57 protein-coding genes and 1 tRNA gene (1 of these 58 cut by a window edge) are annotated in these 56,020 nt (G+C 70.1%); 31 read left to right on the top strand and 27 right to left on the bottom strand.

Annotated features, from left to right (window positions below; translation table 11 throughout):
* The 5 genes from V1457_RS13410 to V1457_RS13390 form a co-directional block, all read left to right on the top strand.
* Positions 1-1,294, top strand: partial view of an NCS2 family permease gene (locus tag V1457_RS13410; protein ID WP_338604080.1) — the 3' portion only. 137 nt of this gene lie to the left of the window's left edge; the window shows 1,294 of its 1,431 coding nt (coding positions 138-1,431); its start codon lies beyond the left edge, outside the window; its stop codon occupies positions 1,292-1,294.
* 32 nt (positions 1,295-1,326) lie between these two features.
* On the top strand, positions 1,327-1,902 hold the full coding sequence (locus tag V1457_RS13405; RefSeq protein ID WP_338604077.1) for a nucleotidyltransferase family protein: 576 nt from the start codon (positions 1,327-1,329) through the stop codon (positions 1,900-1,902).
* 129 nt (positions 1,903-2,031) lie between these two features.
* Positions 2,032-2,334 carry a hypothetical protein gene (locus tag V1457_RS13400; RefSeq protein WP_200073451.1) on the top strand — a complete coding sequence of 101 codons (303 nt, stop codon included), beginning with the start codon at positions 2,032-2,034 and terminating at the stop codon, positions 2,332-2,334.
* Between the two features lie 36 nt (positions 2,335-2,370).
* A complete protein-coding gene (locus V1457_RS13395) occupies positions 2,371-2,982 on the top strand; it encodes a TetR/AcrR family transcriptional regulator (protein WP_200073452.1) in 612 nt (203 codons plus the stop codon).
* Positions 2,983-3,032: 50 nt separating this feature from the next.
* On the top strand, positions 3,033-3,764 hold the full coding sequence (locus tag V1457_RS13390; RefSeq protein WP_338604072.1) for an MOSC domain-containing protein: 732 nt from the start codon (positions 3,033-3,035) through the stop codon (positions 3,762-3,764).
* Positions 3,765-3,788: 24 nt separating this feature from the next.
* Here V1457_RS13390 and V1457_RS13385 read toward each other — a convergent pair whose 3' ends face one another.
* The gene (locus V1457_RS13385; RefSeq protein ID WP_200073454.1) at positions 3,789-4,010 is read right to left on the bottom strand and encodes a DUF3618 domain-containing protein; all 222 of its coding nucleotides are present in this window, start codon (positions 4,008-4,010) and stop codon (positions 3,789-3,791) included.
* Between the two features lie 171 nt (positions 4,011-4,181).
* Here V1457_RS13385 and V1457_RS13380 point away from each other — a divergent pair.
* Positions 4,182-4,255, top strand: a tRNA-Leu gene (locus V1457_RS13380).
* A 426-nt stretch (positions 4,256-4,681) separates the two neighbouring features.
* Here V1457_RS13380 and V1457_RS13375 read toward each other — a convergent pair.
* Positions 4,682-5,056: a hypothetical protein gene (locus V1457_RS13375; RefSeq protein ID WP_295146886.1), complete on the bottom strand. Its 375-nt coding sequence runs from the start codon at positions 5,054-5,056 to the stop codon at positions 4,682-4,684.
* Positions 5,057-5,301: 245 nt separating this feature from the next.
* On the opposite strand from V1457_RS13375, the gene V1457_RS13370 reads away from it, so the two are divergent.
* The 4 genes from V1457_RS13370 to V1457_RS13355 all read left to right on the top strand — a co-directional run bounded on the left by V1457_RS13370 (position 5,302) and on the right by V1457_RS13355 (position 8,588).
* Complete coding sequence (locus V1457_RS13370) at positions 5,302-6,177, top strand: SAM-dependent methyltransferase (protein WP_295146884.1); 876 nt, start codon at positions 5,302-5,304, stop codon at positions 6,175-6,177.
* 114 nt (positions 6,178-6,291) lie between these two features.
* A complete protein-coding gene (locus V1457_RS13365) occupies positions 6,292-7,050 on the top strand; it encodes an ABC transporter permease (RefSeq protein ID WP_295146882.1) in 759 nt (252 codons plus the stop codon).
* 78 nt (positions 7,051-7,128) lie between these two features.
* Positions 7,129-7,884: an ABC transporter permease gene (locus V1457_RS13360; protein ID WP_338604066.1), complete on the top strand. Its 756-nt coding sequence runs from the start codon at positions 7,129-7,131 to the stop codon at positions 7,882-7,884.
* A complete protein-coding gene (locus V1457_RS13355; RefSeq protein WP_200073458.1) occupies positions 7,884-8,588 on the top strand; it encodes an ABC transporter ATP-binding protein in 705 nt (234 codons plus the stop codon). The genes V1457_RS13360 and V1457_RS13355 overlap by 1 nt, the downstream gene beginning before the upstream one ends.
* 40 nt (positions 8,589-8,628) lie before the next feature.
* On the opposite strand, the gene V1457_RS13350 is transcribed toward V1457_RS13355, so the two are convergent.
* From V1457_RS13350 to V1457_RS13320, 7 genes are all read right to left on the bottom strand, one after another.
* Positions 8,629-9,183: a hypothetical protein gene (locus V1457_RS13350; RefSeq protein ID WP_338604063.1), complete on the bottom strand. Its 555-nt coding sequence runs from the start codon at positions 9,181-9,183 to the stop codon at positions 8,629-8,631.
* Positions 9,176-10,099, bottom strand: a complete 924-nt coding sequence (locus V1457_RS13345; RefSeq protein WP_200073460.1) for a DUF6895 family protein — start codon at positions 10,097-10,099, stop codon at positions 9,176-9,178. Before V1457_RS13345 ends, V1457_RS13350 begins: the two co-directional genes overlap by 8 nt.
* A gap of 7 nt (positions 10,100-10,106) precedes the next feature.
* On the bottom strand, positions 10,107-10,931 hold the full coding sequence (locus tag V1457_RS13340) for an ABC transporter permease (protein WP_200073461.1): 825 nt from the start codon (positions 10,929-10,931) through the stop codon (positions 10,107-10,109).
* Complete coding sequence (locus V1457_RS13335; RefSeq protein ID WP_200073462.1) at positions 10,915-11,913, bottom strand: ABC transporter ATP-binding protein; 999 nt, start codon at positions 11,911-11,913, stop codon at positions 10,915-10,917. Before V1457_RS13335 ends, V1457_RS13340 begins: the two co-directional genes overlap by 17 nt.
* On the bottom strand, positions 11,886-13,289 hold the full coding sequence (locus tag V1457_RS13330; RefSeq protein WP_295140830.1) for a lanthionine synthetase C family protein: 1,404 nt from the start codon (positions 13,287-13,289) through the stop codon (positions 11,886-11,888). Before V1457_RS13330 ends, V1457_RS13335 begins: the two co-directional genes overlap by 28 nt.
* Positions 13,286-16,474: a lantibiotic dehydratase gene (locus V1457_RS13325; protein ID WP_338604051.1), complete on the bottom strand. Its 3,189-nt coding sequence runs from the start codon at positions 16,472-16,474 to the stop codon at positions 13,286-13,288. Before V1457_RS13325 ends, V1457_RS13330 begins: the two co-directional genes overlap by 4 nt.
* A gap of 67 nt (positions 16,475-16,541) precedes the next feature.
* Positions 16,542-16,715 carry a gallidermin/nisin family lantibiotic gene (locus V1457_RS13320; RefSeq protein WP_200073465.1) on the bottom strand — a complete coding sequence of 58 codons (174 nt, stop codon included), beginning with the start codon at positions 16,713-16,715 and terminating at the stop codon, positions 16,542-16,544.
* 309 nt (positions 16,716-17,024) lie between these two features.
* On the opposite strand from V1457_RS13320, the gene V1457_RS13315 reads away from it, so the two are divergent.
* From V1457_RS13315 to V1457_RS13290, 6 genes are read left to right on the top strand one after another with little or no spacing between them, the layout of a single operon-like run.
* Positions 17,025-17,606 (top strand): RNA polymerase sigma factor, encoded by a 582-nt coding sequence (locus tag V1457_RS13315; RefSeq protein WP_338604046.1) that lies wholly within the window; start codon positions 17,025-17,027, stop codon positions 17,604-17,606.
* Entirely contained in the window at positions 17,603-18,541 is a 939-nt protein-coding gene (locus V1457_RS13310; RefSeq protein WP_338604043.1) for a hypothetical protein, read from the top strand. The genes V1457_RS13315 and V1457_RS13310 overlap by 4 nt, the downstream gene beginning before the upstream one ends.
* A 3-nt stretch (positions 18,542-18,544) precedes the next feature.
* The gene (locus V1457_RS13305) at positions 18,545-19,186 is read left to right on the top strand and encodes a hypothetical protein (protein WP_338604040.1); all 642 of its coding nucleotides are present in this window, start codon (positions 18,545-18,547) and stop codon (positions 19,184-19,186) included.
* The gene (locus V1457_RS13300; RefSeq protein WP_338604036.1) at positions 19,183-20,022 is read left to right on the top strand and encodes a hypothetical protein; all 840 of its coding nucleotides are present in this window, start codon (positions 19,183-19,185) and stop codon (positions 20,020-20,022) included. The genes V1457_RS13305 and V1457_RS13300 overlap by 4 nt, the downstream gene beginning before the upstream one ends.
* Complete coding sequence (locus V1457_RS13295) at positions 19,998-20,879, top strand: ATP-binding cassette domain-containing protein (RefSeq protein ID WP_338604033.1); 882 nt, start codon at positions 19,998-20,000, stop codon at positions 20,877-20,879. Before V1457_RS13300 ends, V1457_RS13295 begins: the two co-directional genes overlap by 25 nt.
* Positions 20,879-21,256 (top strand): hypothetical protein, encoded by a 378-nt coding sequence (locus V1457_RS13290; RefSeq protein ID WP_200073471.1) that lies wholly within the window; start codon positions 20,879-20,881, stop codon positions 21,254-21,256. Before V1457_RS13295 ends, V1457_RS13290 begins: the two co-directional genes overlap by 1 nt.
* A gap of 28 nt (positions 21,257-21,284) precedes the next feature.
* Here V1457_RS13290 and V1457_RS13285 read toward each other — a convergent pair whose 3' ends face one another.
* Positions 21,285-22,049 (bottom strand): hypothetical protein, encoded by a 765-nt coding sequence (locus V1457_RS13285; protein ID WP_338604030.1) that lies wholly within the window; start codon positions 22,047-22,049, stop codon positions 21,285-21,287.
* A gap of 358 nt (positions 22,050-22,407) precedes the next feature.
* On the opposite strand from V1457_RS13285, the gene V1457_RS13280 reads away from it, so the two are divergent.
* The 5 genes from V1457_RS13280 (at position 22,408) to lysX (ending at position 26,979) form a co-directional block, all read left to right on the top strand.
* On the top strand, positions 22,408-23,559 hold the full coding sequence (locus V1457_RS13280) for a class I SAM-dependent methyltransferase (protein WP_200073473.1): 1,152 nt from the start codon (positions 22,408-22,410) through the stop codon (positions 23,557-23,559).
* Positions 23,559-24,605: a glycosyltransferase family 2 protein gene (locus tag V1457_RS13275; protein WP_338604025.1), complete on the top strand. Its 1,047-nt coding sequence runs from the start codon at positions 23,559-23,561 to the stop codon at positions 24,603-24,605. Before V1457_RS13280 ends, V1457_RS13275 begins: the two co-directional genes overlap by 1 nt.
* Positions 24,606-24,790: 185 nt before the next feature.
* Positions 24,791-25,102, top strand: a complete 312-nt coding sequence (locus V1457_RS13270; protein WP_200073475.1) for a hypothetical protein — start codon at positions 24,791-24,793, stop codon at positions 25,100-25,102.
* Between the two features lie 47 nt (positions 25,103-25,149).
* On the top strand, positions 25,150-25,371 hold the full coding sequence (locus V1457_RS13265) for a hypothetical protein (protein WP_200073476.1): 222 nt from the start codon (positions 25,150-25,152) through the stop codon (positions 25,369-25,371).
* 108 nt (positions 25,372-25,479) lie between these two features.
* Positions 25,480-26,979 carry a bifunctional lysylphosphatidylglycerol synthetase/lysine--tRNA ligase LysX gene (gene lysX / locus V1457_RS13260; protein ID WP_295148222.1) on the top strand — a complete coding sequence of 500 codons (1,500 nt, stop codon included), beginning with the start codon at positions 25,480-25,482 and terminating at the stop codon, positions 26,977-26,979.
* 52 nt (positions 26,980-27,031) lie between these two features.
* On the opposite strand, the gene V1457_RS13255 is transcribed toward lysX, so the two are convergent.
* From V1457_RS13255 to V1457_RS13225, 7 genes are all read right to left on the bottom strand, one after another.
* Positions 27,032-28,180: a VanZ family protein gene (locus tag V1457_RS13255; protein ID WP_338604020.1), complete on the bottom strand. Its 1,149-nt coding sequence runs from the start codon at positions 28,178-28,180 to the stop codon at positions 27,032-27,034.
* A gap of 33 nt (positions 28,181-28,213) precedes the next feature.
* Positions 28,214-29,230, bottom strand: a complete 1,017-nt coding sequence (locus V1457_RS13250; RefSeq protein ID WP_307850329.1) for an ElyC/SanA/YdcF family protein — start codon at positions 29,228-29,230, stop codon at positions 28,214-28,216.
* Between the two features lie 86 nt (positions 29,231-29,316).
* On the bottom strand, positions 29,317-30,942 hold the full coding sequence (locus V1457_RS13245; protein WP_338604015.1) for a sulfatase: 1,626 nt from the start codon (positions 30,940-30,942) through the stop codon (positions 29,317-29,319).
* 334 nt (positions 30,943-31,276) lie between these two features.
* Entirely contained in the window at positions 31,277-31,669 is a 393-nt protein-coding gene (locus V1457_RS13240; RefSeq protein WP_200072764.1) for a hypothetical protein, read from the bottom strand.
* Positions 31,670-31,998: 329 nt separating this feature from the next.
* Positions 31,999-34,854: a penicillin acylase family protein gene (locus tag V1457_RS13235; RefSeq protein WP_338604011.1), complete on the bottom strand. Its 2,856-nt coding sequence runs from the start codon at positions 34,852-34,854 to the stop codon at positions 31,999-32,001.
* Between the two features lie 326 nt (positions 34,855-35,180).
* On the bottom strand, positions 35,181-36,113 hold the full coding sequence (locus V1457_RS13230; RefSeq protein WP_338604008.1) for an SGNH/GDSL hydrolase family protein: 933 nt from the start codon (positions 36,111-36,113) through the stop codon (positions 35,181-35,183).
* A 165-nt stretch (positions 36,114-36,278) separates the two neighbouring features.
* Entirely contained in the window at positions 36,279-37,202 is a 924-nt protein-coding gene (locus tag V1457_RS13225; RefSeq protein WP_295143805.1) for a pseudouridine-5'-phosphate glycosidase, read from the bottom strand.
* Between V1457_RS13225 and V1457_RS13220 the strand changes: the two genes are divergently transcribed.
* Both V1457_RS13220 and V1457_RS13215 read left to right on the top strand, forming a co-directional pair.
* A complete protein-coding gene (locus tag V1457_RS13220) occupies positions 37,201-37,440 on the top strand; it encodes a hypothetical protein (RefSeq protein WP_338604002.1) in 240 nt (79 codons plus the stop codon). The genes V1457_RS13225 and V1457_RS13220 overlap by 2 nt on opposite strands.
* 44 nt (positions 37,441-37,484) lie before the next feature.
* Positions 37,485-38,336, top strand: coding sequence for a helix-turn-helix transcriptional regulator (locus V1457_RS13215; protein ID WP_200072760.1), 852 nt, complete (start codon positions 37,485-37,487; stop codon positions 38,334-38,336).
* Positions 38,337-38,769: 433 nt separating this feature from the next.
* On the opposite strand, the gene V1457_RS13210 is transcribed toward V1457_RS13215, so the two are convergent.
* Complete coding sequence (locus V1457_RS13210) at positions 38,770-39,003, bottom strand: hypothetical protein (protein WP_200072759.1); 234 nt, start codon at positions 39,001-39,003, stop codon at positions 38,770-38,772.
* A 327-nt stretch (positions 39,004-39,330) separates the two neighbouring features.
* Here V1457_RS13210 and V1457_RS13205 point away from each other — a divergent pair, with 327 nt between their 5' ends.
* Together V1457_RS13205 and V1457_RS13200 are read left to right on the top strand one after the other, a co-directional pair.
* Complete coding sequence (locus V1457_RS13205; RefSeq protein WP_200072758.1) at positions 39,331-40,167, top strand: helix-turn-helix transcriptional regulator; 837 nt, start codon at positions 39,331-39,333, stop codon at positions 40,165-40,167.
* An 8-nt stretch (positions 40,168-40,175) separates the two neighbouring features.
* The gene (locus V1457_RS13200) at positions 40,176-40,373 is read left to right on the top strand and encodes a DUF397 domain-containing protein (protein ID WP_200072757.1); all 198 of its coding nucleotides are present in this window, start codon (positions 40,176-40,178) and stop codon (positions 40,371-40,373) included.
* A gap of 58 nt (positions 40,374-40,431) precedes the next feature.
* Here V1457_RS13200 and V1457_RS13195 read toward each other — a convergent pair whose 3' ends face one another.
* The 5 genes from V1457_RS13195 to V1457_RS13175 all read right to left on the bottom strand — a co-directional run bounded on the left by V1457_RS13195 (position 40,432) and on the right by V1457_RS13175 (position 45,567).
* Positions 40,432-41,214, bottom strand: coding sequence for a trypsin-like serine protease (locus tag V1457_RS13195; protein ID WP_200072756.1), 783 nt, complete (start codon positions 41,212-41,214; stop codon positions 40,432-40,434).
* 634 nt (positions 41,215-41,848) lie between these two features.
* Positions 41,849-42,775: a nucleotidyl transferase AbiEii/AbiGii toxin family protein gene (locus tag V1457_RS13190; RefSeq protein ID WP_200072755.1), complete on the bottom strand. Its 927-nt coding sequence runs from the start codon at positions 42,773-42,775 to the stop codon at positions 41,849-41,851.
* 21 nt (positions 42,776-42,796) lie between these two features.
* Positions 42,797-43,555 carry a type IV toxin-antitoxin system AbiEi family antitoxin domain-containing protein gene (locus tag V1457_RS13185; protein WP_200072754.1) on the bottom strand — a complete coding sequence of 253 codons (759 nt, stop codon included), beginning with the start codon at positions 43,553-43,555 and terminating at the stop codon, positions 42,797-42,799.
* A gap of 82 nt (positions 43,556-43,637) precedes the next feature.
* On the bottom strand, positions 43,638-44,297 hold the full coding sequence (locus V1457_RS13180) for a response regulator transcription factor (protein WP_338603991.1): 660 nt from the start codon (positions 44,295-44,297) through the stop codon (positions 43,638-43,640).
* A gap of 22 nt (positions 44,298-44,319) precedes the next feature.
* A complete protein-coding gene (locus tag V1457_RS13175) occupies positions 44,320-45,567 on the bottom strand; it encodes a sensor histidine kinase (RefSeq protein WP_200072753.1) in 1,248 nt (415 codons plus the stop codon).
* Between the two features lie 187 nt (positions 45,568-45,754).
* On the opposite strand from V1457_RS13175, the gene V1457_RS13170 reads away from it, so the two are divergent.
* Genes V1457_RS13170 through V1457_RS13160 form a run of 3 tightly spaced genes read left to right on the top strand, consistent with a single transcriptional unit; the run spans position 45,755 to position 49,249 of the window.
* A complete protein-coding gene (locus V1457_RS13170) occupies positions 45,755-47,254 on the top strand; it encodes a glycosyltransferase family 39 protein (protein ID WP_338603986.1) in 1,500 nt (499 codons plus the stop codon).
* Positions 47,255-47,267: 13 nt separating this feature from the next.
* A complete protein-coding gene (locus tag V1457_RS13165) occupies positions 47,268-47,774 on the top strand; it encodes a PH domain-containing protein (protein WP_338603983.1) in 507 nt (168 codons plus the stop codon).
* Complete coding sequence (locus V1457_RS13160) at positions 47,771-49,249, top strand: PH domain-containing protein (protein ID WP_338603980.1); 1,479 nt, start codon at positions 47,771-47,773, stop codon at positions 49,247-49,249. Before V1457_RS13165 ends, V1457_RS13160 begins: the two co-directional genes overlap by 4 nt.
* 220 nt (positions 49,250-49,469) lie before the next feature.
* Here the strand turns inward: V1457_RS13160 and V1457_RS13155 are convergent, their stop codons facing one another.
* The 3 genes from V1457_RS13155 to V1457_RS13145 form a co-directional block, all read right to left on the bottom strand.
* Entirely contained in the window at positions 49,470-49,661 is a 192-nt protein-coding gene (locus V1457_RS13155) for a DUF397 domain-containing protein (RefSeq protein ID WP_200072749.1), read from the bottom strand.
* Positions 49,662-50,510 (bottom strand): helix-turn-helix transcriptional regulator, encoded by an 849-nt coding sequence (locus V1457_RS13150; protein ID WP_200072748.1) that lies wholly within the window; start codon positions 50,508-50,510, stop codon positions 49,662-49,664. It lies immediately after the preceding gene.
* 296 nt (positions 50,511-50,806) lie between these two features.
* Positions 50,807-52,540: a pyruvate dehydrogenase gene (locus V1457_RS13145; protein ID WP_200072747.1), complete on the bottom strand. Its 1,734-nt coding sequence runs from the start codon at positions 52,538-52,540 to the stop codon at positions 50,807-50,809.
* A gap of 173 nt (positions 52,541-52,713) precedes the next feature.
* Here V1457_RS13145 and V1457_RS13140 point away from each other — a divergent pair, with 173 nt between their 5' ends.
* Together V1457_RS13140 and bcp are read left to right on the top strand one after the other, a co-directional pair.
* Complete coding sequence (locus V1457_RS13140; RefSeq protein ID WP_200072746.1) at positions 52,714-52,881, top strand: hypothetical protein; 168 nt, start codon at positions 52,714-52,716, stop codon at positions 52,879-52,881.
* Between the two features lie 258 nt (positions 52,882-53,139).
* The gene (bcp, locus tag V1457_RS13135; protein WP_200072745.1) at positions 53,140-53,613 is read left to right on the top strand and encodes a thioredoxin-dependent thiol peroxidase; all 474 of its coding nucleotides are present in this window, start codon (positions 53,140-53,142) and stop codon (positions 53,611-53,613) included.
* Between the two features lie 102 nt (positions 53,614-53,715).
* Here the strand turns inward: bcp and V1457_RS13130 are convergent, their stop codons facing one another.
* Entirely contained in the window at positions 53,716-54,474 is a 759-nt protein-coding gene (locus tag V1457_RS13130) for a sulfite exporter TauE/SafE family protein (protein ID WP_200072744.1), read from the bottom strand.
* Positions 54,475-54,719: 245 nt separating this feature from the next.
* On the opposite strand from V1457_RS13130, the gene V1457_RS13125 reads away from it, so the two are divergent.
* Positions 54,720-55,904: an SPFH domain-containing protein gene (locus tag V1457_RS13125; protein WP_200072743.1), complete on the top strand. Its 1,185-nt coding sequence runs from the start codon at positions 54,720-54,722 to the stop codon at positions 55,902-55,904.
* Positions 55,905-56,020: the final 116 nt, after the last annotated feature.

The following is a 56,020-nucleotide window of genomic DNA, read 5'->3' as shown; positions in this document are numbered from 1 at the left end:
CCTCGGCTCGGCCGCGGACCGCACCGGCGCGACGCTGAACACCACCCAGCTCACCACGGCCACCGCGTTGTGCGCGGGCGTGATGACCGTGCTGATGGGCGTGGTCGGCAACGCGCCGCTGGCGATGGCCGCCGGGCTCGGCGTCATCCCGGTGGTGGCGTTCACCATCGCGCCCGCGATGACCTGGCCGGAGGCGTTCGGGCTGGTGGTGCTCGCGGGCGCGGCGATCGTCGTGCTGGCCGTCAGCGGCCTGCGGGAGCGGATCATCCTGGCCATCCCGCCGCCGCTGAAGACCGCGCTCACCGTCGGCATCGGCCTCTACATCGCGCTGGTCGGACTGGTCAGCGCGGGGATCGTCACCCGCAAACCGGACTCGGCCGGAACCACCGTGCCGGTGCAGCTCGGCAGCGGCCCGGACGCGCACCTGGTGGGCTGGCCGAGCGCGCTGTTCTGCCTGACGCTGCTGCTGATGATCGTGCTGGTGGCCCGTCGGGTGCCCGGCGCGATCCTGCTGGCCATCGCAGTCGGCACGGTGGCCTCGATGCTGGTGCAGGCGGTGTTCGAGGTGCCCGCCGAGCAGTGGGGAGTGATCATCCCCGAGGTTCCCGGCTCGCTGGTGTCCGCGCCCGATCTCGGCACGTTCGGGCGCGTCGACCTGTTCGGCGGTTTCACCTCCGCCGGGGCGGTGGCCGGTGCGGCGTTCCTGTTCACCCTGGTGCTGTCCGGGTTCTTCGACGCGATGGGCACGATCACCAGCGTGAGCCGGGAAGCGGGACTGACCACCGGCGCCGACGGCTCGGTTCCCGCGATGGGGCGAATCCTGCTGGTCGACGGGTTCGGCGCGGTGGCGGGCGGAGTCACCGGCAGCGCACCCAACACCGTGTTCCTGGAATCGGCCGCCGGTGTCGGGGAAGGCGCCCGGACCGGGCTGGCCAGCGTGCTCACCGGACTGCTGTTCGTGGCCACGACCCTGTTCACGCCGCTGGCCGGAGTCGTTCCCGCGCAGGCGGCGGCTCCGGCGCTGGTGCTGGTCGGCGGCATGATGATGGCGCAGTGCAGGCACATCCCGTGGGACGACGCGAGCTACGTGCTGCCGGTGTTCCTCACCATCGCGGTCATCCCGTTCACCTACTCGATCACCAACGGCATCGGTGCGGGCCTGATCGCGTTCTGCGCGATCCGCGTGTGCACCGGCAGAGCCCGGGAACTCGGCGGGCTGCTGATCGGTCTGTCGGCGGTGTTCGCGCTGTACTTCGGGATCGAAGGCGTGGAGGGAATGCTGCGGCTGGGGTGATGAGCAATGGGGTGATGAGTAATCTGCCGCCCATGCGAACAGCAGGTGTCGTGCTGGCGGCAGGCGCGGGCCGCCGGTTCGGCAAGCCGAAGGCGCTCGTCGAATACCGCGGCGCCCTGCTCGTCGACCGGGCCGCTCAGGTGCTCGCCGCAGGTGGCTGCGCACCCGTGCTGGTGGTGCTCGGCGCCGCGGCCGACGAAGTGCGCAGCCGCGCGCAGCTGCGGAACGTCTCGGTGGTCCCCAACCCGGAGTGGCCCAGCGGCATGGGCTCGTCGCTGCGCGCCGCGCTCACCGCGCTCGACGACGAGCCGGACGACGTCGCGGCCGCGGCGGTGCTGCCCGTGGACATGCCCGGAGTCAGCGCCGAAGCCGTCCGCCGGGTCGTCGCGCACACCGCCGAGGACGCCCTCGCCGCTGCCGCGATCGAGCAACGACGCAGTCACCCGGTGTTACTGGGGCGTGCGCACTGGCGGGCAGCAGCGGAGCGCGCGATCGGCGACGCGGGTGCGCGCGGTTACCTGCGTGCGCACGACGTCACCCTGGTGAGCTGCGACGGCATCTCGGAAGGTTTCGATATCGACAGTCCCGAAGACCTCGCTGACGGCTAACCCGTAGAGTCGGCGGTCACGCTGAGGTGACTCGGCGGCCACGGCCGAGGCCGCGACGCCCGCAAGGCAGGCGCGCCACCCGGCCGATGCGCGGAGTCACCGTCCGCAACCGCGCGACGGGGAGGCAACATGGCAACGGGACACATAACCGCCAACTACGTGCCGGACGGCGACGACTGGTCCGTCACCGTCTCGGCCGACGGCAACACCCGAACCGCACGCGCACCCGGTCTCATCGCAGCCAGGGACCAGGCCGACCAGATCATCGAGCACCTCGCCCCGAACTCCAGCGGCCGCGTGGTGATCCACCTGCTCAACGGCGACGGATTCGCGTTCAGCACGGCCTACCTGCAGGCCCGGCACGGCCTCTCGGACGAGGCGACGCGGCAGGCCGCGGCCGCCGCCGACGCCTCCAGCAACGCGCCGCGGTGATCCGATGCGCGCACGCAGCCCGTCGCCCTCTCTAGGATGGATGCCGTGAACGCACCGACCAGCAGCCCGCCCGGGCGCGGGCGCCCCCGGGACGCGACCCGGGACGCAGCCCTGCGCACCGCCGCCATGGAGGTGCTGGCCGAAGTCGGCTACCGCGCGCTGACCATGGACGCGGTGGCCGCGCGGGCGCGCGCGGGCAAAGCCACCATCTACCGCCGCTGGGAATCCAAGCTCGACCTGGTCATCGACACCTGCACCGAGCTGGTGCAGCGCAACATCCCCGAACCGGACACCGGCAGCGTCGCAGGCGACCTCGGCGAATTCCTGCGCGCCTTCGCCACGTTCCTGACCGGCCCGGCGGGCAAGGCCGCCCAGGCGCTGGTCGGCGAACTGCCGCACGAGAGCGAACTCGCCGCCGCGTTCCGCGAGTCGTTCCTGCTCCCGCAGCGCAACGTGCTGCGGCTGATCATGGAACGGGGCACGGAGCGCGGCGAGATCGCCCCGGACGCCCCGGTCGACACGGTCGTCGAACTGGCCGGAGCGGGTCTGCTGCACCGCCTGATGCTCACCGGCGAACCACTGGACACGCGTTTCGTGGACCGGCTGCTCGGCGAGGCCCTGCTCCCCTTGTTGCGCAAGCAGCGCTGAACCGCGCACGGGCGAACCGCTAACCTCGCGAACGAGCTGAGGAGGTCGGTTTGTCGCGAGGGAACGTGGCGCAGCTGCACCGCTGGCCGGTGAAGTCACTGCGCGGAGAAGCCGTCGGCGCGGCGCGGTTCGCGGACGGCGGGATGGTCGGCGACCGGGCGCACGTGCTGCGCGACGAGCGGGAGAAGCGATCGGGCGCGGTGCTGACCGTGCGGCAGAACCCCGCGCTGCTGCACTGGAGCAGCGACTACGGCGCGGCCGCCGACCCGGCGCTGCAGCCGACGCTGCACGACGGAGCGGGCACCGACTGGAAATGGGACGACCCCGAACTGCCCGCGGCGCTGACCGAATCCCTCGGCATCCCGCTGAGCCTGCACAGCGCCGCGGGCAACCAGGACCGCGGCCCGACCGTGCTGGTCACGCTGCAGTCCACGCTGGACGCGCTCACCGCGGAAATGGGCGACGAAGTGGATCTGCTGCGGTTCCGGCCGAACGTGCACCTGGACGCGGACATCGCACCGTTCGGCGAACTCGACTGGGAACCCGGCACCACCGTCACCGCGGGCGAAGTGACCTTGGAGATAACCGGGGAACGCGCCGGAGCGTGCGTGCGCTGCGCAGTGCCCAGCTGGGACGCGCGCGGACGAACGCGCTGGAAAGCGCTGCAAACCCGGCTGATCGACGAACACGACAACAAGTTCGGCACCATCATGCGCGTGGTGCGCGGCGGAACCGTGCACCGCGGAGCCGAAGTCGCGGTCATGCGCCCGGAGGGCCGGTGACCCGCCGGGCGCACCCCGCCGCAATCACCGGAAGATCTTGCGCACCACGATGACGGCGACCAACGCACCGACACCGATCGCGACGTACCGCACCCTCGGGTCGTTCAGCCGCTCCTGCACGCCGGCCTTGCCCTGTTCGACGAACCGCTTCGGATCCGCCTTCGTGCTCAACTCGTCCAGCGTCTCAGCCAGCGCGTCACGAGTCTTCTCGATTTCGCGCTGGATCGCGTCGGGATCACGGGCCACGCGGTCCTCCTCCAAGTACACCCTGCTGCGGACACCGTAGATCACACGCCCGCAGCGCACCCAGCGACCGTTCCCAGTGTCCCGACCGCCTCCCGGCACCGCCGGAGAACAGCCGAACCGCCCGGTCGGGGACACAACGGACATCACCACCCGTTAAGCTGGCACCCCATCGGGGCCGTAGCCCAATAGGCAGAGGCACTAGGTTTAGGTCCTAGGCAGTGTGAGTTCGACTCTCATCGGCCCCACGAGGCGGCGGATGCTGCTCACCGCGGCTGCGGATTCGCCGCCGCCCGTCGTATTAGTTGCGGGGGCCGAGCCCCCGCAGGCCCCACGGTGCGGTGGTTGCGCTGCGTCGGTTCCGCACCGGCTGGTCACGAACCAGCCGATCAACGAACCCAAAACCACGACACGCTTTGAGCGCAAAGCGGCGGATGCTGCTCACCGTGTCGGGAGGGTGTTCGCGGTGTGCAGCGGCGGCCACACTCATTCGCGAACGGTGAAAACGTCCTGGGGCGACGTCGGGTGACAGGCGGATCGCGCCCGACCTGAAGGAACTTCGTGGCCGAATCCCGCGCGGCGGGGCGGTGAGCACGTCCGGGCAGCGCTTCCCGGGAGCTGATCGTCCTCGCGGCGATCCGAGTGCAGCGCCGGCTCTCGACGCGGGCGGTGGCTCAGAAGGGCTGGTGGGCCAGGGAGCGGGCGTAGTTGACGCGGGCGTTGAAGTCCATGGCGGCCGCTTGGGCGAACACCGGGACCTGCACCGTGTGCAGCAGACCCGGACCTTGCACGGTCACCTGGACCGAACCATCGGTGCGCTCCTCCTTCGCCAGCAGGAACAGCAGTCCGAGGAAGCAGAACAGGAAGAAGATCACCGCGCACACGATGGCCCACGCGGGAATCCCGCTGTTGGTCCGGGACATGTCGGTGAAGGTCCACGTCGTGCCGACGATCGGCGCGCGGCCGGACGGGGTGATCACCTCGTCCTGCGTGCAAGCGATGTCCCCGATGGTGACCAGGACCGGAGCTGAACTGGCGAACGGATCCACGGACGCGAGAGTACAAGTCGACGCCTCCCCGCGCGGGCATTTTCGGATCGAACCGGGGATGTCCCGGCGGAGAAACCCGCACGAAAACGTTGCGGCGGCGCGGAAAATTCAGCATTGGTTGCGAAATCAACCGGACGGAGGCCGCGCGAAACCCTGTCAGGGATCTCGGACATCGACTAAGATGATCTTGACCCCCGGGAGCTGCGCCCGGACGCAGCCGCACCGTCAGATGGGCCGAGATCAGCATGGACGACCCCGAGCGCACCCCCGGAAGCGAACCGTCGTCGCTACCGCCCGAGGTGGACACCTCGGTTCCCAGCGTGGCCCGCATCTACGACTACGCGGTCGGCGGCAAGGACAACTTCCGCGTCGACCGGGACGCCACGTACGCGATGCTGCAAGGCGTTCCGGACATCATCACCACGGCGCGGGACAACCGCGCCTTCCTCGGCCGCGGCGTGCGATACCTGGCGCGCGAGGCGGGAATCCGGCAGTTCATCGATTTCGGCAGCGGCCTGCCGACCCAGCTCAACGTGCACCAAGTGGCGCAGCAGGAGAACTCCGGCGGGCACGTCGTTTACGTGGACAACGACCCCGTCGTGCTCGCGCACGGGCGGGCGCTGCTCACCGACGATCAGCGCACGACGGTCATCCAGGCCGACATGGCCCGGCCCGCGGCGGTCCTCGAGCACGACGACACCAGGCGGCTCATCGATTTCGCGCACGAGCCGGTGGCGGTGCTGTACGTGTCGGTGCTGCACTGCCTGCCCGACGAAGCCGAGCCGCGGCAGGCGGTCGCGACCATGCTCGACGCGGTGCCGTCCGGGAGCTACCTGATGATGTCCCACCTGGTCAGCGACGACGCCGACGCCGCGGAATTCCTCACCCGGTTCATGAACGAGCAGACCACGTGGGGCCGGGTCCGCACCGAAGCCGAAGTCACCGCCCTGTTCGACGGGCTCGAGGTGGTTGATCCGGGACTGGTCAACATCACCCGCTGGCGGCCCAGCGAGCAAGAACCGGCCATGCACACCGACGCCCTGTTCGACTACGAGATCCCCGCCCGCCCCGAGCTGGAGAACAAGATCTGGGAATTCGGCGGCATCGCCCGCAAGCCCTGATGCCCCGCAAGCCCTGATGCGCTGACCCACTCGCTGCGGTCATCGCGGATCGGTCGTGAACCAGCGGCGCCGACGCGGCTACGTACCTTCCGAACGACGAAGGAAGGACGTCGCATGTCGATCGGCACCGCGCAGCGAACCACGGCTGGTTTCGGCACCGTCGTCGCAACCGAGCTCTACCGCGCGCGCCACGGGCCACTGCTGTGGCTGATGCTGCTCAGCCCCGTCGCGCTGGCGCTGCCCATGCTGCTCGCGACTGCTCTCGGCGGTGACTGGGAGCAGTGGCAGGGGCTGGCGCTGATGGGCTGGGGCGGCCTGCTGCCCGCCGTCACCGCGCTGGCCATCGGGCTCGACGTGCGCCAAGACCGGGACGCGTGGCTTTTCCTGCTCGCCGCGCCGGTTTCGCGGAACCACCTGGTGCTGGGCAAGGCCGCCGCGCTGGTGGTCGTCACCGCGCTCGGCAGCCTCGTGCTCGGCATCGCGTTGTGCGCCGGTGCGCTGCTCGCGGGCCTCGCGTTGCCCACCGGGCCGCTCACCGGAGTGCTCGCGATGTGGGTGGCGCTGTTCGGGATCGCGGGCCTGCTGCTGCTGCTGGCGATCAGCTTCGGTTTCCCGGTCACCGTCGGCGCCGGAGTCGTCGGGGTGTTCGCGGGCCTGCTCACCGCGGACAAGGCGTTCTGGTTCGTCAATCCCTTCGGCTGGCCGCTGCGCGCCATGCTCCCGTTCGGCAGGCGGCTGGTGGGCGTCGAGATCCCGGACAGCAGCCCGCTGGCCGCCACGGGGCCGGTTCTCACGGCGATGCTGCTGTCACTCGCGCTGGCCGCCGCGACCATCGCAGCGGCCTGCGTCGTCCTGCGGCGCAAGGAGATCTGAATGCCGTCGCAGAACCGGCGCGGACGGCCACCCGCGCAATCCACCCCTACCGGCCGCAGATCCTCGGGAGGAACCGCCATGTCCATCGCTGCCCGGAACACCGCCGGGCTCGGCACCATCATCGGCACCGAGCTCTACCGCGCACGCCGGGGCTCCCTGGTGTGGCTGATGTCGCTGACGCCGCTGGTGATCGCGCTGCCCATGGTCATCTCGACCGCGCTCGGCGCCGATTGGCCCGAGTACCGCGGTATGACGCTGACCGGCTGGGGAAGCCTGCTTCCCGCGTTCATCGCCCTGCTCGTCGGGATCGCGGTCACCCAGGACCGGGAGGCCTGGCTGTTCCTGCTCGCCGCACCGGTAGCGCGCAACGGCCTGGTGCTCGCCAAGATGGCCTCGCTGGCCGTGATCACCGCGGTGCCCAGCCTCATCCTCGGCCTCGCGTTGTGGATCGGCGGAATCAACAGCGGAGTCCCGGTTCCCGGGGACGCACTGGCGGGCGCCGCCGCGATGTGGGTGGCACTGCTGGGGATCGCCGGGCTGATGCTGCTGCTGACCCTCGCAGCCGGGATGGCGACCACCATCGCCGTCGGCGTCGTCGGCGCGTTGGCGGGGATGCTGACCGCGGACAAGGCCTTCTGGTTCCTCAACCCCTTCGGCTGGCCGCTGCGCGCGATGCTCCCGTTCGGCCAAGTGCGGGCGAACGGGGTCGCGCTGCCACCGGGGAGCCCGCTGGCCGACCTCGGGCCCGCGTTCGCCGCGATGCTGCTGTCGGTCGTGCTCGCCGCCGCTGCCACCGCGCTGTCCTGCATGGTCCTACGACGCAAGGAGATCTGATGAGCACCGCACTCGCCGCCGACGACATCGTGAAGAGCTACCGCAGCACCCCCGTGCTCCGCGGGGTCTCCTTGGACGTCCCCACCGGCTCGGTCACCGGCCTGATCGGACCCAACGGTGCCGGGAAGACCACGCTGCTGTCCATCATCGGCGGCCTGCGCCGCCAGGACAGCGGGAACGTGTCCGTCTGGGGCAGGCCGCGGCAGGCGGAGACCTTGCACGACGTGGGTTTCCTGCTCGACCACCCCGGCCTGTGGCCGTTCCTGACCGGCCGGGGGAACCTGCTGGTGCACGCACGGCTGCGCGGCGTCCCGGAGTCCAGAGTGGACACAGTGCTCCGCCAGGTGGACATGGCCGAGCACGCCGACCGCAAGGTCGGCAAGTACTCGCTGGGGATGCGCTGGCGGCTGGGAATCGCCATCGCGCTGGTCGGCGATCCGCGCGTGCTGGTGCTGGACGAACCGACGAACGGTCTCGACCCGGTCGGAATCCGGGACATGCGGGCGTTGCTGCGCTCGCTGGCCGACGAAGGGCGAGCCGTGCTGATCTCCAGCCACCAGCTCTACGAAGTGGCGCAGATCTGCGACCGCATCTCGGTGCTGGTCTCCGGCACCATGCGCTACCAGGGTCCGCTGCACGGCCTGGCCGACGACAACGACCTGGAGGCGGCGTTCTTCCGGCTGATCGACGGCGCCGCCAAGTAGGGCGCCGGGGAAGCCGCCGGCCCGTGCGGGAAGCGGGACCTCAGCCGCGGGGGCGCGCACCGCACGGGCGGAGCGCGCTCCTGGTCGTGCCGGGCCGCCAAGCCTCCGCCAGGGCCCACACGTGCTGCACCGTCGCCGCCGCCCCATCCGCACCGGTTGCGGCGGGCGGAGGTGCGGTGACCAGCAAGCCGATGCCTTGCCGGATCGTTGCGGTCTCGCCCGCCCCGGCCACCAGCGCCGCCCGCAGCAGCACCGCCAGCGAGTGCGAGTCCTGCGCACGGGCCGCGTTCACCAACCGGGCTTCCAGCGCGAGCACGACCCGTTCCCGCAGCTCGCCGGCGAGTTCGGAGCTCAGCGCAATTCCGGTCACCTGGTCCGCGAAGTACTCGTCACCGGTGTGCAGCATCGAGGACCAGTCGAGTTCGACGGCACCGTTCGCCGGGACCGGCAGGGCCTGCTCGGGGTCCTGCGGACAACGGCGCAGCGCCACGTCGGCCAACCGCCTGCCCAGCGCCGGTTCTCGCCCCTCGGCGGAGTGCAGCGACGCGCGCAGCGCGCTCAGCCGATCGAGCAACCGAGCACGGTGATCAGCCACGGGACGCCCTCCCGGAGGCGGCCATGACGGCCACCATGGTGGTGTGGAAGCAGGTGCCGAACAGGTACGCCGCCCGCTTATCACCGTCTACTTTGGACAACACAGCGGAGTCGTGCAGCGGGCTCGGCACCGCGCCGTCCGCTCGCTGCGCCGAGGCGATCCGCTGCCACCCGTGCTCGACGAGTCCGCGGCAGTGCACGCCGAGGATGTCCGCGCACAGCAGCAGCTCCCCCGCCAGATCCAGGTCGTCGCGCGCCAAGCACGCACCGAGCAGCACCGACACGGTGCGGCCCGCCTTCTCCCGATCCGCCAGGTCCGATCCGGACACCGGCCGGGAGCCGAAATCGGACAGGTAGAACAGCACGTGAGTCAGCGCGTACACCTCGTCGTCGGCGAAGGACAACGGCCCTTGCCGGGTGGTGAGCACGCTGTTCCGATGCGACTGATCCGTCCGGTACCCGCTGCGGTCGAAGCCGCCGAGGTCGAGGACGTAGCGCAGTTCGAGGCGGTTCAGCGCGGGCCGGTCGGCGGCGAACAGCTCACCGGTCCCGGTGTCCAGCACGGCTTGGACCAGCGAACGCGCGCGGGCGGGAGCGCGTCCTGCATCGGTGAGCAGGGCGACGAGATGCGCGTGGTAGGCGAAGGCCGGTCCGCCCCGGCTCAACTCGTCGTGAAATCCGGTTTCCGCGCAGACGGCCTCGGCCACCCGGTGCGCGGCCGTGCCGATCCGTTCCGCCCGTTCGGCGTGCGGGCCGCCGCGCAACAGGCGAACCAGGATCAACAGCTCCAGCAGCGGGGCGGCGCGGAACCTGCGGGGTGGCAGGAATCGTTCCCAGCGCGCGGGCTCGAACCACTCCAGATTGTTCTCCAGCCAGCGCAGCCCGTGCTCGGCCACTCGCTCCGCGGAGCCGGTCACCGCCCGCTCACCTACCCACGCGCAGCCGGACCGCGACACCGGCCACCGCGCCGAACGCCAGCAGCAGCACCAGGTCGAAAAGCGGATTCGCCTGCCCACCACCCGGCACCTGCTCGCCGGCGGCGTTGAGCAGCACGTGCCGGACCAGGTCCACCGCGTAGCTCATCGGGTTCACCCCGACGACCGCGGTCAGCCAGCTGGGCAGCTGATCCGGCCGGAACACCGCGCCGGACAGGAACAGCATCGGGAACATCAGCAGCGCCACGCTCGATTGCAGCGTCTGCACCCGGCGGATCGCGGTCGCCAGGAACAACCCGATCGCGGAGAACACCATGCCGGCCACCGTGTAAGCCAGCGTCGCACCGAGGAATCCGCGCAGCGTCAGCGGAACCGACAACAACGGCGACAGCAGCAGCATGATCGCGCTCTGCACGCACACGATGATCCCCGTCGCGACCATCTTGCCCGCGGGCAGGCACACCTTCGGGGTCGGTGCGACCTGCATCTCGCGCAGTACCCCGAACTCCCGATCCCACGCGTAGCCGAGTCCCGAGTTGATCGCGACGGTGACGATCTGGATGGCTATCACCCCGGGGAAGACGTAAGCGCTGAACGGCAATCCCCCGTCCGGAGCGATCATGCTGTTGAAGCCGACGCCGAACACGACCACGACGAAGACCATCTGCATCGCCTGCGTCGCCAGCATTCCCGGGTTGCGCAATTGCCGGATCAGATCCCGCTGCGCGATCACACCGATCGACCGGAACGCGCCCACCGCCGCGCGCTCGCCCAGCCCGCTGCTGCCGCTCGGACGCTCAAGCAAGTTCGTCATCGCCACCTCCCGGGCCTGCACCGCCGCTGCGGGTGGCGGACAGGTAGACGTCGTCCATCGTCGGGTGCACGGCGCGCACTTCCACGACGCCGGTTCCAGCGCACCCGACGATCTCGGCGATCGATTTCTCGGGTTCCGCGCAATCGACCCGGAGAGCACCGGAATCCGGCGAGACCCGCCAGCCCGCGGCCACCAGGTTCGCGCTAGCCACCGCATCGTCCTGGGTGCGCAGCAAAACGCTCGACCTGGCCAGACCGAGCTTGAGCTGATCGGCGGAACCCCGGCGGACGAGCCGCCCGTCGCTGATGATGACGATCTCGTCGGCGACTTCGGCCTCGTCCATGTAATGCGTGGAGAACAGGATGCTCACGCCCAGTTCGTCGCGCATCCGCCGCAGGTCGTCCCACACCTTCGCGCGCGCCTCCGGGTCCAGGCCGTTGGTCGGCTCGTCCAGCACCAGCAATCCCGGCCCGTGCAGCAACGACCGCGCGACCTCCACGCGACGCGCCAACCCCCCGGAGAGGTTCCGGACGGCGTCCGAACGCCGATCGGCGAGCCCGAACCTGTCCAGCACCGCATCGATCCGTTGCCGGGACTCCTTGCTCCGCATCCCGAACAGCCGGGCGTGGAACCAGAGGTTGCGGTACACCGACAGGTCCTTGTCCAGCGTGCGCTCCTGGAAGACCAGACCGAGCTGGGCGCGGGCGGCGACGGCGTCGTGCCGGATGTCCCGTCCGAAGATCCGGATCGTCCCCGACTCGCAAGGCACCGCGGTGCTGACGGCTCCCAGCACGCTGGACTTGCCCGCCCCGTTGGGGCCCAGCAGCGCGGTGACCTGCCCGGCCGGGGACGAGTAGCTGAACTCGTCCACCGCGAGCACCGACGGGTAGCGCACCACCAGCCGGTCGATTTCCAGCGCGGCCACCGGGCCGGCGTCCGCGCCGGTCCGGTCCATCACCGCAGTCCGAGGCACCACTGCCATACCGGTGCACCCCCTTCGTCGTCGTCCGGATGCGCTGCGGCGTGCAGCGCGGCGGCCACACCGGCGGCCCCTTCGAGCAATCCGGCCACGTCCACGGCCTTGTGCACGCGTCCGTCGCTGCGCTGCCCGCCCGGGTAGCGCATCAGGTGCGGGAAGTGGAATTCCGCCCGATCATCGCCCAGTTCCAGCACCGAGCGCACCAACCGGGCCGTACCGGCGAGCAGCTCGGCGGAACCGGTATCCACCCCGATGCGGGTGCAGATCGCCAACAGGCCCGCGTATCCGTGGCAGATCGTCGGGCCGTCGACGGCCCACTCCGCCTCGTCCCGCCGCAGTGCCGCCTGCAACGCGGAGACCGCTTCGGCCGTCCACTCGGGCCGGTCCAGCGCGGTACCGGCCGCGTGCAACCCGATCGCGACGCCCGGTGCCCCGTAGCACCAGGCAGTGCGGGTGATCGGGCGGGTCAGCTCGCTCGGGCCCGCGATCTGCTGGGCCAGTCCGATCCGGCACGGCCAGTACGGACCTGCGTCATCGGTCAGCTTCCAGTGCAGCAGCCATTCGACCGTGCGGGTGATCGCAGCGCGGTGCCCCGGCACCTCGTAGCCGTACGACGCCGCCCGGGACAGCACCGCGAGCGGGCCGGGCGCACCGTGCGCCAACCCGAGGTTGAAGTCGCCCTCCGGGTAGTCGGCGCGGTCGCGGTCGGTCGGTTGCGCCTCCGGCGGCACCCACCACCCCGGTACCTCGTGTCCCCGGACATGGATCGGTTCAGTGCAGCGGACCAGGTGCCGCAGCCCGGCATCGAGGGCTTCGCGCACCCGCGAACCGGACTCGGCCGGATCGCGCGCGGATTCCAGCAACACCCGAACCGAACCGGAAACCCCGTTGATCAGGTCGTACCCGGACCAATCCACCCCGGCGCCCTGCTGGGCCCGCAGGTGATCGACCTGCGCGAGCACCAGCTCGGCCAACCGGCCGGCCAGTTTCGCCCGCATCCGGGCGTAATGACCGCTGCCCGCCGCCGCGGCCTGCGCGGCCGCCAGCAACGCCGCCGGGCCGGCGAACAGCCCGCGGTGCGGCGTGCTCGGCAACGCCTCCGCCGCACGGGACAGGTGCTCGTGCGCGGTCGCGCGCCACCGGGTGTCCTGCCGTGCCAGTTCGCCGTAGAACGCGGCCACTCCCGGCCAGCCGTTGGACAACGTGACCGGCGCCCACATCACGTTCCCGTAGATCGGATCCCGGTTGTCGTCGCGGCCGGCGACCGCCGCTACCCGGTCCGGATCCGCGAGCTTGTCCGCGACCACCGCCACGGCCTCGTCCACTCGGTCCCGGTCCGCCGCCGCGATCGGTGCGGCCGACTCCGTCCGGACGTTCATCCGGTGAACCTCCTTCGGTTCGCGTTGTCCTGCACCGCTCCTCTGGCCAGCGCGATCACCTCTCGTTCGCGCGCGCTGTCACCGCCGAACAAGCGGTTGCAGTGCATGTGCAGGAGGCTGCCGAGGAAACGTCCTTCCTCGATCCGGCAGTCACCATCGACCCGCTGCCGGTCCATCTCCGCGCGCACCGATGTGACCAGCTCGTCGCGCCCTCGCAGGTGGCCGAGCACTTTGGCGCCGAACACCGCTGCCGCCAGCCCGGTGCTACCGCCTGCCGGATCGACCAGGCCCGCCCAGTACGCGGGTGAGCGGCGATACCGCTTCGGCAGGTCGCGGCGGGTCCCGGTGCGACCGAGCCAGAACTCCGCCGCACCGGCGCCCGGATCGGTCCCGGGTGGGCCGAACGCCTCGGCCAGTGCGGCGACCGAGATCGCGGCGAGGGTGTCCAGGTCGTAGGGGCATTCCGGGTCCGCCGCCAGGCTCAGCAGTTCGATCGCGGCCGCGCTGTCGGCCTGGAAGAGCCGCTCGACGGCGGGCGCCAACCGGATTCCGCCGTAGCGCTCGTACTCCGGGTCGTACTGGTCGATCCGGTGCGTGCGCAGCAGGCCCTCCTGCTGCCAGTCCAGCAACGTGCGACCGAGCTCGGGTACGACATCGGACCACAACCGGTGCGGTTCACCGTGCAACCGCAGCCGCAGGTGGTGTCCGTCCGGATCGGTGTAGCGCAGGAAGAACCACCGGTCCGCGCCGAGTTCGCGGGCCGTGTCGACGAGCGCGCCGAACCGGTTGCGCAGCAGGTCGTCCTGTCCCCGCGCGGTGCCGTAGAGCTTCAGGTAGAGCCATTCGCCGCCCGGACCGTGCGCGCGCTCGCGCGGCTCCCGGTAGGCGGGAGTGGCCGCGCGGCGAGGTTCCGGGTCGCGTCGCCGCAGCGGCACCACCACTTCGCCGACGTGCCCGGCGAGTTCGCCGTGCAGCCAGCCCTCGTGCTCACCGGCCACCTCGTGCACGACCAGGTCCGGGTCCTTGCGCACCTCTTCCAGGAGCAGCTCGACGTGCCACGGGTCGTCCAGGTCCAAGCCCAGGCGTTGGTCGTTGCTCACGATCAGCACGTGGCGCGGCACGTCGTAGCGCGCGCGCCACCGCGCCACCGCCTCCGCGGGGTCGCGCCCGGCAGCCGCTTCGCGCACGTCGTCGAGCCGCCACACGGCGGGGGCCAGCACGAATCGGCCGAAGCGGATCCGCGGCACGAACGGTGAATCGGCCAACCGGCCCCACTTCCACGGTTCCCACAACCGCTGGCCTTCCAGGCCGATCTCCCACAGCAGCCGGGCGGCGTTCGGAGCCTGCGCCGGGGCGCTGACCATGTTCGCCAGCACCGGGGTCAGCTCCCGTCCGGTCGGCAGGTGCACCGCGCACAGCCGTTCCAGCGTCGCGCCGACACCGATGTCGCCGAGCCGGATCTCCGCGGCACTCGGCGAGTCGAACACGCCGACGCCGATCCGGTGCCCGGTGTCGGGCGCGGTGTGCGCCAAGTTCGCCGCTTTCCCGGAACGGGGCAGGAAAGCCAGGTCCGCGCGCAGCGCTCCGGCCACGTGCGTCGGCAACGCCGAGCACTCCTCGTGCAACCGCCGCTCGTGGTCTGCGTCGAGGGCACCGGCGAAGCGCATGAAGGTCGAGCCCGCGTGGTGCGAGCCGGGGCTCGGCGACAGCGACACCAGGAATTCGCCGTCCAGCAACCGCTCCGCGGAAGGGGCCGCGACCTGCACGGTCACCTCGCACGAATTCGGAACCTGCGCGGGCTCGGCCGCACCCCGGCACAGCGCGCGCATCGTCGAGGCGTCCACGACCACCTCGCGGTCGCCGCTGCGCAGCGCGTCCGCGAGCAGGCGGTGCAGGAGGCGGTCCCGGTCCCGGTCGGGTTCGGCCTCGGTCCGCGCATCCGGGACATCGCTGTTCGGCCAGGAATAGCCGGCGGGGGGCCCGAGGCCGACGTTGCCGTCCAGCAGGTCCAGCAGCGGAACCAGCCGATCCGTGCCGTAGCGCTCCAAGAACTGCGCGTGGTAGTCGCGCAACGCGTGCAAGCCGATCTTCGGGGTGGAGGTCCGCCACATCAGCTCGGCGGCGCCGGCCACCTCCGCGGCGACCGCTGCGGGCAGGGCGGTGCTCCCGGCGAGCCGGGCGTCCACGTGCAGCGGCGTGGGGTGCTGGTGGATGCGCTGCGCATCGGCGACGGTGTCCGCGAGCGCGGCCGCCCCGGACCCGGCCGGGATGCGGTCGTAGGCGGCGATGCGATCGGCGAGTTCGCGCAGTTCCAGGTGTCGCTGCGCCACCGGAGCGGCGTTCGCGGCGTCCAGCACTTCGCACAGCCGGGTCAGCGGGTCCGAACCGTCCAACGCCGGGCGCAGCTCGGTCAGCAGCACTTCCTCCGCGATCAGCGAACTCAGCAGCCCGCGCACGCGCTCGCGGGCACGCTCGCCGAACTCCGCCACCAGCCGTTCGGTCAGCTGCCCGAGCCGAACGGGCTCGGCCCCGAGCTCCAACGCACGGCGCACCGGTGCGCTGTGCCGCACCGACACCCGGGCACGGCTGTTACGCCCGGGAACCGCCCCGAAGGTCGATGCGCAGTCCAGCACCACCCGATCGCCGCGCACCACGAGCGCCGGATGCGCGTGCACGCGCAGCGCGGGCATCTCGACGGCACGGGTCTCCAGCTCCTGCACGACCCCGAGCAACCACTGCATGTCGACCTGAGTGCGGGTGCGCTGGCTGCCGCGCGCCGGTGTCCGGGGCAACCGCCCGGCATCGACGTCCGACTCGAAATCGCCGCAAGCCACACCGGCGAACAAGCCGAACGGCGTCGGCCGGGTGCGCATCCGCAGGTCGTAGCGCAGCACCGCGAACGCGGCCCGCCGCAGCTGAGCCGGTTTGACCGCACCGCCGTCGCCCGCGGCCACTCGAAGCAGCAGTCCGCGCAGGCTGGGACTGGCCAGCGCCAGCGCTTCCATCAGGTGCTCGTCCTCGACCGCTCGCCGCAGCAGCCGCGAACACGCGGCCTGGGCACCGGCGTCGGTTTCCGCACCGGTCAGCTGCGGCCGGGTGGCACCGAGCGGGGCGCGGAGCAGGTAGAAATCCCAAGCGGCGAACAGGTCTTCCCGAAGCGGCTGGGCGTGCGCTGGATCGTCCATCCCGGACTCCTCGACTCGCGGGCGGAACCGCCGGGGCGGGCGGAACTCGCCCCGGCGGCATCCGGAATCAGCAGCAGTGGCTGCAGTTCGAGCCGCCGCCCTCGCTGGTGCACCCGGGGGTGCAGTACGAAACGCTGGTGACGGCGGGGTTGGCCATGGTGGCCTCGAAGCCGACCTCCAGGTCGAGGTCGAACAGGTCGACCTCGGCCTCGGCGACGGCCTGGTCCGTAGCAGCGGACATGGTTACCTCCGTGATGGATCGGTGGTGCCCGGCGGGCACCTTGATCGAATTCGGCTGCACTCCCGGCCGGTGCCGGCCCCAGACCCGGTTGCGTGCAGCCCGTTCAGATCAGCAACCGGATCTCGCCGCGGCAACCGATCCGGGCCGGAATGGCAGAACTGGCAGTGCCCGTGGCGGATCTGCGGCCGCCGTCCGCCGCCCGGAAGATCGAAAACGGTGGATGTCGCCGTGAACCTTCGCGAATGCCGGTGCTACGTACCTTCACTGAGGGATTCTGGTCGCTCGAGACCGGAGGCGATGGGAAACAAGGTGACTGAGGCAGGCACGCACTCGGCCGGGCTGCTGGCGCGCGTCGCCGAAGGCGACGAGGAGGCGCTGGGCCTGCTCTACCGCGAGCACGCGGGTTCCATGCTGCGCTTGATCGGGCGGCTGACCACGAACCGGGCCGAAGCCGAGGAGATCTTGCAAGAAGCCTGGCTGGCGGTATGGCAGTCCGCGGCAGCCTTCCGGGGTGACAGCGCGCCCCGCGCCTGGCTGCTCGGCGTGGCCCGCAGGCAAGCGCACAACCGGTTGCGCCGCGCCGCGCTGAGCACGGCGGAGCTGGACGCGGCGGCTCAGGTGCCGCAGGCAGGCCCGGACGTGGAGGACCGGGTGCTCGCGGGCATGGAGTTCGAGCAGGTGCTCGCGCGCGTGCGGGACCTGCCCCGGCATCTGCGGGAGGTGCTGGACCTGGTGCTCGTGGAGCAGCTGTCCTACCGCGAGATCGCCGGAGTGCTCGACGTGCCGGTAGGCACCGTGAAAAGCCGGATGTCCCACATAAAACGGGAACTGGCGCAGGGCACGCACTGGGAGTCCACCCATCGGCCACCGCAGGAAGGGAGCAGGCGATGAGTCACCTGGACGCCGACGAGGTCCTCGAGGCGGCTCGGCAGCAGGCCGCGGGCGGCCGGGTGCGCTCCGCGGACCACCTCCGCGAATGCGCGCGGTGCGCGGACGGCGTCGCCGCCATGGCGCGGTTGACCGCCGCGGGCGAAGTGCTGGCCGCGGAGGAGGATCGCGAGCTGGCGGTGCCCTCGTTCGAGCACGTGCGGGCCGCGTTGCCGGGGAACCAGGCCCGCACCGGCCCGCAGCGCGAACCGGCGCCGCGGGGCGCGCCCGAGCGGCGGGGGAAGCAGCTCCTGCGGTTGACGGCCGCGTTGGTGTGGGCGCAGCTGGCGCTGCTGCCCCGCCTGCTGCTGCCCGCCAGCGCGTTCGCGTTCGCCGCTGCGGTCGTGCTCGCCACGGCGCTGCCGGAAAGCTCGGCCGGGCTCCGGGAACACGCCTTCGGCGCGGCCGTGGTGCTGATCGTGCTGGCCGGGTCGCTGACCACGTATTCGGGTGGGCGCGATCCGCGCACCGAGCTGCAATTCAGCCTGCCCATCGCACCCCCGACGGTGTTCGTCTGCCGGGTGGTGGGCGTGCTGGGCCTCGACGTGCTGCTCGCGGTGCTCGGTTCGGTCGCGGTGCACGTGTTCGGCGGGTCGCCGAGCCTGGCCGGTGTCCTGGCGAGCTGGTTCGGGCAGGCGTTGCTGACCGTGGGGGTCGCCCTCGTGTTCGCGGTCGCGCACGCGCCGGCGACCGGCACGTTGGCGGGCGTGCTGGTGTGGCTGCTCGGTTCGTCCAGCGGTCTGCCGGAAGCCGGTGGGCTGGGCGGAATCCTGCGCCCGGCGGTTTCGACGCTGTGGACCAGTTCGCCCGCGGTGGTCGCGCTGGCGCTGGCCCTGCTGGCGATCGCGGTGCTGGGGATGCGGTTCCCCCGGTTCGGGCCGCGCCGGGAGGGGAGCTGAACCATGGCCGTGAACCGCATCGAGCGGCGGCGCTACGTACCGGGTATGCGTTCGTTGTCGCGGTACGAAATGCGCCTCTGCGGTCCTGCGGTGCTCGCGGTACCGCCGCTGGCGGGCATCACGGTGGGCATCGCGTCCTCGCTGGCCGGATGGCAGTCGTTGCTGCTCGGCGAGGTCCTGCCGGTTCTCGTCGCGCTTCCCGCCGCGGCGGTCGCGGATGGCGATCCGCTGCGCGAGCTGCACGAGACGCTGCCTCGTCGCTACGTGCGCACGGCTGCTTGCCGGCTGGGGATCGCGGCGGGTGCGGTGCTGACCGGTGTCGTGGCCGCTGCGGTGCTCTGCGCCGCGTTCGGCGGAGGCGCAAGCGTGCTCGGGCACGCGGCCGCCGCGTTGTGCTCCGCCGTGCTGCTCGTCGGCATCGGCGCGCTGGTGGGCGCAGCGTCCTCGTCCGCGGCGGCCGCATCGACCGCGATGATCGCGGTAAGGCTCGGGCAGCTGCTGCTCGGTGACCGCATCCTCGGCGACGGCGCCGCGCGACTGCTGGTACCGGCCTGCGTCGGTTGCGCCGCGCTCGCGCTGGCGCTGCGCCGGTTCGACTCCGGCGCCGACGTGCTCGGCGCTGCCCGCAGCGGGGCCGGGTCATGAGCGCGCCCGGAGTCCGGACGGTGCTCGCCACCGCGCGCTACGAGGCGCTGATCGCGCTGCGCACCAAGGCGCTGTGGTGGTCGCTGCTGCCCCTGACCGCATTGGCGCTGCTGCTCGCCGCCACGTCCGGTCGGGTGGTCGGCGCCAGCGACCCGGTTCGCCGGGTGGCCGAGACTTCGCTGGTGTTCAGCCTGCTGTGCACGCTGGGCATCGCGGTCGGCCTCGCCGGACGACTGGCCGGGCACCGCCGCAGCGGGTTGACCGATCTGCTCGACGCCACCGCCGCGGGCATCCCGGCGCGCGTGGCGGGCTCGCTGCTCGGTTCACTGCTGGTGGCACTGGTGCCACCGGTCTGCGGTTTCCTGCTGCTGGTCGTGGTGACCTCGATCAGCACGGGCGCCCCGGCGGCGGTCGGCGCCGGGCTGCTGGCGATCGTGGTGGTGCTGCTGCCCGCGAGCCTGATGCTGAGCAGCTTCGCCGCGATGCTGGGCGTGCTGCTGCCGGTTGCGGCCGCCCGCGTGCTCACGGCGGTGTTCTGGCTGTGGGCGACGGTGCTCAACCCGATGCTGCTGCCGGTACCGACCGCGACCGGCACGGTGCTTTCCCCGCTGGCGCGGTACCCCGCCGCAGCATGGCTGCACGCGTCACCCGCGTCCGCGACCTACGGCCTCAGCGGCGCGCTGCGCCCAGAAGTGCACAGCGCCACAGCCACGGCGCAAGTGCTGTGCACGCTCGCCGCGAGCGCGGTTTTCCTCGCGGTCGCGGCGATCCGGCTGAACGCACGTACCCGAGTTCCGAACCGGAGGGCACGATGGATGTCTCGCTCAGCGCAGTGACCAAGGTCTACCGGGGTGGCGCCCGCGTGCTCGACGGGCTCGACCTCGAGATCGGCGAAGGGATGCTCGGCCTGCTCGGCGCGAACGGGGCGGGCAAGACCACGTTGATGCGGTTGCTGACCACGGTGCTCAAACCGACCAGCGGCCGCATCGCGGTCGGTGGCCACGATCTGTCCACCCGTTCCGGGGTGCACGCGGTCAAGCGCATGTTGGGCTACCTGCCGCAGGAACTTTCGCTGTACCCGGAGCTGACCGGTGCCGAGTTCCTGGACTACGTCGCGCTGCTCAAGGGCATCGGCGACCGGGCCGAACGCCGGCGCCAGACCGACGACCTGCTCGATCAGGTGGGAATGCGGCAGCACGCGAAGCAGCGCATCGGCGACTACTCCGGCGGGATGAAGCGCCGGATCGGCATCGCGCAGGCACTGCTGGGCGATCCCGAGCTGCTCGTCGTCGACGAGCCGACCGCCGGACTCGATCCGCAGGAACGGATGCGCTTCCGCGCGCTGCTGGCGGGGCTGTCCGGCGTCCGCATCGTGATCCTGTCCACGCACATCCTCGACGACGTGGCGCAGAGCTGCCCGAACGTCGCGGTGCTCGGCGACGGCAAGGTCGCCTACCACGGCAGCACGGCCGGGCTGACCTCCGCGGCGTCCGGCCGCACCTACCTGGTGCCACCGGGACGGCCGGTTCCACCGGATTCGACGGTCGTCAACGCCGTCGCCGGCCCCGAAGGCACCGAATACCGCGTGATCAGCGAGAACCCCGTTCCGGGGGCGCGGCAGGTGGAACCGTCGCTCGAGGACGGCTACGCGGCATTGGTGCGCAACAGTTCCGACAAGATGGCGGTGAATTGATGAGGACGTTGACGAAGCTGGTCCTGCTGGGATCCGCGGCGCTGGCCCTGACCGGGTGCGGTGGCGGTGGCCAGGGCACCGCGGAGGCGGGTGCACCGGTGCCGATGCCGCCCGCCCGCAACGGCGAGCAGCCGATCAGCGCGGCGAACATGGGGCACTTGTGGCCGCTGACCGTGCCCGGCGGTGTGCTCACCTGCGTCGGCGACAACGAGGCCGTGTTCACCGATCCCGGTGGCCGCTCCTACGCGCTCAACGAGCGCGCCGAGCGGCACCACCCCAGCATCGAGCCGCTGCGCGCCCAGGGCGAGGGCAGCGAGAAGATCAGCCTCGGCGCGTTGCGCAGCAAGACCCTGAAACTTTGTCCCGAGCAGCGGTGAGGCGGCCGGTTCCGCGCTGCGCCGCTCGTCAGCCCGCACGCCGGCTGGTGGCCAGCAACGAGCGGAGTTCGGCGCGGCTGGAAACTTGCAGTTTGTCGTAGAGCATCCGGATCCGCCGGTACAGCGTCCGCTCGGAGCAGAAGAACCGCCGGGCTATCGCGGAAACGGTCTCCTCGCTGCAGAGCATGTTCTTGAGCCGGTCCAGCTCTTCGTCGTCCATCGTGGGCTCGCCCGCGAATCCGGCCGCGCGCTCGTACGGCGCCATCAGCGCGTTGCTCACCCGGGTGTCCGCATCGGCACGCGAATTCCCCGCGTTGATGGCGGTGGCGCGCACGGCCTCGAGCTGGGCACCGACCGGGATCGCGAGGTTCAACACCGAGGATGCCCCGTGTTTGATGGCGGAGTACGTCTGGTGCCCGTTGTAGTCGTGCACCACCGCGACCACGGGTGAAAGCCAATGCCCGCAGTCCCGCAGATTCGAAATGCAGGCGGCCTGGTCTTCGCTGGTGGCGGGCAGAAACACCGGATTCCCGTTGTCCGCCAGCGCCTCCACTCCGGACGCCTCGAAGAACTCCACGGCGAAGCCGAACTCGGGCAACGGCAAGGTGCCCACCATCCCGGATACCAGCGCCTTCAGGTGCGCGTGCACCCGAGCGGTAAGACATCCGGGAAGGTGCTGCGCACAGGCCTGCGGCCGGCGCTTGGCCGGTCCGTCGGCGGGCAAGTGCGTGATCGCGCGCGCGTCGAATCCGTTCGCCGGGCGCGGACAATCGAGCTCATTCGTTCTCCCCACAGCGACACCCCAGTCGAGCACAAGAAATCATGGCCAGGCGCAGCCGCGGCAAGGTCCCCAGTATGCCGAAGCGCGCCTTCCGAATAACCCCAGGTGGTACTGAACGCCGTCACCTTAGCACAGCAAGATCCATCACGGCTCGCTGATCGGACGGCCGTTTTCGGCGCATGCGCTCGAACCCTCGGTTGCGAAACCGTGCACCCGATCCTTCGGATCTGCACCTCCGGCTGCACCGCGCCGCAATGCGCGCGGAACTGCCAAGAACTGCCATCCGGGTGTCGACCGGCTTTCCCGCAGCCGGTCCGATGCGAGTCTGGCCACCGGTTTGTCCACAGCGGTGCAAGGAGAGGAAGCGACGATGGACTTCGCCACCGCCCGGACGCTGGTGCGCGCCGCGACGCTGGGAATCGACGACCTGGAGCGGGCGATCGCAGCAGCGGGTGCCTGCCCGGCCGTCGACTTCCTGCTCGACGAAATCCGCCCGCGGCTGCGGCTGTCCGAGCTTTCCGAGTTCGACCAGGACACGATCGTGCGGCTGTGCCTGCAAGCGGGCGCGGAGACGGTGCACCGGGACTTGGTCGTGCGGCGGAACGGATCCGGCTGGGCGTTCGGTCCGTCCGGCGAACATCCGGTTGCGGCGGCCGCGGTCATCACCCAGGACCTCGCCGAAGCGCTCCGCGGAACCGTCTCGCCCTCCGGCGCGAGCGCGGCGACCCGTTCCGTGCAATGGCGGGACGCGGACGACTTCACCGCGTTCCACTCCCCACCGGCCGCGTTCCGCGTGGTGCAGCGCTTGCTCGCGGCAATGGAGCGTCGCGACGACCGGGACCTGAGCGCGCTGGCCGCGCACCACGGCTCGGACAAGTGGGGGCTGCACAACTACACCCCGCACTACCAGCGGCACTTCGAGCCGTTGCGGGACGAGCCGATCGTCTTGCTGGAGATCGGGGTGGGCGGCTACCAGGACCCGACCGGCGGGGGCGCATCACTGCGCATGTGGCGGGATTTCTTCCCGCGGGCGCTGGTGTACGGATTGGACGTCGTCGACAAGAGCGCACACGACGAGGGACGCATCCGGACGCTGCTGGCGGATCAGGCGGATCCCGGGTCGCTGAGCCGCGCGGTGGAGCCGATCGGGCGTCCGGACATCATCATCGACGACGGCAGCCACATCAACAAGCACGTGCTCAGCACGTTCCGCGCGCTGTTCCCGCTGCTGCGGCCGGGCGGCAAGTACGTGATCGAGGACCTGCAGACGGCGTACTGGCCGAGCTTCGGCGGTAGCGAGCAGTCCACCTGCGATCCGCACACCACCATCGGGCTGCTGAAGGACCTGGTGGACGGTCTCAACCACCAGGAGCTGACCGAGCGCAATCCCCGCAGCAGCAGCACGACCGACACCCAGATCGCCGGGGTGCACTTCCACCACAACCTGGCGGTGCTGGACAAAGGGCTCAACCTGGAGCCGGGCGCGCCGTCCTGGCTGGCCCGGACCCAGCCGGAGTCCTGATGGCCGCGCGCATCGCCGTCATCTGCCCGGCGTTCAACCGCTCCGCGGCCATCCTGCCGACGGTGGAAAGCGTGCTGGCGCAGACGGTGCAGGACTGGGAACTGCTCGTCGTCTCGGACGGCAGCACCGACGACACCGACGAGGTCGTCCGGGCGGTGCGCGATCCGCGGGTGCGACTGCTCCGGGTGGCGAACCACGGCTGCCCGGGCGGGCCGCGCAACGCGGGTCTCGCGGCCACGTCGGCTCCGTACGTGGCTTATCTGGACCACGACGACGTGTGGCTCCCGAACCACCTCGAAGTCCTGCTCGGAATGCTCCAAGCCGGTGCGCCGCTGGCCGGGACCGGATGTGTGCGGGTGGATCCGTCCGGACGGGTGCGGCACCGCTCCGGAGTGCTGGATTCCGTCTGGCACCCGGAACTGCAGGTTCTCAACGCGATGTACGAACCGTCCCGCGTGGGCCACGTGCGCCCACTGGTCGCCGAGGCGGGCGGCTGGAGCACGGCCGCGGCCGGGTTCGAGGACTGGGACTTGTGGACGCGGCTCGCCGAGCGGGGCGTGGACTTCGCGGTAGCAGCGGACCGGACTTCGGTGCTGACGCTGGAGGACGGCAGCAGGCGGCACCTGTTCAGCCCCCGGCACAGCATCGGGCTGGCCAAGACCGGCGCGGAACGGGACGCGGACCGGGTGCGCGACCTGCTCGCCGGTGAGCACGGCCGCGCCCGGGCCGAAGCGGCGTACCTCGCCGACACGGAAGCTTGGTACGTCGACCTCTGGGATTCGGCGCGCTGCGTCCGGCCGCCCGAAGTGCGGCGGGTCGACGTGCTCGAAGCGGTGCGCGCGAAGCTCGCTTCCGACGAGGCCGGCTCGTTCCTGCACGGCTTGGTCACCGTCCCGCACGCGGGCGGGTTCGTGCTCGCACTGCCCACGGCGGTGCTGAATCCGCAGCACCGCGGCCGGATCCGGGAGCTGCTGGCCCGCCGCTGCCCCGCGCAGCTGCGGTTGCTGCGCGAACTGCGCGCCCAGGCATCGACCGGTGCGCTCTGAACGACGTTCCGCCCGGCCGAGCGCACACCTGCGGAGCACGCCGAAGCGGGCTCCGCGGCAGTCCTGCCAACCGCCTGCCAACGGCCGCGCGAACCGGTGTGCCGGGTGATCCGCGGTGCCAGGCTCGGATCGCGATCGGGTCGACCGCCCGACGTTCCGCAACGATTCCCGAGGAGGGGATTTCCGTGACGGCTCTTCGCCGCATGTTCATCGCCGGCGTCACCGCTTGCGCGCTCGGCGGCCTGGTCGTGCCGACCGCCGTTGCCGCGACCGGCACCGCGCAACCGGCGCCGGCCACCGAGATCGGGGTCCGCAAGACCTGGCACGCGACCGTGCAGTGCCACATCGTGCGCATCAGCGACAACCACGTCATCGGTTACGACCGAGCCGACGGCGTGGGCAACACCAAGGACAAAGCCATCACCGACGCTGAGCGCAACGTCCCGGTGCCGCAGGGACACTACAAGCGCCACTGCGACCCCAAGCGGATCTGGTAACTTCCAGCAGCTTCGTTCCGCTCCTCCGCTGATCAGGTTGGTGTGCGATGTCCGAGGAAAGTGGAATCTGGGAAATCCGGCTCGGCATTTACGCCACCGAGCAGCAGGCCGAAGAAGTCAAGGAGCGCATCACCAGGCTGTTGTGCCCGGATCCCGACCACGCTCCGCCGTGCCCGATCCCGTGGTCGGTACGGCTGATGCCGGAGGATGCGGACAGCTACCCGGCGCTCGCCGAGCAAGCTCGCATCGAAGGCCACGACCAGGGGTGAGCGGCCCGGTGGACCGCAGCGACGGCCGCGGATGCGGGCCGCATCGGGGTTCGCACCCCGGTGCGCCCGCCCGCCGGGCCGGGTGAGCTGGGCCGATACCATGGTTTCGTGAGTACAGCGGTGGACGAGAATCACGAGGACCTGCCGGAGCAGATGCGCATCCGGCGGGAGAAGCTGGAACGCCTGCGGGACAACGGCGTCGACCCCTACCCGGTCGGTTACCCGCGCAGCACCTCGATCGGTCCGATCCGCGAGAAACACGACGGCCTCGAAGCCGACCAGGGCACCGGTGAAGTCGTCTCGGTGACCGGCCGGGTCATGCTCTACCGCACCGGCGGCAAGCTGTGCTTCGCCACGATCCGCGACGACACCGGTTCGATCCAGATCATGCTGGCGCTGGACAAGGTCGGCGCGGACGAGTTGGAAGCCTGGAAGGCCGACATCGACCTCGGCGACCACGTCGGCATCACCGGCGAAGTGATCACCTCCAAGCGCGGCGAGCTCTCGATCATGGCGGAGAGCTGGACGCTGACCTCGAAGTGCCTGCGCCCGCTGCCGGAGAAGCACAAGGGCTTGACGGATCCCGAGGCGCGGGTGCGGCAGCGCTACGTCGACCTGCTGGTCAACCCGGAGGCGCGGCAGCTGGCCCAGCAGCGTTCGCGCGCCGTGCAGGCGTTGCGCTCGGTGCTGCTGGAGCGCGACTTCCTCGAAGTCGAGACGCCGATGTTGCAGCAGGTGCACGGCGGCGCCACGGCGGAGCCGTTCACCACCCACATCAACGCCTACGACCTCGACCTGTACCTGCGGATCGCGCCGGAGCTGTTCCTCAAGCGGCTGGTGGTCGGCGGGATCGAGAAGGTCTTCGAGATCAACCGCAACTTCCGCAACGAAGGCGCGGACTCCACGCACAACCCCGAGTTCACGATGCTGGAGTTCTACGAGTCCTACGGCGACTACGACACCGTCGCCGAACTGACCACCCAGCTCTACCGGCACGCCGCGAAGGCCGTGTTCGGCGACCACGTGGTGCGCCACCCCGAGCACGGGGACGTCGACCTCGGCGGCGAATGGCCGTCGATCACGCTGTTCGGCTCGGTCTCCGAGGCCCTCGGCGCGGAGATCACCCCGCGCACCCCGGTGGAGCAGCTGCGCAAGCACGCCGACGAGCGCGGGATCGGCTGGGACCCGTCGTGGGGGCCGGGCAAGCTCGTGGAGGCGCTGTTCGAGGAGCTGGTGGAGCACACCCTGATCCAGCCGACCTTCGTGCGCGACTTCCCGCTGGAGACGAGCCCGTTGACCCGGCAGCACCGGGACGACCCGCTGCTGACCGAGAAGTGGGACCTGATCGGGTTCGGCATGGAGCTCGGCACCGGCTACTCCGAGCTGGTCGACCCGGTCGAGCAGCGCAACCGGCTCACCGAGCAGTCGCTGCTGGCCGCGGGCGGTGACCCGGAGGCGATGCAGCTCGACGAGGACTTCCTGCGCGCCCTCGAGTACGGGATGCCGCCCACCGGCGGAGTCGGCATCGGCGTCGACCGGATGCTGATGGCGTTCACCGGCAGGGGAATCCGGGACACGATCCTGTTCCCGATGGTCAAACCGGTCTGACCCGCGCGAAGCGAACAGCCCCGGCGCGCACGGCGCCGGGGCTGTTGCGCGCTCAGCGCTGTTCGGATGCCGCCGGTGCGGCCGCCTCCGGCTGCTCCCGAGCGTCCACCAGGCTCAGCCCGGTGATCTTGTACGACAGGCCGCGCTGCCCGGCGGTGCTGAACAGGCAGATCAACGACACCAGACCGAACAGCTGGCCGAGGAAGCCGAACGGGGACTCCCCGCCCATGCCGATCAGCAGCAGGTAGCCGCCGACACCGGCGAGGCTGCGCACCAGGCTCACCGACGGCCGAGGCTTGGCACCGTCCGCGGTGACCGCCCGCAGCTGCACGATGCGCTGGCCGACGCTGCTCGCGCCGCCCGCCAGCGGAAGCACGATCACCAGCAGCAGCCACGGCAGCCAGCTCCCGAGCACCTCGACGAGGCCCGCGCCCGGGATCTCCCTGGTGGGCGGCATGTTCCCGCCGAACAGCTGGCCGTTGACGGCCATCAGCACGACGATCCCGGCCGTGGCGCACAGCGTGCTGCTCAGCTTGATGATCGCCAGATCGCACACCGATGCCAGCAGCCGCCGGGACCAGGTGATCGGCCGCGGCTGTCCCGGCGGGGTGGTGAGCCGCTGCCCCGGCACCGCGCGCAGCGCAGGGGCCGCCCACGCACCTGCCAGCGCCCCGGCCGTGTTCATGATCAGGTCGTCCACGTCGAACAGCCGGTAGGCGCAGGGGTACAGGAACCAGATCCCGGTTCCCTGCGTCGCCTCGATGAGCAACGAGACGCCGAACCCGACCGCGGTGGTGATCAGCACCGACCGCCCGAACAGGTAGCGGACGAACATGCCCAGCGGCACGAACAGGCCCACGTTCAGCGCGATCTGCGTCAGCGCCGGATTGCTCAGCACCGAGAGCACACCGCTGCCGGTGGCTTCCTTGCGCATGTCGTTGAGGAAGTTGAACGGGATCCACTGCGGACCGCCCGCTCCCTCGGTGGCGCAGAAGTCCGGCGTCAACTGCGGGAACGGCAGCAGCACGTAAGCCACCAGGGAAACGCCGTAGACCACCGCGGCCAGCGCCAGCGCCAAGTGGCCAGCGCCGAGCTGGCCGCGCCTGCGATATTGCCGAGCCACGTACGGCACGAACAGCACCACGGCCAGCGCGATGCCTGTCACGATCCCGATCAAAGCGGGCAGCAGCCGCTCGCTCACCATCGTCCTTCCGGTAGGTGCAGGAGGTTTTCGTCAGCCCAAGTTGCCTATCAGGGCACCGAGGACCAGCAGGCCGCAGATGATGGCGTTCGCCACCCGGTGATCGAGGAAGATCGCCACGAACTCCCGGATCGTGGCGCTCGGCCAGAAGTAGCGGGCTGTCGGCGAGCCCACCACGTCCCCGTTCACCGACTCCTTGCGGGCGATCCGCGCGGCGCGCATCACGTGGTAGTTGTTCGTCACCACCAGGCAGCGGTGCTCCGGCACGCGCTGCTGCATGAGCGCCTTGCTGAACCGGAGGTTCTGCTCGGTGCTGCGCGAAGCGTCCTCGACCAGCAGCCGGTCGGCGGGAGCTCCGCGCTCGAGCAGGTAGTCCGCCATCGCGCGGCCTTCCGCGATCTCCTCGCCCGGCCCCTGACCACCGGAAGTGATCAGCACCGGGTCGTAGCCCTTCGCGCGCTGCTGGTGGAACACCCCCAGGCCCTTGTCCAGCCGGGAACCCAGCAGCGGCGGCACCCGCCGCCCGCCGATCAGGCCGGAACCCAGCACCACGATGAAGTCGGCCTGCTTGCGCGGCGGGAACAGCCCGTAGAAGAACGAGTACAGCAGGAAGCACACGAACTGCAGCGACACGAAGCCGAGCACGGATGCGACGGCGCTCATCACGGCCACCAGCGGAGGCCACTCGGTCAGGTTGGCGAGGCTGCGCAGCACCAGGTAGCCGAGGATCCCGATCCCGGCGAACAACGAAAGCAGGTTGCCCAAGCTGCGGCCTTCGCGGCGCAGCATCGTCACCCCGTTGAAGATCAGGAACACCGCCAGCACCAGCGGCATCGCCACGAACGCGAGCGCGAACCCCACCGCGAACAGGACCGCGGCCTGCGGCGAGAGCATCGCCAGCAGCGCCCCCGCGCCGACGATCGTCGCCAGGATCGCGAAGAACAACCAGAGTCCGTTGCGCACGCGGCGCCGATCGCGCAGAACGCTCAGTCCGAACAGCAGGTACAGGACTGCGGCGGGAGCTAGGACGAGGGGCGACAAAGCAGTCACGGCTGGAGATCTTAGCCGTGGCACCTCACCCGGCGGTGCCAGGCAGGGAAATCCCCCACTCGCGGGCCGTACTAAGTGGACGGTCGTCAGCCGGGCGCGGGCGGCTGCGGGATTTCGCGGCCGCAGTCCGCTCCGACGCAGCCCTGCGTGCGGTCGAGCTGGCGGTCCAGGAATTCGCGCACCTGCGCGTAGCGCGCGTCGTCGTGCCGGGAATTCAGCTCGTACGGATCGATGGCCAGGTCGTAGAGCTCGTGCGCGCCGCTGACGTAGCGGATGTAGAGGTAGCGGTCGGTGCGGATTCCCTCGTACGCGGCGGACAGCACTTGCCCGTGCTCGTCGCGGGGCTTGGCCGGTCGTGGTGCGGTCGCGACGTCCTGGTCGAGATCGCCCGCGCCCGCGGCGCGCCCGGCCTGCACGTCGTCGGCGGGCGCTTGCTGCCGCGCACCTGGACGAACGGGTTCCGGCAGGGCGCCTGCCGCGGCCTCGTGCAGGATCGGTCGGCCGGTTTGCCTGCGCGGATCCTGCGCGAACGGCAGCAGCGAACGCCCGTCCAGCGCCAGGCCTGGACTGGTGCCGCCGAGGTCGGCGATCGTCGCGGTCAGGTCCGGATTGCTGGTCAGCTCGGCGGAATGCCCGCCGCGCGCGACGCCCGGACCGCTGATCATCATGGGCACGTGCGCGGAAGCCTCGTGCGGCAGGAACTTCCCGGTCGGGATCTGGTGCTGGCCGAAGAAGAACCCGTTGTCCGAGGCGAAGATCAGGTAGGTGTTCTCGAGCACGCCCTGCTCGCGCAGCGTGTCGATGAGCTTGCGCACCGCCTCGTCGACGGCCAGCAGGGATTCCAGCCTGCTGCGGTAGCTCTCGGTGATGCCGGCGGTCTCGTGCGCCGCGATCTGCGGATATTCCCGGAGGAACTTCGGCTTGTCGCTCATGTCCGCCTCGTTGAACGACGGGTCCGCGGGCAGCGGCACGTCCGCGAAAGCTCCGGCGTGGCGCTGCGCGGGACGCGGGCCGTCCGCGATCCGGAACAGGTCGCCGTTGTCCGGTGCACCCGGCGTGATCTCGCCGTGCGGTGCCAGGAAAGCCATGCTGAGGAAGAACGGGCTGCCCGCCTGCGACTGCCTGCGGATGAAGTCGGCGCCTTTGTCCCGGTACACGTCGGTTTGGTAGTGCTGCGGATCTTCGTGCCAGTAGTCGCCGTAGGTGCGCAGCGCGCCGTTCTCGTTCAACCGGTACCCGTACATTTTGTAGGTGCTCGGGTCGACCGAACCGCGCCATTCGTCCCAACCGGGCGGCACGTGCGTCGGGTCGTCCTCGCCGTAACCGTTGGGGTACTTCCCGATGTGCGAAGTGGTGTAGCCGGCGCGTTGCAGCCACACCGGCAGCGTCTCGGCCTCGTTGAGCTTGTCGTAGCCGCCGAGCGGGTCGGCGTTGTGCCGCACGCCGTTGTTGTGCGCGAACTGTCCACTGAGGAACGTCGAGCGGGAGGGGCAGCACAGCGGGTACGAGGCGTAGTAGCGGTCGAACGTCACGCCCTGGGTGCCGAAGTACCGCTGGGTCTGCGGCATGAACCGCATGCTCTCCAGCCACTGGTCGTCGGTCATCACCATGACCACGTTCGGTTTCCGCGGCACCGGGCTCGCCTGCGGGGGGACCGACTGCGGCTGGCCCGTGCACGCCGCCGCCACGAACGCCAGGACCAGCAGCAACACCGGCCGTCTCCGGCGCGGGACGCGGCGAGCGGCAGCCATCGGGACCATGACTCAGTTTGGTCCCCGGCACGCACAAAGTGTCAAGATCCGCCCCTCGCACGGAGGAACGGTTGCAGTGGCATTTCGCGAGCTCTTTTGATCTTTATCTTCTCAGCGGCGAAGCCGCTGACCGGCGACCACGCACGCAACCGGACCACCGGCGGGTTCTCAGCGGCTTCCTCGCGAGGACAGCGATTTCGCCGCGTAGGGTGCTACGTCAGAAATCGATCCCGCAGCGAGGAAGCCGCTGAGGTTCCGCTACCGGCACCGCCACGCAAACCGCTCTGAATGATCTTCAATATCCATCGCCGCCGAAGAAGATTTCTTCGATGTGGTCCGCCGTGTCGGACACGAAGGTCAGCGGGTCGATGAACTCGTTGATGTCCAGGTTCATCAGCGGGATCGAGTGCCGCAGCACCACGTGCTCGCCCATGATGACCGCGCCGCACACGACGGAGGTCTCGCCGATCTCCGCGAGCAGCCGGTGCAGGTCCACATCCGCGACGCGCCCGCACACCGAGGCGATCTGCACCCAGTCCTCGCGCTTGTCCAGCTCCTCGCGGCAGATCATGATGACCTGGCTGCGGTGGTCCTCGTACTCGATGAGGATCCGGATCTCGTCGCCGGTGTCCTCGATGACCTTGTACTCGGAGCGGACGAAAGTGGCGATGTCGCCCCAGGTGGCCATGTTGCTCCTCAGCTCGTGATCGTTTCCGACACGAACGGTAGTGCATCGATCACGCCGCCCGGAACACGGCGACCGCGTGACACCGACTCCCGTTTTCTCCAGGAGTGAACGGACTGTTCGACCAATCTAGTGGGACCAACAGTCCGTTCACTCGGCCCGAGTCGCCCGGATCGAGCGGTTCGCCCGTGTGTCGGCCGCACGGTTTCTCCAGGAGTGAACGGCCTGTTCGACCAATCTAGTGGGACCAGCGGTCCGTTCACTCGGAGCGGGCCGGGTTCGGTGCGGCTCCGCCACCGGCACCGCCGCGTTGCTGCTCGCGAACGGAATCCTCAGCGGTGCGCGGGGAATTCGACGACCTGCTGGTAGGTGGGGCGGTTCTGCCAAGTGGCCTTGTCCTGTGCGATGCCGCCGATCTTGTTGTGGATCAGCGAGTCGGCGCACCACTGGTCGCCGGGTTCGCAGTCGCCGTCGCCGGGGTAGGTCTGCTCGGGCGGTTCGGCGTCGGCCGCGGCGAGCGTGTCCAGCAACGTCTGCCGGCATTCGCCGAGATCCCCGCCACCGCACAACGTCTGCTTGCCGTTGACCTCGGGGAACCCGCCAGGCACGGGTTCGCCGAGCGCGCCGCGGATGTTCTTCGACACCTGCCCGTACCAGCCGTCCAGGAACGCCGAGCCCTGGTGCTCCTGCCCGACGTGCTCGCCCGGCTGGGCGTTCTGCCAACCGGAAGGCGACTCGTTGATCTGCTCGGCCTCGGTGAGCGCCCGGAACGCGTCCGGCCCGACCGCGGGTTCGAAGATCCCCCGCGTCAGCAGCGGCCACCACGCGTCCATGAGCTTGATCGCTTCGTCGTGCTCGTACTCGTGGCTGCCCGGTTCGGTTTCGGTGCGCTTGCCGCCGTCGGCGAGCCAGGCGCGCAGCGACTCGATCCGCCGGGCCGTCCCCGGGTCGTTGACCGGCGCGGATTCCAGCACTCGCAGCAGATCCGGCAGCACGCGCTCGGCCTTGAGGTCGGTCAGCGCCGCGTCCTCCATGGCCTTGGTGAGGTCGGCGCGATCAACGTCACTTCGCTCGACCAGGTCCCGCACCCGCGAGTCGAGCAGGTCGCCGCGCTGCACCGCGCCCATGTTCGGCAGCGCACCGGCGGTTCCGGGCGCTTGCTTGTTGTTCCAGCTGATCAGGTAGTCCTGATCGACGACCTGCGGATGCTGCTCGGGCGGCGTGTAATCCGCGGTGTTGGTGTCCGGATCCCAGCCGCGCCAGTCGAATCCCGACCGCACCGGCATGTTCGAGTCCACATCGGACGGCCGCTGCGGGTTGTCGCCCGAGTTGAAGTAGGCGGTGTGCGCGGAGTCGGCGTAGAACCAGTTGAACGTGTAGTTCACGTCCTGCGCGGCCCGCTGGAACGCCTGCGGCGAGGTGATCACGTTGGGGTCGTTGAACTTCTGGAAGCCGATGATGGAGTCCACCTCGTGCTTGAACGTGGAGCGCGCGGTGGTGTAGGCGACCGGTTTGCCGTCGATCGTGGCGCGATGCGTCACCGGCCCGTAGCGCGTGCGCAGCGACACCAGCCGGTAGGAGCCTTCCGAGGTGTCGTCGCCGAGGTTCGGTTCCCAGGAGTTGCGCCGCTCGACCTGCTCCATCGGCAGGCACTCGCCGCGGAACAGGTAGTGGCCGGAGTCCTTGGTCACCGGCCGCCCGTCCGGTTCGCACAGCTCGACGGCGTAGGTGTCGATCATGTCCTGCGCCGCGGTCGTCGCGCTCCACGAGTAGTCCTGGCCGCGGCCGAGCAGCGTGTAGAAGCTCAGGCCCGCGAACGACGCGCCCTTCGAGGAGATCCCCGGCCCCTGCAGCTCCTGCAAGGTCAGCAGCTGCGGGGCGAAATACCCGGTCTGCGGCCCGAAAACGGCCACCGGGTTGCCGCTTTCGGTGTGCGCGCCGGAAACGGCCAGCGCGTTGGACATGCCGCGCGGTTCGGCCAGGTCCGCGGGCACCACGCCGTCGTCGAAGATGCCGCGCAGCGACTCCACCGGATCGAGGTCCGAAGGCAGCGGATGCTGGCGGGATTTCGGTTTGTCGGCACCGCTGTCCGGGTCGTTGGCCGAGCCGGTCGGGTCGAAGACCTGTTGCTGCGGAGTCACCGAGCCCGGGTCCGGCAGCGCTTCGCCGCGCGGATCCTCCGGCGTCGTCGCATACGGGAACTTCTGTCCGTTGTGGACGGTCGAGATGGCTTCCGGGTCGTTCTCCGCGCGGAAGGTGCGCCACACCTGTTCGCCGCGTTCCGGCCCGAACTTCTCCTGCAGCTGCATCCGGGCGACGGCGTGCTGCACCTCGTTGCCGCCTCCGCCGCCGAATTGCGCGCCGACCAGCGAGGCGAGCACGACGAGGTCGGTGAGCTTGAACGGCTCGATCTCGCCTTCGTTGGTGATCGCGTCGACGTGCCCGGTGGCGACGTACTCACCCGGGAAGGTCCGGTCGTGGTGCGCCTGCGCGATGTAGTCGTTGATTCCGTCCACGTAGGACTTCGCATCGGCGAGCGCCTGCTCGCCCGCCGGTCCTTCTTGCGCAGCCGAGTCGATCTGCTGCTGCAGCTCCTGCTCGGTGTACGGGGAGGTGGCGAAGAAGTCCTGCTCCAGCTTCCGGTTCGCCGCGGCACCGCCCGCGAACGGGGTCACCTCGCCGCGGCCCGCGCGGCGCAGCGCGTCCATCAGGAACAGCTTGTCCTCGGCGGTCGTGTAACCGGCGCCGAACGTCGTGCCGCCGCGGGTGCTGCCGTAGATGTGCGGGATTCCGGCGGTCTTGTCGCGGACCACCGTGACGTCCTCGCGCGGCTGGTAGCGGCGCTCGACGTCGTCCGGCGCCACGCCGAAGGAGTTGTCGTTGAAGAACTCGTTGATCGTGCCGGTGTCGAGCTGCTTGTAACCGGCGGCGAGGTCGTCGTACTTGCCGAGCTGGTCGTCGGAGTGCGGCGGCATCGTGCCCAGCAGCATGTGCCCGGCGAGGTCGGCCAGCGTCGCGTTGCCGTTCTGACCGGGCGGCAGCACGTGGTGGCACTGGTCGCCGCAGTAGTCCGGCGCGGGGTTGCGCACCGGGTCCGGCTGCGGGCTCGCGGTCGCGGGCGGAGCCAGGAGCAGAGCACCGAGCACGGTCCCCACGCTGAGCAAAGCGATGCTGCGGTGCCCTGTCATCCGATCCTCCCCGTCGATCTGCCGCGGGACGCTAATCGGCGGAGCCCGAAAATGAAAGGGTTTCACGTTCATTCTGGGCTGTTCGGGTGAAGGAGCAGCGGGGTGCGCTGCGCCGGATGCCGCTCGGCGCCGCATCCGAGGAGGCTGCCGGGTACCGCCGGATCGCTCGCCGCCGCTGGTGCTTCCGGCATCCGTCGGCAGCTCGGCGCAGTCGGCGCCGGGAGATCAGCGGGGCTGGCGTCCGGAGTTCCGCAAGCAGGTCGGCACGGCTCGCGCCGGGGCCGGCAGATCGACGCGGCTCGCGCTCGGGTTTTCGGCAGGTCGGTTCAACCAGACCGCTCCTCCCCCGGGCCGAGCGGGAACGACTCGGACGGCAGGGGCTCGGAGTGCAGCGAATCGGGCGGCAGGGAACCGGAGGGCTCCGGCCGCGCAGGCTCGACCAGCTTGAGCCGCCGCCTGGCCCGCCGTTCCCTGCGCATCGCCACGGTCTCGCGCCACACCACCAGCACCCCGTGCGGCAGCAGGTCGAATCCGCGCCGGAACAGCCACGGCACGCCCTTGAACAGCAGCCACGCCAAGTGCTGCCAAGCCCGCACCCGCGCGCCGCCGGAGCAGCGCAGGCTCACCGGGCACGGCACCGGGCACCCGGCGCCGGCCAGCGAGTCGGCCATCGCCCGCGCCAGCATCCGGTGCCCGAGTTCGGACGGGTGCAGCCGGTCCACCGCCCACGTCGCGAGCTCGTAGGCACCGGGCAGCGCGTCCAGGTCGACGCAGCACGCGCCGTGCCGCGCGACCACCGCGTCGATGACCTCGTTGACCTGCTCGATCCGTTTGCGCAGCGCGCGGTGCAGCGGCGCGGGCAACCGGAACACCCGGCCGTGGTCGTGGTACCGCGCGGTGACCACGAGTGCGCCTGCGCCGGTGAGCCCGCCGATCACCGCGTCCAGCTGCCCGCGCATCCGCGCCGGGTCGAAGTCCGAGCGCAGGGTGTCGTTCATGCCCACCACCAGCGCCACCGCGTCCGGCCGCAGCCGCAGCGCCGCCGGGTACTGCTCGCCGTGCACGTCGGCGACCCGCGCTCCGGATGTCGAGAGGTTCGTCAGCGCCGCCCCGCCGAGCGCGTCCGCGAGCAGCGGGCCGAATCCGCGCCACCCGCCGCCGGGCAGCTTGTCGCCGATGCCGAGGGTGGTCGAGTCGCCGAGCGCCACCAACGTCCGCACCGGGCGGGCGCCGGTGGCTTCCGTTCGCAGCTCGCTCACCCGCCCACCGTCGCCGCCGCAGGCTCACCTCGGGTGAGGAGACGGTGACCGGGCGGGGACGAACTGGGTAAATCTCACTGCGCGGATTTCGCCGCGCGGGTGCGCGCCCCCCATGTCACCGCGCGGGCACCGCGCCCCATGTCACCGCGGCGCTGCGCAACACGTTCAGCCCGCCGCGTGCGCGCACTCCGCGGCGACCGCGATGTTGTGGAAGTAGGCGGCCAGGTTCGCCTCCAGGCTGCGATCACCGGTCGCCGCCCGGATGTGCTCGAGCAGGAAGGGCGTGGTCGCCGGACCGCTGATGCCGCGTTCCCGGGCGGCCTGCCAGGCTTCGGCGACGACCTGCTCGTGCAGTTCCGGGTCGAGCTGCGCGGGCAGCGGGACCGGGTTGGCCAGCACCGTCGCCGCGCGCAGCCCGAGCTTGCGGCGGGCGGTGAGCAGCGCGGCCACCTCGGCAGGAGTGTCCAGGCGGTGATCCAGCGCGAGACCGGAATCCGCGACGTAGAACCCGGGGAACCGGTCGGTGCCGAACCCGACGACCGTGATTCCCAGCGTCTCCATCCGCTCCAGCGTCGCCGCCCGGTCCAGGATCGACTTCACGCCCGCGGTGACGACGGTGATCGGCAGCGTCGCCAGCAGCGGCAGGTCGGCGGATTCGTCGTAGCTCGGCGGTTCTTCGATGCCGCCCGCGGCTCCGTGGTGCACCCCGCCGAGCCCGCCGGTGGCGAAGAACTCCAGCCCGGCCCGATGCGCCAGCCAGGCCGTGGCCGCGACGGTCGTGCCCGCGGACCTCGATTTCGCCCACAGCACGGGCAGGTCCCGCACGCTGGCCTTGGCCGCGTCGGTTCCGGCGAGCCGGTGCAGTTCGCCGGGGGTGAGCCCGACCTTGGGCACGCCGTCGAGCACGCCGGTGGTCGCGGGGACCACTCCGGCGCGGCGCAGCGATTCTTCGGCTTCTTCGGCGATTTCGGCGTTGCGCGGGCGTGGCAGGCCGTGCGTGATGATGCTCGTTTCGAGGGCGACCACGGGTCTGCCGTCGCCGACCGCCTCGCGGACCTCGGCGGAGATCGCCGGTAGTTCAGGACTCATGGCCGGGTTTCTAGCAGTCGCCGGGGCGCTGCGGGCCATGGTGTGCGCTGCGGCCGGACGCGTGCGCCGGGAAAGCCCGATACTCGTTTCGCTGGAAATTGCCGCGAAAACTTTGGAATATACCCACCGGCTGCCATTTGCCCCGCAACGGATGCACCTGCGAAAACAGCGCCGCAGTGGGATTCTTACCGGATTCGGCAAAACATTGCCGAAGTCCGGCAACTGCACAAACACCTGATCGAGCGAAAGATTTGTCCGCGCGCTGATCATATTCTGGTAACCATGTCGAACTCCCCCCGCGCGCGGGCGCTGGCTGCCGAGGTCCGGGCCGCGCGCAAAGGCAGCGGCATGTCGCAAGGGCTCGTGGCCGAACAGCTCGGGTGGAGCATCGCGAAGGTCAGCCGGATCGAAACCGCCCAGCGCGGCCTGACCGCAGCGGACCTCGCCGCGATCCTCGCGGTGCTGCGCATCCGCGGGCAGCGGCGCGAATACCTGCTGGGACTGGCCGAAGAACTGGACCACCCCGCTTGGTGGGAGGCGATGAGCGGGTTGTCCGCGCACGTGCGGGCCACCATCGACGCGGAACAGCGGGCCAGCCGCATCGCCGAACTCGCGCTGGCCTACGTGCCGGGGCTGCTGCAGATCCGCGCCTATTCGGAGGCGGTGCTCGGTGGAAACGCCGCGGAATCCCGCAACACCGACGAGGCGGCCAACGTCTGGCAGGTGCGCCAGGGCATTCTGCACCGCGCGGAGCCGGTCGCGTTCGAGGCGTTCCTGGACGAGTCGGTGCTGCGCAGACCCGTCGGCGGCCCCGCGGTCGCGGCCCGGCAGTTGCGGCACCTGGCCGAGCAGCAGGCCGAGCACGTCTCGGTGCGGGTGCTGCCCACCGAACTCGGCGCGCACATCGGGCTGAACGGCGCGTTCACGCTGATCGAGTTCGAGCACGGCATGACCAGCGTGCTGGTGCAGAGCCAGGAAACCGGTGCGCTGCTGGCCGAGCCGGAGGACGACGCCCCGTTCCGCGGCTCGCTCGCCGAGCTGGACCGGGTGGCGCTGGACGTGGCGGACTCGCGTCGGCTGATCACCACCCACGCCGAGCATTTCGAGGCGCAGGAGGAAATCGCGACACTCTGAAGAATCCCGATCCGATGTGGACGGTATTCGTCGCGCTCAGTACGCAACCGTGCCACCGGAACCGCTGAGCCGCGCACAGCACCCACGTTCTCCAGGAGTGAACGGACCGTTCGCCCAATCTAGCCGGACCAACAGGCCGTTCACTCGGGTCCACTTCACCCGGAGCGAGTGATGCGCGGGCGTGTCGGTTCTTGTGCTCAGCGGAGCGGCTGGGTCGGGGTTTCGCGAGGAGTGAACGGACCGTTGGACCAATCTATTGGGACGAACAGGCCGTTCACTCGGTGAGAGGTGGGGCGCGTCGCTGGTCGGGGTCCGCGACGCGCCCCCGTCGGTCTCCGTCGCGCGGTCGGCGGAGTTCGGCCGCTGCGGGCGGGAGACCGCCCCGGGCTCGTGCGGCGGGGAGGCGGGAGGCCGCTCGAGCCCGGAGAAGCCGCTAGTCAGATCGGGGCGTGCCGGGCGTCGGCTGCGTCGCGCGCAGAATCCCGTTGCACGCCGGGCAGGTCGGCGCCGCGAACCAGTCCACTTCGGACACTTCAGCGGTCAGCTCCAGCTGAGCGCCGCACACCGAGGTCGCCTCGGTTCTGCCACTCCACCGGCGCCCCCAGAAGGCGTGGCGCACCGAATCACTGCTCGGCCGCCAGAAGTGCCGCAACGATTCCTCAGCCATCCCCCGACCCCACTTCCGCGCACGACCGGCACGCATCGCGATCGAACTCCCCGTCCGGGCAAGCGCCGCGCCGCAGATGCACCGGCCCGTAGACGAAAGCACCGCAAGCCGACGGCAACGCCCCGCCATCGGTCCGCCGCACCACATGCCATCGCGAATCCACCGGGCCGCACGAAGCCGCCCACACCGAGTCCGTCATCTCGAAATCCCCCTGGTACCGACTGTCTCTGCCGTTACCGCACCAGGTAATCATCGACTGTTCCGGAGCCGCAAGAACGCTTTCGGGGGATCTTCAACTCCCGATCTGCTCGGCATATTCTGTGGTGCATGGCTGGTACCACCCCGAAGGCGCGAGCACTCGGCGCAGAACTCCGAACCGCGCGCGATGCCGCGGGGTTCAGCGTCCGCACATTGGCCACCGCGCTGGACATCTCACACGCGACGCTGTCCCGCTGGGAGACGGGCGATCGCTCGCCGAAGCCCGAGATGGTCGCGGCTTACCTGGCGAAAGTCGACGCACCCGCCGAACTCCGCAGCGAGCTGGTAGAACTCGCACGCAACCCGGACGGCCCGCACTGGCTTTCCGTGGGGATGCCGGAGCAGCAACGGCAACTCGGCGCCCTGGTCGACATGGAGAGCACGGCAACCGCGATGACGACGGTAGCGCCGAATCTGGTTCCTGGATTGCTGCAGACCGCCGACTACGCACGAGCGATCATGGTCGCTGGCAACGTCACCGGATCGGAAATTGCGACCCGCGTCGCGGTCCGCGTGGGACGACGCGAAGCGATCGTCCGGAAGAACCCTGTGCAAATGCAGGCATTCATCGGCGAGCCGGTCCTCATGCAAACCATCGGTGGCGCCGAGGTGATGGCCGATCAGCTCGCGAAGCTGCTGGATTTCGGGCAGCTGCCGAACGTGACGATCCGGGTCATGCCGACTCGTTGTGAGTGGCATCCCGGCCTTGAGGGACCCTTCCTGCTCATGGACTTTGCGGACCAGGGTCCGGTGGTCCACCTCGAGAATCGGGTTTCCGCTCTCTTCCTGCACGAGCCGAACGACATGCAGCAGTACCGGGACGCGGCCGAGGCCATCGCGGAGGCGTCGATGAGCGAAGCGGATTCGCGCGAGCTCATCGCGAAGTTGAAGGAAGAGAAGGAGTGAAACTCATGATGCCCGAGCACATCACCAACTGGCGAAAGTCCAGCCGCAGTGTCAACACGGACAAGTGCGTCGAGGTCGGCCGTGTGCTCGACGGATCGGCGGCGGTCCGCGATACCAAAGATCGTGCCGCCGGACATCTCACCACGAGTCCATCGCAATGGTTATCGTTCATAACCGCCCTCAAGTCCGGCCGCTACGACAACTGACCGCAGCTGCGAAAAGGCGCGGGAGAACCGATCTCCCGCGCCTTTCGCGTGCGTGCGATCAGGAGTTGATCTGCTCGGTCAGCTCCTGGTTGTAGGCGCCGACGCGGCCGTAGATGCCGGGCTTGCCGGGCCGGGCGCAGCCTTCGCCCCAGGACGTGACACCGATCAGCCTGCCGTCGGCGACGATCGGGCCGCCGGAGTCGCCCTGGCAGGCGTCCACGCCGCCCTCGGGCAGCCCGGCGCAGACCATCGCGTCCGGCTTGTACTCCTGGTACGCGGCGGAGCAGTCCGCGTCCGATCGCACCGGCACGGTCGCCTTTTGCAGGTGGTCGGAGCTCTGGCCGCCCTCGCTGGTGGTGCCCCAGCCGAGGACCGTGGCCGGGGTGTCCGGCGCGTAGCCGGGGTCGTCGGCCGCGGCGAGTTCGATCGTGGGCTGCTGGACCGGCGCGGACAACGTCAGCACCGAGACGTCGGCGCCCAGCGTGGCGTCGGTGTAGTCCGGGTGCACCCAGATGTCGCTGACCTCGGAGACCGTGCCCTCGTTCCCGCTCAGCGAAGTCTGGCCGCTGAGCACGTTGACGTTCGCGGGCTGTTCGCCCTGGGTGCAGTGCGCGGCGGTGACGACCTTCGTAGGGGACGCCAGCGAACCGCCGCAGAACTGCTGCCCGTCCGGGGTGGTCAACGCGACGACGAACGGGTGATCGGCGATCTCGGCGTCCTCGCCGCCGACGACGAACGGGTTGACGTCGGCCGAAGCCTGACCGACCGACAGCGTGGCGAAAGCCGACAGCGCGACCGCGGTGAGACCCGCGAACCGCGCGATGCGTGGGGCAGCGACCATTTCGTTTCTCCTCCAAGTCGCGCCCGGGGCAGTGGGGCGCCCCGGACGTGGCGATGTCCCGGGCGACCGGCCGCGGCGCAACGCGGACTCGACCCGGAGTTCCCGGTGAAACGCCGCGTCCGCTGCGCTGCAACGGGAAACCGATCGAACCTTAAACGTCGCCGCATTCCGCCCAAAAGTCCCGCTATTTGCCGTTTTCCCAGCTCCAGCGGCCTATTGTGCGAATTCCGCGAATCGGCTGCGAGCTAGCCCGGCGGATCGAGAGGATCACCCGGAGCGCGTCCCCGGCACGCCCCGAACGCGCCGGGGACGCGGCCGCCCCGGCCGGAACTCCCACCGGCCGGGGCGCACGCCACCGGTCCCCGCACCGTGGCGGAAGCGTCCCCCTCCCGGCCCCGACCGCCGGTCGTACCGAGGACGCCGCACCCGGTTTACCCAATGCCGTGTGGCATATACCAGACCCTATTCGGGGCGGACTTCGCCGCACTCGACTGAATCGGCGCTGACCAGGCACGCTCCGAAGATCACAGGTTGATTGCGGAGCGCCGGAAGCGGTGCCCGCGGCGCAGCATCCGCTGCACTGCGGCCGGTCCCGCTGACACACCCGACCAGCGCCGATCACGCGCGATCAGCGCTATTCGAGCTGCGGAATCCAGTGCGACTCGACCGGATCCCAGCGTCCAGGCGATTCAGCGGCGAGCAACGGCGTCACGAAACGGTCGACCAGCTCGACGGCTTCGCTCAACCGCCGGTACTCGCCGAGTCCAGGCACACCGGCCGCCTCGCGTTGGTATCCGCTCTCCCAGACCTTCCGATCCGGCACGGTGAACCGCACCGGCAGCGCCTGCAACGTTCCCGCGTCACGCCGGCGGTTCGCCTCAGCCTGCAGCGCATCCCGGGCCACCCGCCCGTCGAGCGGGTCACGCAACGCGATGACGACGAGGTCGACCAGGTCTTTGAGCCGGGTCGAACCGGTGCAGCCGTACTGCTCGTACAACGCGCAGATCTTGTCCGCGACATGGTCCGGCAACGGGTATAGGAGAACGTTGGGCCAGGTGTCCGCACCGAGATCGAGGTCGATCGGCGGGTTCAACTGCCGGACACCGGGTTCTCCCAACGGAGCCAGGTCAGCTACGAGGTCGACGCTGACCATCACAACGGGCTTGCCGCCCAAGTACGGCTGGAATCGCACGCGACGGGCGATCCGCCCTTGGGTCTCCCGCGTCGTGTCGTAGTGCTCGAAACGCAAGAAGTCTCCGAGTTCGAGCCCCGCCGCCCGGCGCAACGCCTTGACCGCGTCGTCCAAACGTCCTTCATCCGGTCGATAGAAGAGATCGATGTCGCGCGAGTGGCGAGCATCCGGGTAGCGGACCAGCAACGCTTGCCCGCCCTTGAGCAACCACCCGTGCGGATCATCGACGAATACCCGCGCAAGCAGTCTGGCCAGGTAGAAGCGGCGAAGAATCTCGTTGGTGTCGACGCCTTCGGCCGAAGCGGCGGCATTGGCGCGTTTGTGCAGCGCGGCACGGAGCGCTTGCGGGCTGCGGTACGGGTTTGTCACCACGGGCTCGTCTCGTCAGTGCTATTTCGAGTGCACGCTTGTGTCCAGGTTCAGCATTGCTTCGCTCAGCGCTTCTGCTATTCGCTGTTGTTCCGCGAGAAGGCTCCGCACCTTGTCGAGTCCGGTCGTCCGAACAGCATCGATGTGGCTGCGCAGATGCTCGAGCAGCGCTCGCCCGTCGCGGCCGGTGACCCCATAGCGCCGTGCGTAAGGCGCGGCGCGGTCGGCGAGCTCATCGAGATCGACCTTGCCCGCCCGGTCGGCTTCCTGGATGACCTGCGCGAGATGGCTGGCGTCCACGCGATCGGCCATCAGATCGACGATCGTGCGCAGCACGGTCGTGATCGGCAGTCCGTCGACGAGCGTCACGTCGTCTTCGGGCAGCTCAGCGCGCCGCAGCCGGACGGAGGTGTCCCGGACGCGGCGGCGGCGCGGCACCGTCATCTCGATGCGTGGCACGACCAGATCGCCGAGTCCGTGCAGCAGCGCTGCCGAGCGATGCGAGACGACCCCACCGTCGCGATCGAGCTTCGGCCGCCGCCAGCCGGGCTGGCTCGGGTTGAGCTTCAGCCACACCGCCTTCTCGTCTTGGTGGCCGGTCATCTCGCCGGCGGACACCGCGTACACGCCGTGGCGCACCTGCGTCAGCAGCCCGGCTTCGACCAGGCGCACCAGCGTCGTGGTGTTCACGCCGAGCTCACCGGCCTGCGCGGTGGTGAGCAGCCCCCACTGGTCGCTGCTCACCTCAGCCAGGCGGGACATGGCCTCAAACACCTTCATGACACCGAACCATACGCCGCTTGCGCAACGTTTGCTACTTCCGATGAAGCTTTTGGTGCATCGAGTTGTAGTTTTCGGTGTGTCAGCGTGCGATGAGCCCCGCCTCGTAAGCCAGCAGCCCGGCCTGCACGCGGTTGCCGCAGTCGAGCTTGACCAGCATCCGCGAGACGTAGCCCTTCACCGTCGCCTCGGACAGGTGCAGCCGCTGCCCGATCTGCGCGTTCGACAGGCCTTCGCCGAGACCGGTGAGCACCTCCACCTCCCGCTCGGTCAGCTCCCGCACCAGCCGCAGCGCCCGCTGCCGGGCACCCTGCTCGCCGGAGGACGCGGCCACCAGCCGCTGCGCGGCCTGCGGTGAGAGCACGGTGTGCCCGTCCGCAGCGACCCGCACCAAGCCGAGCAGATCCTCCGGCGGCGTGGACTTGACCAGGAATCCCGAGGCACCGGCCCGCAACGCGCGCAACACGTACTGGTCCGCGTCGAACGTGGTCAGCGCGACCACGGCGGGCGGGTCGGGCAGCCGGCTGATCCGCTCGGTGGCGGTGAGCCCGTCCACCCCGGGCATCCGCAGGTCCATCAGCACCACCCGCGGCCGGTGCCGCACCACTGATTCCACGGCGGCCGCGCCGTCCTGCGCGTCGTCGACGACTTCGATGTCCGGGGCGGAACCGAGGATCGTGCGCAGGTGCGCGCACACCATCGGCTCGTCGTCGACCACGACCACGCGGACGGGCTCGCTCACCGCTGGGCCTCCTGCAGAACGCCTAGCCGTCCGAGCCGGCTTCGGCAGTGGGCACGTACGCAGGGAGTATGGCACTGACCTCGAAACCCCCGTCCGGCAGCGGACCGGCCCGGAAGGTGCCGCCGACGAGTTCCACCCGCTGCCCCAGCCCTTGCAAGCCCGCGCCGGAACCGCTGCCCGCCAGCTCGTGGTCGCCGGCCGGTGGAGTGTTCCGCACGGTCAGCAGCACCCGTTCGCCGTCGTAGACCACGCCGACGTCGACCTCGGAATCGGGCGCGTGCTTGTGCACGTTCGTCAACGCCTCCTGCACCACGCGATAGGCGGTGCGGCTGACCAGCGGCGCGACTCCCGCGGTTCCGCCCTGCTCGGTCAGCCGCACCGGGATGCCCACCGCCTCGGTCTCGGCGATCAGCCCGGACAGGTCCGGCAACGCGGAGCGCTCCGACTCGTCCGGCGAGTCCTCGCCGCCGGAGCGCAGCACGCCGATGAAGTCGCGCAACTCGTCCAATGCCTGGCAGCCGCCGGAGCGCAGTTCCTCGGCGGCGGAGCGGGTCGGCTCGTCCTGCGCGGTGACGCCGAGCGCGCCGGCCTGCAGCACCATCAAGCTCACCCGGTGCGTGACCACGTCGTGCATCTCGGCGGCCATCTTCGCCCGCTCGTCCGCGCGGGCCTGCTCGGCGAGCAGCTCCTGTTCGCGCTCGGCGCGTTCCGCGCGGTCCCGCAACGCGGTGACCAGCTTGCGCCGCGCCGCGATCCACGCGCCCAGCACCGGCGGGAACGCGGTGATCCAGAAAGCATTGCTCATCGTCTCGCTGTCCGGATTCGTCCACAGCCGCAGCGCGGTGAGCACGACGACACCGACCAGCACCCAACCGGTGATCTGCCGCTTCCGGCCGGTTTCGTAGGCGGCGAACGCGTAGAGCACGAACGGGAGCACACCCGGCATCCACGGGTCGGTGCGCTGGTTCATCGGCAGGAACGCGCCGATGCCCGCGGAAAAGGTCGCGGCGTGCAGCAGCATCGCCGCCGCGCCCGCGCACAGCAGCGCGAACGGGAATCGCCGCCGCACCAGCAAGCTCACGGTGAACAGGTGCATCAGCAGCTGGGCGACCCAGCGCCCGCCCATCCAGCTGTAGTCCTGCGGCGGCAGATCCGGCGGGTAGAAGCTCGCCAGGATCGGGCCGAGCGGCAGCAGGACCGCGACCAGCGCCACGTCGAACACCGCTGCACGCGGCGAATCCCACAGGTACCGCCAGATCGGACGTCGCACGGGCTCACGGTAGCCGCCGTGCGGGCGCGAACGGCCGCGGAAACCCACCGTCGTCGGTGGCGGAACCTACGAAAGTTGCACCGGTGATCACCGGAGGTCGCTACCTTCAGGTACCAAGCGCCGTCGCACCGCCAGCGCCCGATGTCCTGGAATGGCGGCGAATCGCGCAAGGACCTTTGGGGGAACCATGCAAGCAGTGCTCGCACCGGAGAGGTCGGCGCCGCCCGGCCGACCGTCGCTCGCGTGGCGGCCGGTCCTGCTGATCGCCGCGGTGTTCACGGCCTTGCACGCGATCGCGAGCGCGTTCGGCGGCTACTGGCTCGACGAGGCTTACATGCTCGCGATCGGCCGGTACCACCTGGACTTCGGCTACGTCGACCAGCCGCCGATGGCTCCGCTGCTGGCCGGGGCGTTGGAGTGGCTGGCGCCGGGCGTGCAGCTGTTGCCGCGGGTGGTGATGACGCTGATCTCGGCCACCGGTGTGCTGCTGGCCGGGATGCTGGCGCGCGAGTTCGGCGGTGATCGGCGGGCTCAGCTGCTCACCGCGCTGGCCTTCGCCACCGGGACCTGGACCGCGCTCACCGCGCACTGGCTCACGCCCTACGCCATGGAAGTTCCATTGTGGATGGTGCTGACGTGGTTGCTGGTGCGCTGGCTGCGGCTGGACGCCGAGGACCGCGCCGACGATCGGCTGCTGCTCGCCATGGGCGCGGTGATCGGCGTGACGATGCAGACGAAGTTCCAGATCGCCCTGCTGTGCGCGGCATTGCTGGGCTGCGTGCTGGTGTTCGGACCGCGGCGGCTGCTGCGGCGGCCGATGTTCTGGGCCGGAGTCGGGATCGCGCTGATCATCGCGGCACCGACGCTGATCTGGCAGGCGGCGCACGGGTGGCCGCAGCTGGCGATGGGCCAGGTCGTCACCGAGGAGACGCCTTCGCTGAGCAACGGCAGGCGAGGGATGGCCGTCGGAGGAATCGTCTCCGCCGGTGTGCTCGGCGTGCCGCTGCTGCTCTGCGGCATCGGGCGGATGTTGTTCGGCAAGGACATGCGGCCTTACCGGTTCATCGCGGCCGCTTTCCTCGTGCAGTACGTGTTCTACGTCGTCACCAGCGGGCGGCCGTACTACCTGATCGGCATGTACGGAGTCCTCGTGGCGGCCGGAGCGGTCGGCCTGCAACGGCGACGCGAGGCGAAGGCCGCGCACTCGTCCCGGAACTGGAGCTGGGCCCGGAACTGGAGCTGGGTGCGCTGGCCGGTCGGCGTGGCCGCCGTGCTCACCGCGGGCGGGATGGTCTGGCTGTCCACGGTCGCCATGGGAGATCCCGCCAAACCACTGGACCGCACCATCACCGAGTACACCGCGGCCGAGTACCGAGCGCTTCCCGCCGGGGTCCGGGAACGGACCGCACTGGTCACCGGCAGCTACGTGCCCGCTGCGATGCTCGACGCGCACTCCGCCGAGTCCGGCCTGCCGCTGGCGCGCAGCGCGCACCGCGGCTACGGGTTCTTCGGGCCTCCCGGGCCGCAGGCGGACAACATCCTGCTGGTAGGCAAGGAGGTCGACGAGTGGCGGCCGCTGTTCGCGCAGACGCGGCTGGTCCGCGGCGGCGACATCCCGGTGTGGCTGCTCACCGGCCGCGAACAACCCTGGCCGCAAGTCTGGGAACAGGTGCGAAGCCTTGCCTGATCGGAGAAATCGAGTGTCCACAGCGGAGGAAGGCGGGGTGCGGCTGCGCCCGCCCCGCAACCCGGTCGACCGCCGCTCCATCGGCTGGTGGACGGTGCAAGCCTTGGTCGTGGCCGTGCCGCTGCTCGGCGCGCTCGGCGTGCTGGCGGCCCTGATCGCTCCGGCCAGGCCGTGGCTGCTGCTCGGGCTCGCTGTCGTCGCAGTTGTCGCACTGCCGTACGTGGTGGTGCGACCGCAGTGGAGTTACCGGGTGCACCGCTGGGAAACCACCGACGAAGCCGTCTACACCGCGGCGGGCTGGCTGCGCCAGGAGTGGCGGATCGCGCCGATGTCGCGGATCCAGACCGTGGACACCGTGCGCGGGCCGGTGCAGCGCCTGTTCGGGCTCTCCAGCGTCACCGTGACCACCGCATCCGCGGCCGGGCCGTTGCGCATCGACGCGCTCGACCAGCACGTTGCCGCCGAGCTGGTCACCCGGCTCACCACGAAGACCCAGGCCGCGCGAGGAGACGCGACATGAGCTGGCAGAAGCTGGACGGCCGGATCGTGGCCGCGCTGGCCATCCTGGTGCTGGCGCCGATCGTGCCGACCATCGCGGTGATGCTGATCGCCGGAGCGGGAGCGGACGCGGTGCGCAACGTCGCCCAGGTGTATTCGGCGATCGCGGCGCTGCTGGTGCTGTCCCGGGCGCTCGAGTGGTACGCGACCAGCTACCGGATCACCGACGAGCGGGTCGAACTGCGCAGCGGAGTGGTTTCGCGCAACCACCGCTCGCTGCCGCGCGAGCGCATCCGCAGCGTGGACCTGACCGCCGATCCGGTGCACCGCCTGCTCGGGCTCGCCGTGGTCAAGATCGGCACCGGGGCGCAAGGAGCGGACGAGTTCAAGCTGGACGCGGTCGCGCGCGGCGAAGCCGACCGGATCCGCACCGACCTACTTCCGTCCACTTCGGACGGTCAGGATGCTCCGCTGGCGCGGCTGAATCCCGCCTGGCTGCTGTATTCCGCGGTGACGCTGTCGATGATGCTGGCGGTGTGGGGCGCGATCGCCTCCGCGTTCGGTTCGCTCTCGGACGTGTTGCAGAAGTTCGGGCTGTACGGGGAAATCGGCGAGCTGTTCCGGTCGGTGCCGCTGTGGGCGGGCATCGGGGTGCCGGTCGCGGCGGTGCTGCTGACCGGTGTGCTCGGGGCTTTCCTGCTGTCGCTGGAGCTCTGGTGGGACTTCACGCTCACCCGGGAGGACTCCGGCACGCTGCGGGTGCGGCGCGGGTTGCTGACCCGGCGCTCGATTTCCCTTGAGGAGCAACGACTTCGCGGCGTGGAGGTCGCCGAGCCGCTGCTGCTGCGCTGGACCGGCGGCGCGCGCACGAACGCGATCGCCACCGGGCTCAGCGAGCAGGCCGACGGCAAGAACCAGCCGGACGCGAAGACGCTGCTGCCACCGGCACCTCGCGCGCAGGCCATGCGAGTGGCCGCGGCGGTGCTGCGGGAACCGGAATCGGGGGAACCGGAATTCCCCTCCACCGGCGAGTTCCGCCCGCATCCGCGTGCCGCGCTGCGGCGGCGGCTCACCTGGGGATCGCTCAGCGCCGCACCGTTCGCAGCCTTCGTGATCACCGCCGCCGCGCTCGGCTGGATCCCCTGGTGGCTAGCGGTAGTGGTGGCCGCGCTGAGCGTCGCGGTCGCGGCCGCGTTCGCCGTCGACGCCTACCGCAACCTCGGGCACCGGCTGCACGGTCGGTTTCTACTGGCGCGGCGGGGAAGCGGGCTGCGGAGAACGGTGGCGCTGCAGCGCAGCGGGATCATCGGCTGGCGCTTCGAGCAGTCGTTGTTCCAGCGCCGCGCCGGACTGCTGGACGTCGTCGCCACGACCGCGGCCGGGACGGGCCGCTGCACGGTGCCGGACGTGGCGGCAGGAGCGGGTCTGGAGTTCGCCGAGCAGACCGTTCCGGGACTGGTCGCCCCGTTCCTCGAACCCAGCCACCCGGAGGATTAATGCGGTCCGCCGCCGCGGCCATCCGGGTGAGACGCAATTCGCAGTATTTGCGCCGAGCACCCGTGATCAAGCCCCGGATCGGAGCATTTTCCGGTGATCAACAGCGGAATAATCCAGATCGGATAATGCCGGCCGAGCGGGTGCGGATCTGGCGACCCGCCCGGATCTGGTGGATTCCGGCGCGCCGGGAACTCCGATGCCTCGGGCGCGCGCTACGGGATCAGCGGTCGAACTCGCCGCGCTTGATGCGCTGGACGAAGCCCGCCCACTGCGCGGGTGTGACGGTGAAGTAGCCGCCCGGCCGGTTCTTGGTGTCCCGGACGCCCACGCGCCCGGTCCCGAATCCGACCTCCACGCACTGCCCTTGATGCGAGGTGCGGCTGCTCGTACGCCAACCCGTGACGTATTCCATCTACAGCTCTCCTATGCGCTCCTGAATCAGCTGACCAGACCCTTCCGGGTTGATCGCATGTGCGCGTAGATGGTCCATCATCGTCGCGTACTTCAACAGCTCGTTATCCCGTTCGAGGTAAAGGCCACCGACGTGGGTTTCCAAATAGACCACATCCGGATCGATGTGATTGGAGTAGCGCAGGATGACGAAAGGACCCGCCTGCGCCGGATGCGCGCCCACCTCCAGCGGCATGACCTGCACCGTCACGTTCGGCAGCTCGGAGAGCTTGAGCAGGTGCTCCAGCTGCTTGCGCAGCACGTCGGTACCGCCGACCACGCGGCGCAGCGCGGCTTCCCCGATCACCGCCCACAAGTCCAAGGGCTGGGAGCCGGTGATCCGGTCCTGCCGTTGCATCCGCAGCTCCACCCGGCGGGTGATCTCCGGTTCGTGCGCGCGGATCAGGGTGGATTTGGTGATGGCGTAGGCGTATTCCTCGGTTTGCAGCAGGCCGGGGATCGCCTCCGACTCGTAGGTGTGCATCGAGGAGGCCTCGGCCTCCAGGCCGACGTAGGTCTCGTACCACTCCGGCAGCACGTCGCTGTAGGAGTGCCACCAGCCGCGCTTGCGGGCATCGCGGGCCAGGTTGATCAGGTGCTCGCGCTCGGCGCCGGTGATGGCGTAGAAGTCCAGCAACGCGCTCACGTCGCCGATCGAGGGGGAACGCTTCGCGGTTTCGAACCGGCCGATCTTGGCCTGGGTGCAACCGAGGTGCGCGGCGGCCTGCTGCTGGGTCACCTCCGCCCGTGCCCGGAGCGTGCGCAGCTCCGCGGCGAGGCGTCGGCGACGCACCGTGGGACTCACTGTCATGAAAACAGTGTCCACCTCTGCCCACAGCGAGTCACCACCGCATCACCCGGACAAGGTGAGCAGGCAGCGGCTGCCGGTTGCCGCGTAGCTCGCGGGATGCGCAGTCCGCTGCCGCTGACCGCCGCGCCCGAGCCGCGGCTTTTCGTTGGCACGCGGGCTGATCGATGCTCTCGGCGGCGTTCCGGCCGACTCGCGGCCGACCGGGCGAGCAGCCGGAACAAGACCTCAACAAGCTTACGCTGAGCAATGATCGACGCGAATGATCGAATTTCGACATAACCGAGCAGCGTGAACGCTCAGCGCCCGGGGATGTTGCGCAGGTTGCTGCGCGCCAGCTGCACCATCTTGCCGACCCCGCCGGAGAGCACCGTGCGGCTCACCGCCAGCGCGAACCCCTTCACCTGCGTGCCGGTGATCCGCGGCGGGATGGACAGCGCGTTCGGGTCGGTGACCACGTCCAGCAACGCGGGACCTCGGTACGCCAGCACCTCGGCCAGCCCATCGCGCACCTCGCCGGGCTTCTCCACCCGCACCGAGTGAATTCCCGCAGCGGCGGCCACCGCGGCGAAATCCGTCGCGTCGTAGTCGGTGCCGAAGTCCGGCAGACCGTCCACCAGCATCTCCAGCTTCACCATGCCCAGCGAGGAGTTGTTGAACACCACGGCCTTCACCGGCAACCCGCGCGAGCGCAACGTGAGCATGTCGCCGAGCAGCATGGACAACCCGCCGTCGCCCGCCATCGCCACCACCTGCCGCCGCGGGTCGACCAGCTGCGCGCCGATCGCCTGCGGCAGCGCGTTGGCCATCGAGCCGTGCACGAACGAGCCAAGCACCCGGCGGCGGCCGTTCGGCGTGACGTACCGGGCCGCCCACACGTTCGCCATCCCGGTGTCCACTGTGAACACCGCGTCGTCCGCGGCCAGGTCGTCGAGCACGTCGGCGACGTACTCGGGGTGGATCGGCACCTGGTTCTCGACGTTGGTGGTGTAGGCGTCCACGACCCGTTCGAGCTGCTCGGCGTGCGAGCGCAGCATCCGGTCCAGATAGCCGCGGTCGGACTTCTGCCGCAGCTGCGGCAGCACCGCGCGCACCGTCTCGCGCACGTCGCCCTGCACCGCCAGGTCCAGCACGGTGCGCCTGCCCAGGTGCGCCGGTTCGATGTCGACCTGGACGGTGTTGGCCTGCGGGAGGAAGTTGTCGTACGGGAAGTCGGTGCCCAGCAGCACCAGCCGGTCGGCCTTGCCCATCGCCTCCTGGCACGCGCCGTAGCCGAGCAGCCCGCTCATGCCCACGTCGTAGGGGTTGTCGAACTGGATCCACTCCTTGCCGCGCAGCGCGTGCCCGACCGGGGCGTTGAGCTTGCCCGCCAGCTCCATGACCTCGCGGTGCGCGCCGCGGCTGCCCGCGCCGCAGAACAACATCACGCGCTCGGCCGAGTTCAGCGACTCCGCCAACCGCTCGACCTGCGCAGGTGACGGCACGACGGTCGGCGGCTCGGAGTGCACGACGCCGGAACCGGTGGGCCGCGCGGCGGGTTTGTGCGCGATGTCGCCGGGCAGCACCAGCACCGACACCCCGCGGCGTCCGGCAGCGGTCTGGATGGCGCTGCGCAGCAGCCGCGGCATCTGCTCCGGCTGGGACATCAGCTCGCAGAAGTGGCTGCACTCGCCGAACAGCTTCTCCGGGTGAGTCTCCTGGAAGAAGCCGGTGCCGATCTGCTCGGACGGGATGTGCGAGGCCAGCGCCAGCACCGGCGCGCCGCTGCGGTGCGCGTCGTAGAGCCCGTTGATCAGGTGCAGGTTGCCCGGCCCGCAACTGCCCGCGCACACCGCCAGGCGCCCGGTGACCTGGGCTTCCGCTCCGGCGGCGAACGCGGCGGTCTCCTCGTGCCGGACGTGCACCCACTCGATGCCTTCGGTGCGCCGCACCGCGTCCACGACCGGGTTGAGGCTGTCGCCCACGATCCCGTAGATCCGCTGCACCCCGGCTTGCACGAGGACTTCGACGAACTGGTCTGCGACGGTCGGCATAGCTGCTCCCGCTGACTGGGCTACGACACGTTCCGCCACTCCGTGTACGCGCAGCGCACCGACCCCGCAACACTGCTCGGCCGGGCGGGCCCCAGCACGCGGCGGTAACGTCCGCGCGGCCACCGGCGATCACTTCTTCGTCGACGTGCCCCTGCTCCCGGAAGGAAGACGCGGTGAACCTGCGCCTCTACACCGTTTGCGCGCTGTCCGTCACGATCTCGGCCGTGGCCGGACTTTTCGTCGGTGGGTTCATCGCATCCAGTGAACGGGACGAGCCGAAGGTGGCGGTGAGCACCGTCGGCCCCACCGCGCCCGAAGATGTCGGGGCGCGACTGCGCTGACGTGCCCGCGGGCGGCGTGCGCCGGTGCACTTTGGTTCTGCTTCAAGAAGCGGCGGCAGCCGCTTGCGGCGTCCGAGGACTCAGCCGGACCACCGGCGGGTTCTCAGACGTCTTCTGGCGAGGACAGCGGCCCGGACCTATGAAGACGCCGAGTAGGGAGCTACTTCAGGATGAGATCCCGGAGCCAGAAGGCGTCTGAGGTTCCGCTACCTGCCCCCTACGCAAACCGCTCACTGAACAGCCCCTAGCGTCGAGGGCATGAGCGAACAGCAACGACTTGAGGCGGGTGACACCGCGCCGGAGTTCTCCCTGCCCGACGCCGACGGCAAGACCGTGGCGCTGGCCGACTACCGCGGCCGGTCCCTGGTGGTGTACTTCTACCCGGCGGCGAGTACGCCGGGCTGCACCAAGGAGGCCTGCGACTTCCGGGACAGCCTGGCGCCCCTTAGCGATGCCGGTTTCGACGTGGTCGGGATCTCCCCGGACAAGCCGGAGAAGCTGGCGAAGTTCCGGGACGCCGAAGGGCTCACGTTCCCGCTGCTGTCCGATGTGGACAAATCGGTGATGGCCGAGTGGGGCGCGTTCGGGGAGAAGAACAACTACGGCAAGGTCGTGCAGGGCGTGATCCGCTCGACGTTCGTGGTGGACCCCGATGGCAAGATCGCCAAGGCGCTCTACAACGTCAAGGCCACCGGCCACGTCGACCGCCTCCGCAAGGACCTCGGCGTCTGACTCCCCGCATTTCCGGGTGAACGGCCTGTTGGTCCGACTGATTCGGGCGAACAGGTCGTGCACTCCAGGGAATCGGCGGGTGCGCGGGCGTGTCGGGCGGGCTTAGTCCAGGACCATGTAGACGGCGACGCCTGCGGCGATGACCACTACGACGTAGCGCAGCAGGGTCGCGGGCAGCCGCTGGGCGATCTTGCCGCCCGCGAAGCCGCCGAGGACCGTGGTGGGCACCAGCGTCAGCACCGCGATCCAGTCGACCGGCGCGATCAGCGCGTACACCGCGAAGGTCACCGCGCTGCCGATCAGCCCGAGCCAGCTCTTCAACGCGTTGAGCCGCCGCATCGAGTCGTTCACCGCGAGCACCAGCACGGCGATGAAGATGACGCTGCGCGCGCCGCCGAAGTAGCCGCCGTAGATCGAGGCCAGGAAGATCCCGATCGTGAGCCCCCAGGTGCGGTCCGGCCCGCCTTCGGCCGGTTGCCCGAGCCAGCGGCGGATCGTGTTCTGGAACGCCATCAGCACCGCCGACAGCGCGATCAGCGCCGGGACCACGGCGTCGAAGACCGCACCGGGCAGGATCAGCAGCAGCACGCAGCCGATCACCGACCCGATCGCGGCCGCGACCGAGGTGAGCACCAAGCGCCGCCGCGCTCCGCCCAGATCAGCGCGCTGGCTGACCGCGGCACCGACGAATCCCGGCCCTTGCGCGACGGAGTTCGTCACGTTCGCGATCAGCGGCGGCATCCCGGTCGCCAGCAGCGCGGGGAACACCAGCAGCGAGCCCCCACCGGCCACCGCGTTGATCGCGCCGGAGAGGAATCCGACGACGACCAGCACAACCAGCTCGAACCATTCGGTGAACACTCGCGGAACCTAACCGCCCGGATGGCGGTACACCCCACCGGGGCGATCGCCGTCACACCCCGAACGTCCCTCGCCGAGCGGAAGAGCAGTCTCCCGGACGGCGGGATCCGGAACCGGTCGGGCGGGCTGAAACCGGACGCCGGGGGTGCTGATCGCCGAATTCCACCGGAGCGACCGCGGTTGCCCTGGTGATCGCTTTGCTACGGTCGCGCCGACGTAGCGGCGGCAAGTTTGCAGGGGTTTCGGTGGGTTTATTCGACAAGGTCCGCGGCGAGTTCATCGACACCATCGAATGGACCGACGACAGCAGGGACACCATCGTCTGGCGATTCCCCCGCCACGACAACGAGATCAAGATGGGCGCCAAGCTCACCGTACGTGAATCCCAGGCCGCCGTCTTCGTCAACGAGGGCCAGGTCGCAGACCCCTTCCCGCCCGGCATGTACACGCTGCAGACGCAGAACATGCCCGTCCTGTCCACGCTCAAGGGCTGGAAGTACGGCTTCAACTCGCCGTTCAAGGCCGAGGTGTACTTCGTCAACACCCGGCAGTTCTCCGACCTGAAGTGGGGTACGCAGAACCCGGTCGTCGTGCGCGATCCGGAGTTCGGCATGGTCCGGCTGCGCGCGTTCGGCGGATACGCGCTCCGGGTGATCGAGCCCGTCGCGCTGCTGCGCGAACTCGTCGGCACGGACCCGGCGTTCCGCACCGACGAGGTGTCCGAACACCTCCGCCAGATGATCGTCGGAAAGCTCGGACCGGCGCTGGCGTCCTCCGGTGTGCCGATGCTCGACCTGGTCACCCAGCAGTCCCAGCTCGGCGACCGGATCGCCACCGCGCTGAACCTGGAGCTTCGCACGCTGGGCGTGGAGATCTCGCGGTTCGTCATCGAGAACATCTCGGTGCCGCCCGAGGTCGAGGAGATGATCGACAAACGCACCCGGATGGGCATCGCGGGCGATCTCAACCAGTACACGCAGTTCCAGGCCGCCAACGCCATCGAGCAGGCCGCGTCCAACCAGGGCGGCGCCGGCGAGGGAATGGGCATCGGCATGGGCGTGGCGTTCGGGCAGCAGACCGCGGCAGCCGCGTACCAGCAGCAACCGGTGCAGAACGGCCTGCAGGCGCCGCATCAGCCCGCCGGACAGCCCCCGCAGTACGGGCAACAACCTCCCGCTCCCGCGCAGCAGCCGCCGCAGGCCGGACCTCCGCCGCTGCCGCAGCAGGACCAGTGGTACCTCGGTGTGAACGGTCAGCAGCTCGGGCCGTTCGACTTCGCCGCCCTCGCCCAGCAGGTTTCCAACAGCGCCCTCACCGCGGAAACCCTTGCGTGGAAACAAGGCATGTCGCAATGGGCACCCGCAGGCCAAGTGCCGGAGCTGAGTCCCCTGTTCGGCCAGGCGCCGCCGCCATTGCCGCCGCAGTCCTGAGTCCCTTCCGGACCTGAGCGCGGGGCCCCGCAACCCGGGAACTGATCCGGTTGTGCCGGGACACCTGCGCCGGAAGGCACCGACTGGACCTGATTTCCGCTACTTCCGAAGGAAAA

The sequence above is a fragment of the Saccharopolyspora sp. SCSIO 74807 genome (genome assembly GCF_037023755.1).
Classification (GTDB): Bacteria; Actinomycetota; Actinomycetes; order Mycobacteriales; family Pseudonocardiaceae; genus Saccharopolyspora_C; species Saccharopolyspora_C galaxeae.
The sequence above is the reverse complement of the archived record's forward strand: the minus strand, read 5'-3'. Positions and strand labels throughout refer to the sequence as shown.

What these genes read in the sequence shown, in the direction of transcription:
- V1457_RS13405 (WP_338604077.1), top strand. Translation starts at nt 1,327, where the DNA reads ATGCGAACAGCAGGTGTCGTGCTGGCGGCAGGCGCGGGCCGCCGGTTC.
- V1457_RS13400 (WP_200073451.1), top strand. Translation starts at nt 2,032, where the DNA reads ATGGCAACGGGACACATAACCGCCAACTACGTGCCGGACGGCGACGAC.
- V1457_RS13395 (WP_200073452.1), top strand. Translation starts at nt 2,371, where the DNA reads ATGGATGCCGTGAACGCACCGACCAGCAGCCCGCCCGGGCGCGGGCGC.
- V1457_RS13370 (WP_295146884.1), top strand. Translation starts at nt 5,302, where the DNA reads ATGGACGACCCCGAGCGCACCCCCGGAAGCGAACCGTCGTCGCTACCG.
- V1457_RS13365 (WP_295146882.1), top strand. Translation starts at nt 6,292, where the DNA reads ATGTCGATCGGCACCGCGCAGCGAACCACGGCTGGTTTCGGCACCGTC.
- V1457_RS13360 (WP_338604066.1), top strand. Translation starts at nt 7,129, where the DNA reads ATGTCCATCGCTGCCCGGAACACCGCCGGGCTCGGCACCATCATCGGC.
- V1457_RS13355 (WP_200073458.1), top strand. Translation starts at nt 7,884, where the DNA reads ATGAGCACCGCACTCGCCGCCGACGACATCGTGAAGAGCTACCGCAGC.
- V1457_RS13340 (WP_200073461.1), bottom strand. Translation starts at nt 10,931, where the DNA reads ATGACGAACTTGCTTGAGCGTCCGAGCGGCAGCAGCGGGCTGGGCGAG.
- V1457_RS13335 (WP_200073462.1), bottom strand. Translation starts at nt 11,913, where the DNA reads ATGGCAGTGGTGCCTCGGACTGCGGTGATGGACCGGACCGGCGCGGAC.
- V1457_RS13330 (WP_295140830.1), bottom strand. Translation starts at nt 13,289, where the DNA reads ATGAACGTCCGGACGGAGTCGGCCGCACCGATCGCGGCGGCGGACCGG.
- V1457_RS13325 (WP_338604051.1), bottom strand. Translation starts at nt 16,474, where the DNA reads ATGGACGATCCAGCGCACGCCCAGCCGCTTCGGGAAGACCTGTTCGCC.
- V1457_RS13320 (WP_200073465.1), bottom strand. Translation starts at nt 16,715, where the DNA reads ATGTCCGCTGCTACGGACCAGGCCGTCGCCGAGGCCGAGGTCGACCTG.
- V1457_RS13310 (WP_338604043.1), top strand. Translation starts at nt 17,603, where the DNA reads ATGAGTCACCTGGACGCCGACGAGGTCCTCGAGGCGGCTCGGCAGCAG.
- V1457_RS13305 (WP_338604040.1), top strand. Translation starts at nt 18,545, where the DNA reads ATGGCCGTGAACCGCATCGAGCGGCGGCGCTACGTACCGGGTATGCGT.
- V1457_RS13300 (WP_338604036.1), top strand. Translation starts at nt 19,183, where the DNA reads ATGAGCGCGCCCGGAGTCCGGACGGTGCTCGCCACCGCGCGCTACGAG.
- V1457_RS13295 (WP_338604033.1), top strand. Translation starts at nt 19,998, where the DNA reads ATGGATGTCTCGCTCAGCGCAGTGACCAAGGTCTACCGGGGTGGCGCC.
- V1457_RS13290 (WP_200073471.1), top strand. Translation starts at nt 20,879, where the DNA reads ATGAGGACGTTGACGAAGCTGGTCCTGCTGGGATCCGCGGCGCTGGCC.
- V1457_RS13280 (WP_200073473.1), top strand. Translation starts at nt 22,408, where the DNA reads ATGGACTTCGCCACCGCCCGGACGCTGGTGCGCGCCGCGACGCTGGGA.
- V1457_RS13275 (WP_338604025.1), top strand. Translation starts at nt 23,559, where the DNA reads ATGGCCGCGCGCATCGCCGTCATCTGCCCGGCGTTCAACCGCTCCGCG.
- V1457_RS13265 (WP_200073476.1), top strand. Translation starts at nt 25,150, where the DNA reads ATGTCCGAGGAAAGTGGAATCTGGGAAATCCGGCTCGGCATTTACGCC.
- V1457_RS13240 (WP_200072764.1), bottom strand. Translation starts at nt 31,669, where the DNA reads ATGGCCACCTGGGGCGACATCGCCACTTTCGTCCGCTCCGAGTACAAG.
- V1457_RS13235 (WP_338604011.1), bottom strand. Translation starts at nt 34,854, where the DNA reads ATGACAGGGCACCGCAGCATCGCTTTGCTCAGCGTGGGGACCGTGCTC.
- V1457_RS13220 (WP_338604002.1), top strand. Translation starts at nt 37,201, where the DNA reads ATGGCCGGGTTTCTAGCAGTCGCCGGGGCGCTGCGGGCCATGGTGTGC.
- V1457_RS13225 (WP_295143805.1), bottom strand. Translation starts at nt 37,202, where the DNA reads ATGAGTCCTGAACTACCGGCGATCTCCGCCGAGGTCCGCGAGGCGGTC.
- V1457_RS13215 (WP_200072760.1), top strand. Translation starts at nt 37,485, where the DNA reads ATGTCGAACTCCCCCCGCGCGCGGGCGCTGGCTGCCGAGGTCCGGGCC.
- V1457_RS13210 (WP_200072759.1), bottom strand. Translation starts at nt 39,003, where the DNA reads ATGGCTGAGGAATCGTTGCGGCACTTCTGGCGGCCGAGCAGTGATTCG.
- V1457_RS13205 (WP_200072758.1), top strand. Translation starts at nt 39,331, where the DNA reads ATGGCTGGTACCACCCCGAAGGCGCGAGCACTCGGCGCAGAACTCCGA.
- V1457_RS13200 (WP_200072757.1), top strand. Translation starts at nt 40,176, where the DNA reads ATGCCCGAGCACATCACCAACTGGCGAAAGTCCAGCCGCAGTGTCAAC.
- V1457_RS13195 (WP_200072756.1), bottom strand. Translation starts at nt 41,214, where the DNA reads ATGGTCGCTGCCCCACGCATCGCGCGGTTCGCGGGTCTCACCGCGGTC.
- V1457_RS13185 (WP_200072754.1), bottom strand. Translation starts at nt 43,555, where the DNA reads ATGAAGGTGTTTGAGGCCATGTCCCGCCTGGCTGAGGTGAGCAGCGAC.
- V1457_RS13170 (WP_338603986.1), top strand. Translation starts at nt 45,755, where the DNA reads ATGCAAGCAGTGCTCGCACCGGAGAGGTCGGCGCCGCCCGGCCGACCG.
- V1457_RS13160 (WP_338603980.1), top strand. Translation starts at nt 47,771, where the DNA reads ATGAGCTGGCAGAAGCTGGACGGCCGGATCGTGGCCGCGCTGGCCATC.
- V1457_RS13155 (WP_200072749.1), bottom strand. Translation starts at nt 49,661, where the DNA reads ATGGAATACGTCACGGGTTGGCGTACGAGCAGCCGCACCTCGCATCAA.
- V1457_RS13150 (WP_200072748.1), bottom strand. Translation starts at nt 50,510, where the DNA reads ATGACAGTGAGTCCCACGGTGCGTCGCCGACGCCTCGCCGCGGAGCTG.
- V1457_RS13145 (WP_200072747.1), bottom strand. Translation starts at nt 52,540, where the DNA reads ATGCCGACCGTCGCAGACCAGTTCGTCGAAGTCCTCGTGCAAGCCGGG.
- bcp (WP_200072745.1), top strand. Translation starts at nt 53,140, where the DNA reads ATGAGCGAACAGCAACGACTTGAGGCGGGTGACACCGCGCCGGAGTTC.